Here is a 57,501-nt window from a genome sequence, read left to right as displayed (position 1 = left end):
GGTGTGCTGCTGGCGATGACTGTGGCAGCCGATGGGCATCGGCTGTGGCGCTCCGCCGGGGACGGCGCGTCGTGGTTGCCGGTGGCGCTGCCGGCGGAAGTTTCCGCTGGTGGGGACACGTCGGCGGCGGTTACGGCGCAGGACGGTCGGATGGTTGTCACGATCGACGACGGGGTGGCGGCGAGACTGTGGTTCGCCCCTTCCGGGCCCGTCTGACGAGTTGTCGACACCCGCCGATGTGACATCTAAACGCGAAGTTCCCCGCCGCTGGTAACGGTTGAGTCAATGCCGCCTACGACACCTTACGGTGAGTAGTGCTTGTGGGATAACGTCCCGCCCCAGACCGGGTGAACGGTCCGGTCCGTTGTCGCCTCGGCGTTCTGCCAGGCGCCGGCGGGCTTCTGGACGGAGGAGGGTTCCAGCCTTGAGGCAAAACTTCGTGCGCGTCCTCGGCAGCGTCGCCATCTTGGCGCTTGTTGCCGGCGGCGCCAGCGCATGTAAGAAGGACGAGGGCACGTCGGAAGGTTCCGCCAACAAGGCGTGCGACCTCAAGATCGGTTTCTTCGGTGCGCTCTCCGGCGCCGACGCTGGCCTGGTCACCCCGATGAAGCAGGGTGCCGACCTGGCCGTGGAGAAGTACAACGCGGAGAACGCGGACTGCAAGGTCACCGTTCAAGCGTTCGACTCGCAGGGCAAGGCCGACCTGGCCGGTGGCCTCGCGACCAGCGCGGCGGCCGACACGAAGATCGTGGCGATGGTCGGCCCGGCGTTCTCCGGTGAGAGCGAGGTCGCGCTGCCGATCTTCGACACCGCGGGTCTCGCCGTGATCAGCCCGTCGGCCACCCGGCCGAGCCTGTCGGAGAAGGGCTGGAAGGTCTTCCACCGTGGCGTGGGCAACGACTTCTCCCAGGGCCCGGCGGTCGCCAGCTACATCAAGAACGTGCTGAAGTCCGACAAGGCGTTCGTCATCGACGACCAGTCGGCGTACGGCGCGGGTCTGGCCGACGAGGTCAAGAAGGGCCTCGGCCCGGTGGTGATCGGCACCGACAAGGTGGTCGACAACGCACAGGAGTTCGGTGCGCAGATCTCCAAGGTGAAGACCAGCGGTGCCGCTGTCCTCTTCTACGGCGGTTACACCGAGGAGGCCGCGCCGTTCCTCAAGCAGCTGCGCGCTGCGGGCTGGACCGGCACGTTCATCGGTGGTGACGGCATCAACGACGCCAACATGCTGTCGGTGGCCGGTCAGAAGGACGTCGAGGGCACCATCGCCACCTGCCCGTGTGGGCCGGCGACCGCGGCCAAGGGCACCTTCGTGACCGACTTCAAGGCCAAGTACAGCGTCGACCCGGGCGTGTACGCGGACGTGTCGTTCGACCTGGCGAACATCTACCTCGAGGCGATCAAGGCCGGTAAGACCTCGCGCGCCGACATTCAGGCGTTCCTCTCCTCCTACAACAAGGCCGGTTCCGCCTCGGGCGTGACCTACAAGTGGGAGCCGAACGGCGAGCTGGACCCGGCGCAGGTCAAGGTGTGGGCGTTCAAGGCGAAGGCCGGCGCGTGGGCTCCGGACGTGGAGGTCCCGAAGGCCTGATCCCGTTGGGGTCACAGGTTGAGGGCGTGACGAACAGAGCTGTTTCGATGCGGCCGGGGTGTGTAACCCCGGCCGCGTCGGCTCAGCGCAACACCCTTCGGAGCATCGGTGGACTTTGCAGAACTCGTCCGGGGCTTCCCGGAACTGACCACAACCGGGTTGGTGCAAGGAGCGATCTACGCGCTCATCGCCCTTGGCTACACCCTCGTCTACGGCGTACTTCGCCTGATTAACTTCGCGCACTCCGAGGTCTTCATGATCGGCACGTTCGGTGCCATCTGGACCTGGGCGGCCTTCGGGCTTGATAGCAACAGCAGCGCTCCGTCGGTGGGTGGCGCGCTGCTTCTCATCGCACTGGCGATAGTGGCCGCGGCGCTGCTGTCCGGCAGTGTCGCGCTCCTGATCGAGGTTACCGCCTACCGTCCGCTTCGGCGGCGCAACGCACCGCCGTTGGCCTTCCTGATCACGGCCATCGGCGCGTCGTACGCGTTGATGGAGCTGATGGGCACGCTCACCCAGCGCCGCCAGGTCGGCGCCCCGGCCCTGCTGCCCGCTGACACGCTGTTCAGCATCGGTGGCTGGAGCGTCACGCCGGTGCAGATGCTGACGCTGAGCGTGGCCATCATCATGATGGTGGGGTTGGACTGGTTCGTTAACCGCACCCGGTTCGGCAAGGGCATCCGCGCGGTGGCGCAGGACGCCAACACCGCCGCGCTGATGGGTGTCAACAAGAGCCGCGTGATCGCGCTGGTCTTCGTGCTTGGTGGTCTGATGGCTGGTGTGGCCGCCGTCTTCAGTGACATGAAGAGCGGAAACACCAGGTACAACATCGGTTTCCTGCTCGGCCTCAAGGCGTTCTCCGCCGCGGTGCTGGGCGGTATCGGCAACCTGCGGGGCGCGGCGATCGGCGGCATCCTGCTGGGCCTGGTCGAGAACTACGGGTCGGCGCTGTTCGGCTCGCAGTGGCGGGACCTCATCGCCTTCGTGGTGCTCATCGTCCTGCTGATGTTCCGGCCGACCGGTCTGCTGGGCGAGTCGTTGGGGAGGGCGCGGGCATGACCGCTCTGCGAGAGCGTTGGCACTCCGCATCGAGTGCCATCGGTCGGCGGGTCGACGGGCTGCCGAAGTCCGCCCGGATCACGGGACTGTTGGCCTTCATCGCCTTCCTCTACGTCCTGCCGAACAAGTGGTTCTACGAGTACCTGAACATTCCGGGTCTGTGGATCCCGCTGTACACCACGCGCAACGACATGGCGGCGGTGCTGTTCTACTGCGCGTGGATCGTGCTGCTGTCCCTCGGTCTGAACGTGGTGGTCGGGTACGCGGGCCTGCTGGACCTGGGCTTCTTCGGCTTCTTCGCCGTCGGCGCGTACACGGTGGCGTTGTTGACGTCGCCGGAGAGCAAGCTCATCACCGAGTACAACTGGCTGGAAAGCCCGTGGCCCTGGTTGGTCACTGTGCCTATCGCGATCGCCCTGGCGTTGCTGTCGGGTGTGCTGCTCGGTGCGCCGACGCTGCGCCTGCGTGGTGACTATCTGGCGATCGTGACGCTCGGTTTCGCGGAGATGATCCGGATCATCGCGAAGAACCAGGACTGGATCCTCAACGGTGACCGGGGCATCCCGCAGGTGGGGCACCCGCCGGGCAAGTACCCGGACGGCTCCGCCATCTTCCAGTTCGAGTTCAAGCCGTACTACTGGCTGCTGCTCACCGTGATCATCGGTGCGGTCTTCCTGATCCGGAACCTGGCCAACAGCCGGGTGGGTCGGGCGTGGGTGGCGATCCGTGAGGACGAGGACGCGGCCGAGTTGATGGGCGTGCCGACGTTCCGGTTCAAGCTGTGGGCGTTCGCGATCGGCGCGGCGGTCGGCGGTCTGTCCGGCACGTTGTGGGCCGGTCAGGCCAACTTCGTCAACTCGTCGACGTTCTCGCTCGAGAACTCGATCCTGGTGTTGGCGGCGGTGCTGCTCGGCGGTGCGGGCAGCATCGGTGGCGCGATCCTCGGCGGCTTCCTGGTCATCTACATTCCGGAGTGGCTACGGTCGGTGGGTGACGTCTTCGGCCTGCCGGAGACGGCTACCGTCTTCGGTAACGACTTCGACGTCAGCCCGACCTCGTTGCGCTATTTCATCTTCGGGATCCTGCTGATCATCGTGATGATCTTCCGACCGCAGGGTCTCTGGCCGAACCGGCGGCGGGCCGCCGAGCTCAAGGACCGGCAGAAGGAGGTGGCTGTCGTTGAGTGAGCCACGGATGGGTAGCGAGCGCGACGTCAGCAGCGAGCGCGACATGGCGATCGACGCGCGGACGACGGTGGGTAGCCCGCCGGAGACGTCGTCGACGCCGGACGAGGCGGTCAGTGAGCCGACCCCGTCGGCCGACGGTCGCAAGCCGCTGCTGGAGGTCGACCACGTCACGCTGCGGTTCGGCGGCGTGGTGGCCCTCAACGACGTCAACTTCACCCTCTACGAGGGGGAGATCCTCGGGCTGATCGGTCCGAACGGCGCGGGCAAGACCACCTGCTTCAACGCGATGACCGGCGTCTACGCCCCGACGACCGGCCAGATCCGGTTCCGGGGTGAGAAGGTCAGCGGCCGTAAGCGGTTCCAGATCACCAAGCTGGGCATCGCCCGTACGTTCCAGAACATCCGGCTCTTCCCGGAGATGACGGCACTGGAGAACGTGCAGGTCGGTGCCGACGCCAACCACAAGACGAGCGTTCCGAGCGCCTTGCTGCGGCTGCCGCGGCACTGGCGCGAGGAGCGGCAGGGCAAGGCGAAGGCCCACGAGCTGCTGGACTTCGTGGGCATCCAGGGTCGCTCCGGCGACCTGGCTCGCAACCTGTCGTACGGTGACCAGCGTCGTCTGGAGATCGCTCGGGCCCTGGCCACCGATCCCACGCTGCTCTGCCTCGACGAGCCCGCCGCCGGCTTCAACCCGGCGGAGAAAGTGGCCCTGCTGCAGCTGATCCGCAAGATCCGCGACTCCGGGGTGACCGTCCTGCTGATCGAGCACGACATGCGACTGGTCATGGGCGTGGTGGACCGGCTGGTGGTGCTGGAGTTCGGGCAGAAGATCGCCGAGGGGTCGCCGGCCGAGGTGCGCGACGATCCGAAGGTGATCGCGGCCTACCTGGGAGGTGTCGAGGATGCTGCTTGAGATCGACAATCTGAAGCTGCTCTACGGTCGCATCGAGGCGTTGCACGGCATCAGCCTGCACGTCGACCAGGGCGAGATCGTGGCGCTGATCGGCGCGAACGGCGCCGGCAAGACCACGACCATGAAGGCGATCTCGGGGCTGCACGCCATTTCCGGGGGCAGCATCAAGTTCGAGGGCAACGATGTCAGCCGGCTGCGCGCCGACCTGCGGGTGATCCGGGGGATCGGGCAGTCGCCGGAAGGGCGTGGTGTCTTTCCCGGCATGACCGTGCTGGAGAACCTGGAGATGGGGGCCTACACCCGTCGGGACAAGGCCGAGATCACCAAGGACCTGGCCATGGTGTTCGACCTGTTCCCACGGCTGCACGAGCGGCGTAAGCAGGCCGGTGGGACGCTCTCCGGCGGTGAGCAGCAGATGTTGGCGGTGGGTCGGGCGCTGATGACCCGTCCGAAGCTGCTGCTGCTGGACGAGCCGTCGATGGGCTTGGCGCCCAAGTTGATCCAGCAGATCTTCGAGATCATCACCCGGATCAACGAACAGGGCACCACCATCCTGCTTGTCGAGCAGAACGCCCAGCAGGCGCTCTCCCGGGCCCACCGGGGGTACGTGTTGGAGACCGGTCGGATCGTCAAGGAGGGCACCGGCCAGGAACTCCTGCACGACCCGGCGGTCAAGGAGGCGTACCTCGGCGTCGCGTGACGCGGTGACCGGCCGGGTGGCATCTGCCACCCGGCCGGTTTCGCGCGCTGTCGGTAAACGGCGGCGGCTACCGACCCGGCACCGACAGGGGCCGGAACACCTCGACCACGTCGTCGAGCCGGACCGTCAGCGCTGCCGCGAGCAACGCGAACGGGGCGGTGATGGCCAGGGCGGGCAGGTCGGTGGCGGGTTGCCACAGGACCGCACCGGCCCCGGCCACACCGACCAGAGCCAGTGTGGCGTTACGGACGACGTGACGCCGGCCGAAGGGCGCCGAGAGGTCGCCGCCGAAGCACCGGCACGAAGCGGTCACCCCGCGGCTCAGGGCGGTGGCGATGGCAGCCGAGAACCCGGTGAGCAACGCGGCGGCCAGCCCGAGCCCGCCGGCCGTCAACCCCGGTACCGGTAGCGCGAGCAGCAGCGCGCACACCGCGACCTCGGCGCCGGCGACTGCCACCGCCACGGGCCCCACCAGGCTCGCCGGCACCAGGCGCAGGGCTGCCACGGAGGCCACGAACTCCCCGAACCGCCGCCGGTCACGAAGCTTGCCCAGCACCGCGGCGAGGAAGATCAGGAAGATGAGAGATCGACTGAACGCGGCCACATAGGACACTGCTTGTCCTCCGGTAGTCGGAACCATTCGCTTGACGTCGCGCCGGCCGGGCCCGCCACACCCGGTGGGCCGAGGTGCTGGTGCGGGGCTGTCCGGCCGGCCAGCCCGTTTGTCGGTCTCGGGGCTGGTCAGGTCGGGCCCGTACCCCGGCGGACCGGGCCGAGGATCCGGGTTCCCGGCACGAAGCCGAACATCCGGGAGTCGACGCTGTTGTGGCGATTGTCGCCGAGCAGCAGGTAGTGCCCGGGTGGGACGAGGGCTGACCCGCCGGTGGGGTCGGGCACCCCGCCGGCCGCTGCACCGTCATCGTCGTGGTTCGAGGCGCGGAACTCCGTGGGCACCGGATCGCCGGGTCCAGCGACCGCACGCTTCACGATCCATTTCCGGCCGGCCAGCGGCGTCGTCCCGGCGGCCAGCGGCGTCGTCCGCCACCCGCCGTCCACCGGCCGCTCGACCACCACCATCTCGCCGGTCTTGATGCTGGCCGCCGGCACCCGGCGGACCAGCACCCGCTCACCCGGGCGGAGCGTCGGGGCCATCGACTGTCCCTCCACGGTGATGAGCGCCCAGCCGCGTCGCAACCAGATCAGCAGGCCACCCAGCACCAGCACGACCAGACCGCTGAGCACCGCGAAGACCATCTGCCGCTCACCTCTCAATTCGCAACCGGCTGGTAGCCCGCGGCCTGCAGGTTGAACAGCCGGGCGTACGTGCCCTGCGCCGCCAGCAGATCCTCGTGCCTGCCCTGTTCCGCTATCACCCCGTCGCGCAGCACCACGATGTGGTCGGCGTCGCGGATCGTGCCCAGCCGGTGCGAGATCAGCAGCGTGGTCCGCCCCTCGCGCAGCCGTCGCAGCCGGTGGTGCAGATCGGCCTCTGCCTCCGCGTCCAGGCCGGCGCTGGGCTCGTCGAGGATCAGCAGGTCGCGGTCTGCGCGCAGAAAGGACCGGGCGAGCGCGAGGCGCTGCCACTGTCCACCGGAGAGCAGCACGCCGGTGCTGACGTCGTCGCGGTCGGCCGGGTCCGCGAACATACGGGTGAGCTGGGTCGCGTACCCGTGCGGGAGTGCCATCACGGCATCGTGGGCGCCGGCCCTCTTGGCCGCGGTGGTGATGCGCTCGGTGTCGTCGAGGGCGCTGGTGTCGCCGAGGGCGATGTTTTCGGCAGCGGACAGGTCGTAGCACATGAAGTCCTGGAATGTCGCCCCGAGCCGGTCGCGCAACTGGCTGACGTCGAGCTCGCGGTAGTCGACGCCATCCCAGCACAGGCTGCCGCGGCTGGGGTCGTAGAACCGGGACAGCAGCTTCACGAGCGTGCTCTTGCCCGCGCCGTTGAGCCCGACGATGGCCACGGTCCGGCCGCGCGGAATGGTCAGGTTGAGGCCGCGCAACACCCAGGGGTGCCCATCGCCGTACCGGAACCAGACGTCGCGCAGTTCGATGGCCTGGCGCAGCGGCGGCACCGGCGCCGGGTCGGCGGGCAGCGCCAGATCCGGGGTGGCGGCAAGAACGTCCCGGTAGTGGGTGAAGCGCAGCAGTGCCTGGTGCGCGTCGGCGAACCTGCTGATCCCGGTGGCGACCGCCCCCTGCACCCCGGCCACGGCGGCGATGAAGATCGTCACGTCGCCAAGGCTGAGCCGACCCTGCCGGGCGGCGAGAATGGCCCAGACCAGGCCGGTGCCGGCGGCGATCGCACCGGTGAGCGCCAGCCCGGCCTGCACCAGGACCTCCCGCCGGTCCATCCGGCGGTTGGCCGCGTTGAGGGCACGCAACTCCGCGATCATCCGCTTGCCGAACAGGTCGCCGAGATTGAACAGTCGAATCTCCTTGGCCGCGGCCAGGCCGGTGAGCAGCTCCCCGTAGAAGTACTGGCGTCGCTCGGTCGGTGTGATCTGCCACATCACCGTCGCCCGTTGCCGGGACAACCGCAGCTCTGCCCGCATGGTGGGGATGGCCACCAGGGCGAGGACTCCCACCATCCACGGGTTGAGCAGGGCCAGCGTGGCGGTGAAGCCGACGATGGTGAGCAGGCCGGCAAGCAGGTCCAGCCCGCCGCCGGCGACCGCGATGGGGCTGTTGCGGCCGGCCTCGTCGGCCATGTTGAGGTGGTCGCGGAAGGCCGGGTCCTCCAGCCTCCCGAGGCCGGGCAGACGGTCGATCGCGCGATACATGTCGGCCTGGGCGCGGATCGAGATCCTTCGCCGCCACTCGGCCTCCACGTAGCGCAGCAGGTGCGGCAGCGTGGCCACGGCCACCCCGGTGAGCGCGAGCGCGACCGCGCCCCCGACCACCGCCGCCACCGGTTCGCCGCCAGGATCGGCGAGCCGGTCCACGACCAGCTTGGTGAGGAGGCCGACGCCCACCGGGGTCACGCCGGCGACGATCGCCAGCAGCGCTTGGAGGACCGCCATGCTGGGGGCCGATCGGTAGGCCAGGCCGACCGCTGCGATGACCAGCTGGCGGTCCACCCCACGCCGGATGTCCCGTGGTGTCACGCGGGCACCGGGGCGGGCAGGTCGGTCCATCCCGTACCGCTGCGTCGGACGGTGCCCGTCGTGTCGAGCAGACACCAGCAGGGAAACGCGGCGGCCTGGAACGCGGTGGCGAGGCTGCCGTCGGCGCCGTCGAGCACCACCCGGGCGACCTCGGTGAGTCGGCTGGCCAGCTCGGGCACCTCCGGCTCATCACCGGTCACCACCGCGAGGATCTGACCTCGACCACCGGGGAAGGCCGTGGCCTGCGTGACGAACCGGGGCAGCGCCTCCCGGCAGGCCCGACAGTCGGTCGAGAAGAAGACGACGAGCGTGTCCCCGGTCAGCTCCTCCCGGCGTACCGGCACTCCGTCCGTGTCGACGCCCTCGAAGGCGGCGGGCGTCTGCCCGGCCCCGATGATGCCCGGCCCGTCGCCGGACGGCCGACCGGCGAGCAACTCGCTGTGCTCACGCAGTCGGCGGATGATTGCCAGGGCCAGCAGCAGGTTCAGTGTCCCCAGCGTGCACGCGAGGACCACGGCGGTGATGAGGTACGGCACGGCGCTACTCCTTCTCGTGGATCCCCGGCCGACCGGGACGGTTGACGGGCATTTGGCGACAGTGATTGGCGAGACCCGGGCGGCCGGCGAGTGGAAGGCCGGCCGCCCGAGCCGTGACGTCAGCCGCTGGTTCAGCAGCCGTCCTTGACGCCCGTCCAGGGCCCGCAGGCGCAGTTGGTGTTCGTCCAGCAGGTCCGCCGCTGGTAGACGCCCCGGTTACAGCGGTATTCGTACCGCGTGTTGGAGCCGCAGTCGGCGGCCGAGGCGGTCACCTTCGGGGCGACGAAGCCGAGCAGGCGGTCGCCGATGGAGTTGACGATTCGGATCATTCGTTTTCACCTCCTTGAAGCTGTGTTGACAGCCATCGTGGATCTTCCGCTTGGTCATCGACTGGATGCGGAATGGACGACCGGAGCGTCAGCACGCCGACACAGAAAGTGATCTTGGCCACGGGGGGTGGCGTGGAGCCCGGAATATGGGACAGGGGATCTGCGATAGACATGTTGGGCCCGTTCGCCGCTTGCGGCGGTGACCGGCACCGCCGGGGTCGGCAAGACCACGGGACGGTTGGCGAGCAATCGGCGACAGTGCCGGGCGAGGCCCGGGCGGCCGGCGGGTGAAGGCCGGCCGCCCGGGCCGTGACGTCAGCCGCTGGGTCAGCAGCCGTCCCTGACGACGACCCATGTCGTGCAGGCGCAGCCGGGGCGCGCGAAGCAGCCCCGCCGCTGGTAGACACCGTTGTAGCAGCGGAACTCGTATCGCTCGATGGGGCCGCAGTCGGCGGCCGAGGCCGTCGCCTTCGGGGCGACGAAGCCGAGCAGGCGGTCGCCGACCGAGTTGACGATTCGGATCATTAGTTTCACCTCCTTCAATCTGTTGACAACCATCGTGGATCTTCCGCTTGGTCATCGACTGGATGCACAATGGACGGTCGGAGCGTCAGGACGCCGACAGAAAGCGATCTTGGCCACGGGGGGTGGCGTGGAGCCGGAATATGGGACAGGGGATCTGCGGATAGACATGTTGGGCCCGGTCCGCCTGTGGCGGGGCGTGGCCGAGCTGCCGGCGGGCCCGCCGCAGCGGCGGGCGGTGCTGGCGCTGCTGACGTTGGCCGCGGGCCAGCCGGTCGGGCGCGACGAACTGGTGGACGCGCTCTGGCCGACAGAGCCGCCGAGGCGCGTCACGAACGTGCTGCAGACCCACGTGAAGCATCTGCGTCGGGTGTTGGAGCCCGGCCGGACGGCGCGAAAACCCAGCCGGGTGCTGCCCTCGGTCGGCACCGGATACCGGCTGGCGGTCGATCCGGTCGCGGTTGACCTGTACCGGTTCCGTCGGCTGGTGGACGAGGCCCGTACCGCACACGCCGCCGACGACCAGGCGCGGGTCTGGGAGCTGACCGGATGGGCGTTGAACCTCTGGCAGACGCCCCTCGCCGACGTTCCGATGCTCGCCGGGCACCCCCGTACCGCTGCGATGACCACGGAGTCGCAGTTGGTGATCTCTTGGCGGGTGGATGCGGCGATCCGCATGGGCCGGGCAGCGGAGGTGCTCGCACTGGTACGCGCGGAGGCCCGCGCCAGGCCCCTCGACGAGCCGGCGCAGGCGGACCTGATGCGGTGCTACCTGGCCCTCGGCCGGCGGGCGGAGGCATTCGCCGTCTTCGAATCGACCCGCAGGCGTCTCGTGGCCGAGCTGGGAGTCGACCCCGGCGCCCTGCTCACCGACGCGCATCGGGAGTTGCTCGAACCCGATCGGAGCACGCCCGCCGTCAGCCGACCAGCTGCCCCTTCGGTGACCCTGGCCGGCTCCTCGGCCGTCGAGCAGCCGATCGGCCTGGCTGGCTCCTCGGCCGTCGAACAGGCGATCGGCCTGGCTGGCTCATCGGCCGTCGAACAGCCGATCGTGCCGGCCCAGCTTCCGCCCGACGCGGTTGCGTTCGTCGGTCGTACCGAGCAACTGCGGTGGCTCGACGACGTGGCGACGGGTGGGGCCAGCTGCCGTTCGCCGCTTGCGGTGGTGACCGGTACGGCCGGGGTCGGCAAGACCACGCTTGCGGTGCACTGGTCGCACCGGGCCGCCGAGTGGTTTCCCGACGGCCAGCTCTACGCCGACCTCCGGGGATTCGATGCGGGGACCGGTCCGGTCCGGGTCGACGAGGTGATGCGCGGTTTCCTCACCGCCCTCGGGGTCGCCACGGAGCGGATGCCGGCCGGGCTGACCGCCCAGGTCGGCCTCTACCGCAGTCTGCTCGTCGGCCGGCGGGTGCTGGTCCTGCTCGACAACGCGCGGTGCGCCGACCAGGTCCGCCCGCTGCTGCCCAGCTCCGCCGGTTGTTTCGCGGTCGTCACCAGCCGCGTCGACCAGCGTGGTCTCGTGGTCACCGGGGCCCGACCGCTCAGTCTGGGCCTGATGACCGAGGTGGAGGCGCGGCAGTTGCTGACCAGCCGGTTCGACTCGCCACGGGTGGCAGCGGCCCCCGAAGCGGTCGACCAGCTCGTGGCGGCCTGCGCCCGACTGCCGCTGGCACTCGCCATTGTGGCCGCCCGCGCCACCGCCCAGCCCCAGCTGCCGCTGGCGGCCCTGGCCAGCCAGCTGCGCGCCGGTGCCAGTGACCTCACCGCGTTCGCCGACGAGGACGAGTCCTTCGACATCCGGGCCGTCTTCTCCTGGTCCTACCGCGCCCTCCCCGCCGACGCCTCAGCGCTGTTCCGGCTGCTCGGCCTGCATCCCGGTCCGGACATCTCGGTAGCTGCCGCCGCGGCCCTCGCGGGTACGACAGTCGAGGAGGTGCGGCGCCCGCTCGAGCAACTGACCCGGGCTCACCTCCTTGTCGAACACCGGCCCGGCCGCTACGCCTGCCACGGCCTGCTGCGGGTCTATGCCGCCGATCTCGCCCGGGCCGTCGACCCGGAGTCGGTACGGCAGGACGCCGTACACCGGTTCACCGCGCATTACCTGGCCTGGGCGACGGTCGCCGACCAACTGATCTCGCCGTACCGCCCGCCGGGTCGACCGGCGCCGGGGGAGCCCGGCGTGGTCCGGGCCGGCGCGTCACCGGTCGGTCTCGGGGCCGAGCCGCCGAGCGAAACCGACACGGCGTTCGACTGGTTCGCCGCCGAGTGCGAGGTGCTGCTCGCGGTGATCAACCAGGCCGCGGCGAGCGGCTTCCACCGGTTGACGTGCGAGCTGGCGTGGAGCCTCACGACCTTTCTCGACCATCGGGCGCAGTGGCACGATCAGGCCACGGTGCAACGGATCGCCCTGGCGGCAGCGGGCCGGCTGGGGGACGAGTCGGTGCGGGCCCGCACCCATCGTGGCCTGGCCCGGGCCTACTCTCGGCTGGGCCGGCACGCCGACGCGAGTCGTGAGCTGCGGCAGGCGGTGCTCCTCTACGCGGCCCTGGGCGACGACGTCGGCCTGGCCAACACGGAGATGAGCCTCGCCGACTCCTGTGAGCGCCGGCTTCGCTACGCGGCGGCGCTGAAGCACGCCGAGCGTGCGCTGGCGCTGTATGAGGGGGCTGGCTACCGCCCGGGCCAGGCCAACGCGCTCAACGCGGTCGGTTGGTGCCGGGCCCTGCTCGGTGATCATGCCCAGGCGGTGACCTACTCGGCGCGGGCGTTGCGGCTGCACCAGCGTTTGGACGACCGGCGTGGAGCGGCGGACAGTTGGGACAGCATCGGCTACGCCAACTACCGCCGCGGCCGGCACCGCTCCGCCGCGCACTGTTTCCGGCATGCTGTCACGCTGTTCCGGGCGGTTGGGGACCGTTTCGCGGAGGCGTTGTCCCTGGCCCGGCTGGGTGACACCCACCACGCCGACGGTGACCCGGAGGCCAGCCGCGAAGACTGGCGTCTATCGCTTGCCATCCTGGCCGAGCTCGGCCATCCCAAGGCTGACGAGATGCGGGCGCGGCTCGCCGGGTCGTCGTTGCACGGACAACGCTCTGCGTAGCCGCGCGACGCGGGTGCCGGTGCGGAGCACTTCCCGACGTCACCGCATGCCGAGCCCGGAAGGTGTCGGTACGACGGACTAGAGTCGCTGCCGTGACAGCTACGACACCGCGCCTGCTCCTCGTCGACGGACATTCCATGGCATACCGGGCGTTCTTCGCCCTGCCTGTGGAAAACTTCTCCACCACGACGGGCCAGCCGACAAACGCGGTGTACGGCTTCACCTCGATGTTGATCAACGTGCTGCGCGACGAGCAGCCCACCCACATCGTGGTGGCCTTCGACGTCTCCCGCCGCTCCTTCCGCACCGACAGGTACGCGGAGTACAAGGCCGGCCGCAGTGAGACCCCTACCGACTTCAAGGGCCAGGTGAGCCTGGTCAAGGAGGTGCTCGCCGCACTCCAGATCCCGGTGGTCGAGAAGGAGGGCTTCGAGGCCGACGACGTCATCGCCACGCTCGCCTGCCAGGCCCGGGACCAGGGCATGACGGTGCTGATCAGCAGCGGCGACCGGGATGCGTTCCAGTTGGTCGACGACCAGATCACCGTCCTCTACCCGCGCAAGGGCGTCTCCGACCTGGCCCGGATGGACCCGGCCGCGATCGAGGCGAAGTACGGCGTCAGCCCGCAGCAGTACCGGGACCTGGCCGCGCTCGTCGGCGAGACAAGCGACAACCTGCCCGGCATCCCCGGCGTCGGCCCGAAGACCGCCGCCAAGTGGATCACCACGTACGGCGGGGTGGAGGGCGTGATCGCCCGCGCCGACGAGATCAAGGGCAAGGCCGGCGACAGCCTGCGCGAGCGGCTCGCCGACGTGATCCGCAACTACGAGATCAACAGGCTCGTCGCCGACCTGGAGCTGCCGCTGCGCCCGGAGGACACCCGCTGGACCGGGTGGGACCGGGAGGCCGTGCACCAGGTCTTCGACACCCTCGAGTTCCGCATCCTGCGCGACCGTCTCTACCAGTACCTGGAGGCTGTCGAGCCGGAGGCCGAGTCCGGGTTCGACCTTGCCGGCGAGGTGCTCACCGAGTCCGGGGCGCTGGCCGCCTGGCTGAGCACGCACGCGCCGACCGGCACGCCTGTCGGGTTGGCGGTCAAGCTCGACACCGGCGTCAACCGTCGGCACACCGCCTCGATCACCGGCCTGGCGCTGGCCACCGCCGGCGGCGCGGCGGCCTGGGTCGACCCGGCCCGGCTCGACCCGACCGACGAGGGCGCGCTGGCCGCCTGGCTGGCCGACGAGCAGCGGCCCAAGGTGCTGCACGACAGCAAGCCGGCAGTGCTGGCCTGCGCCGCGCACGGCTGGCAGCTCGCCGGCATCGTCCGCGACACCCAGATCGCCGCGTACCTGGCCCGCCCCGACCAGCGCTCCTACGACCTCACCGACCTGGCGCTGCGCTACCTGCACCGGGAGCTGCGGGTGGACGTCCCGGAGTCCGGTCAGCTCACCCTCGACGGGCTCGGCGACGAAGGCGTGGCCGAGCAGAACCTGATGCTCCAGGCCCGGGCCACCCTCGACCTGGCCGACGCGATCGACGCCGAGTTGTCCCGCGACGGCGAGCAGTCCGCCCGGCTGATGGCCGGGGTGGAGCTGCCGCTGATGCGGGTCCTCGCCGGCATGGAGAGCACCGGCATCGCCGCCGACACGGACTACCTGTCCGAGCTGGAGGCGCACTTCGCCGCCGAGGTGAAGGCCGCCGCGCAGGGCGCGTACGAGGCGGTGGGCCGGGAGTTCAACCTCGGCTCACCCAAGCAGTTGCAGGAGATCCTCTTCACCGAGCTGGGCCTGCCGAAGACCAAGAAGATCAAGACCGGTTACACCACCGACGCCGACGCCCTGCAGTGGCTCTACGCGCAGCAGCCGCACCCGGTGCTGGCCCACCTGCTGCGCCACCGCGACGTGGCCAAGCTCAAGTCGACAGTCGACGGGCTGCTCAAGTCGGTCTCCGACGACGGTCGGATCCACACCACCTTCAACCAGACGGTGGCGGCCACCGGACGGCTCTCCTCCACCGAGCCCAATCTGCAGAACATCCCGATCCGCACCGAGGAGGGCCGGCGGATCCGGCGGGCCTTCGTCGTGGGGGAGGGCTACGAGTGCCTGCTCACCGCCGACTACAGCCAGATCGAGATGCGCATCATGGCGCACCTGTCCTCGGACGACGCGCTGATCGAGGCGTTCAACTCCGGCGCCGACTTCCACGCCGCCACCGCCTCGTCGGTCTTCGGGGTGCCGCTCGACGAGGTCACCCCCGACCAGCGCCGCAAGATCAAGGCGATGAACTACGGCCTGGCGTACGGGTTGAGCGCGTTCGGTCTGTCCCAGCAGCTCGGGATCAACACCGAAGAGGCCCGTGGGCTGATGGAAAACTACTTCGCCGGTTTCGGCGGGGTGCGCGACTACCTGCACCAGGTGGTCGCCCGGGCCCGCCAGGACGGCTACACCTCCACCATCCTGGGCCGCCGCCGCTACCTGCCCGACCTGGTCAGCGACAACCGGCAGCGCCGTGACATCGCCGAGCGGATGGCGCTCAACGCCCCGATCCAGGGCTCCGCGGCCGACATCATCAAGGTGGCGATGCTGCACGTCGACACCGCGCTCGGCGCGGCCGGGCTGCGCTCGCGGATGCTGTTGCAGGTGCACGACGAGTTGGTCTTCGAGGTCGCCCCCGGTGAGCGGGAGGCGCTGGAGGCGTTGGTCCGGCACGAGATGGGCGGGGCGTACCCGCTGTCGGTGCCGTTGGAGGTGTCGGTGGGCGAGGGCCGCGACTGGAACAGCGCCGATCACTGATCTTGTGGTGGTTGCGGTGTGGGGGTTCCGGGGCAGCCCGCCCCACTCCGCGCGGTCAGGCGTGATCCCTGCGTGGGTCGGACTGCCCCGGAACCCCTGACGAGGTCGTGTTGGTCGCGCCCGTCGCCCTGAGGGTTTGATCTGGAGTCGCTCGGTGGTGGGTCACTTCATCGGGTCGTGGCCCCAGTTCATCAGGGACCAGCGCCACTTGGTGTCGCGGACACTGCCGGAGGGGCGCTGCGCCATGTGCCGCCGTACGTAGCCGACCACCTTGCGCATGTGCTTGTAGTCGCCCTCGGACAGGTCGCCGCGTTTGCGACGCAGCAGGTTGATGATCTTTCGGCCGGACTCGTGCCCGACGGACTCGCCGCCACCGGAACGGCCGCCCTTGTGCCAGCCGACCCGCTTCGACTCGTCGGTCTCCAGCCAGGACGACAGCTCACCGGGCTTCATGTTCACCGCCTCGGTGAACTCCCGATAGGTGTCCCGGCCCTGATCGTCAGCCCTGCTCATGGCGCAACGCCTCGGGGTGCAGGGCCACGTCGCCCTTGGGGAATCTCTGTTCGGCCATACCCTCGGCTACCCGTCGCCGGTGGGGCGAAACTGCAGCGGCGTGAAACGGCTGCGGCGCGAAACGGCTGCGGCGCGAGACGGCTACGGCGTGATCTCGGCGATCGGCAGCTTCATGTCGAACGGCTCGGTCAGCTCGATCACGTCAGCACCGTCGGCGATCAGCTCGTACTGCCGCTCACCGCCCGGCCCCACCCGGTCGCCGATCCGGTACGCGTAGACGTGCACCGGGTCCTGCTCGATCCGCCAGTAGAACGGGATGCCGGCGGCGGCGTACTCCCCGGGCTTCGCGAACCGGTCGATCCGTCGTGTGCCCGGCGAAACGATCTCCACCGCGAGTACGACGTCCGTCGGCCGCAGAGTGGACCGGTTGGACGGCACCTCGGCACGGCAGAGCAGCACGTCCGGCTGACGGCTGGTGTTCCGACTGAGCCCGACCCCCACTGCCTGTGCGGCACGAAGGTCCGCTGGGGCGTGGGAGCGAAGCCATAGCCAGAGCAGGCTGCAGATGTCCTGATGGCCCAGGGTGGGGGAGGGTGTCACCTGGACAACTCCGTCGACGAGTTCGACGCGGGGGGCGTCGTCCGGCAGGGTGAGCAGGTCCTCCAGCGTGTAGTCGGCACGCTGCTGCCGCATCGGATCCGGACACCAGGGGCCAGGTGATGTCGGGATGGGCTCGGCGCTCATGGAGTCGAGCCTACCGGCGATCGATGGCTCGCAGGTCGGACCACGAGTGCGACGCGCTCAGTCGGCGGGCTTCTCGGTGACGAAGATGGCCGTACCGGGGAAGAGCCGTCCGCGCAGCGGGCTCCACTGCCCCCAGATCCCCTCGTGCCCCGCCGGCCACTCCGGCTCCACCAGGTCCACCAGCCGGAAGCCGGCGCCGACCAGCTCCCGGATCCGGTCGCCGAGCGTGCGGTGCTGCTCGACGTAGCTGGCCACGCCGGTCTCGTCCTGCTCGACGTAGGGAGAACGGTCGAAGTACGAGTGCACGGCGGTCAGCCCGCCCTCGCCGGGATCGTCGAGGAAGATCCAGCGCATCGGGTGGGTCACCGAGAACACCCACCGTCCACCGGGGCGCAGCACCCGGTGCACCTCGGCGTGCAGGGCCGCCGAGTCGTCAACGAACGGAATCGCGCCGAACGCGGTGCAGGCGATGTCGAACGACCGGTCGGCGAACGGCAGGGCGAGCGCGTCGGCCTGCACCAGCGGTACGCGTACCCCGGTGTCGTCGGCGGCCTTGGCGGCGTGCCGCAACATGCCGGCGGACAGGTCGAAGGCGACCGGCCGGGCACCCTGGGTGGCGAGCCAGCGGGCGGCCGCCGCCGCACCGCAGCCGACCTCCAGCACGCGTCGCCCGGACAGCTCACCGAGCAGGCCGGCGTCGGCCTCGCGGAGCCCTTCCGGACACCAGACGAAGTCCACGTCGCCGAGGAACGCGCCGTGCTCGGCCTGGTAGTCGTCGGCGTCGGTGTCCCACCAGCCGCGGTTGGCCCGCCGGACCTCGGCGTCACCCACCCGGCGCCGGGTGACCCGGCTGTCGTCATCCACGGCGCTCACGCTAGGCCCCACCCACCCGATTGGGCGCGGCGGCGTGCCCGCGGTCCGGGCGAATCACCCACCCCGGTGTACGGCGTGATCGACTCGGCTGTGGTGGAACCGGGGGTGTCCGGCCAGCGGGACCCCGGGTTGCAGGAAACCGAGTGGATCACGCAAGGCTGAGTGGATCGGGCAGGGCGGCGCGTGGGACTGCTGTGACGCACGAGACAGCAGGGGCATTTTCCGGGCGATTGTTCGTCTTTCGCAGGTCACCGCACGCAGAGAAGCCGGGAGGGCTTGCACCCTGTGGTAATGCGCACGGTAGGCTAGACGATGCGCTCGCGGATCGCGTTGCCTCGGCAGGGAGCAGGTGCGCGGTCGACGGAGCCACATCATGATCTCACTAGGCGATCGTTCGGTGTGCCCGGCGACGGATCCGCTGGCGCGAACAGGTCACTGCGACACCAGCCTGCCGTGACAACCCACCGACCGGAGCAACCGCCCACATGACGAGCAGCATCGAGGCCCCCTCGAGCGCCACCCGGGTCACCCACGACGATCTCGGTTCCGAGGAGGCATTCCTCGCCGCGATCGACGAGACCATCAAGTACTTCAACGACGGCGACATTGTCGAAGGCACCGTCGTCAAGGTCGATCGGGACGAGGTCCTGCTCGACATCGGCTACAAGACCGAGGGTGTCATCCCCTCTCGGGAGTTGTCGATCAAGCACGACGTGGACCCCGCCGAGGTTGTGACGGTTGGTGACCACATCGAGGCCCTGGTCCTCCAGAAGGAGGACAAGGAGGGTCGTCTGATCCTCTCCAAGAAGCGGGCGCAGTACGAGCGGGCCTGGGGCACGATCGAGAAGATCAAGGACGAGGACGGCGTCGTCCGCGGTTCGGTCATCGAGGTGGTCAAGGGCGGCCTCATCCTCGACATCGGGCTGCGCGGCTTCCTGCCCGCGTCCCTGGTCGAGATGCGTCGGGTGCGCGACCTGCAGCCGTACGTCGGGCGGGAGCTCGAGGCCAAGATCATCGAGCTGGACAAGAACCGCAACAACGTGGTTCTGTCCCGCCGGGCCTGGCTGGAGCAGACGCAGTCCGAGGTGCGCACCGAGTTCCTCAACAAGCTGCAGAAGGGCCAGGTCCGCAAGGGCGTCGTGTCCTCGATCGTCAACTTCGGCGCCTTCGTCGACCTTGGCGGCGTCGACGGTCTGGTGCACGTCTCCGAACTGTCCTGGAAGCACATCGACCACCCGTCTGAGGTTGTCGAGGTGGGCCAGGAGGTCGAGGTCGAGGTCCTGGACGTCGACCTGGACCGCGAGCGCGTCTCGCTGTCGCTGAAGGCGACCCAGGAGGACCCGTGGCGGCAGTTCGCCCGCACCCACGCGATCCAGCAGATCGTGCCGGGTAAGGTCACCAAGCTGGTGCCGTTCGGCGCCTTCGTCCGGGTGGACGACGGCATCGAGGGCCTGGTCCACATCTCCGAGCTGGCCGAGCGCCACGTGGAGATCCCGGAGCAGGTCGTCCAGGTCGGCTCCGAGGTCATGGTCAAGGTCATCGACATCGACCTGGAGCGCCGCCGGATCTCGCTGTCGCTCAAGCAGGCCAACGAGGGCTTCGTCGAGGGCGAGGAGCACTTCGACCCGACCCTCTACGGCATGGCCGCGACGTACGACACCGAGGGCAACTACATCTACCCGGAGGGCTTCGACCCGGAGACGGGCGAGTGGCTCGAGGGGTACGACAAGCAGCGCGAGACCTGGGAGAACCAGTACGCCGAGGCTCGTCTGCGTTGGGAGGCCCACACCAAGCAGGTGCAGACCTCTCGGGCCGCCGACGCCGAGGCTGCCGCCAACCCGACTCCGGTCGTCCCGGCCGCTGCCGGTGGCGGCGGTGGCACCACCTCCTCGTCCAGCCCGGCCCCGAGCCGGCAGGCCGAGGAGCCGGCCGGCACCCTGGCCACCGACGAGGCGCTCGCCGCACTGCGGGAGAAGCTCGCCGGCGGCAAGTGACCCGCTGAACGACTGAACGACGACGGGCCCCGTCCCCGCGATCTCCGGATCGTTGGGGGCGGGGCCTTCGCCGTACCCGGACGGCCGCTCGCGCTCGCCGTGGTCGGTGCCGCGCACTCCGCAGTGGTCGCCGCCGAGCGCTCCGCTGCGGTCGCCGCCGCGAGCTCGCTGCGGTTGGTGGCCCCGCAAGATCGTGCTCGTTCCTGGAAGTAGTGGCCTTGGGCGGTTGCTACACCACTAGAACCAGGATCGAGCACGATCTTGCCGCGCTGGCGCGCTGGCGGGGTGGGGGCTGGCGGGGTGGGGGCTGGCGGGGTGGGGGCGGGGGCTTCGGCGGAGCATGGTCGTGGCGGGTTTGGCGGCAGGGCTGGTGATCCGGTTGACTGGTCGCGTGCTGAGGGTGGGGTTGACCGGTGGGATCGGGTCGGGCAAGAGTGCGGTGGCGGCGCGGCTCGTCGAGCGGGGAGCGGTGCTCATCGACGCCGACCGGGTGGCCCGGGAGGTCGTCGCACCGGGCAGCGACGGGCTGGCCGAGATCGTCGCCGCCTTCTCCGGCGCGGTGCTTGACGCCGATGGCGCGCTGGACCGTGCCGCCCTGGGCGCTGTGGTGTTCGCCGACGAGAGCGCCCGCCGCCGGTTGGAGTCGATCACCCATCCTCGGGTCCGGGCTCGCACCGCGGAGTTGGTCGCCGCCGCACCCCCCGACGCGATCGTCGTCAACGACGTACCGCTGCTGGTGGAGGTAGGTCTCGCGCCCACGTACCACCTGGTGGTCGTGGTGCAGACGGCCGTGCCGACCCGACTGGAACGGCTGGTGCGCGACCGGGGGATGGATCGCGCGGAGGCCGAGCGGCGGATCGCCGCCCAGACCGACGACGCCCGTCGCCGGGCGGCCGCCGACGTGGTGCTCCGCAACGACGGGAGCCTGGCGGCGTTGCACGAGGCCGTCGACGCGCTCTGGCGGCATCGGCTGCGGCCCTACGAGGACAACCTGCGTCAGCGGCGGGTGGTCCCGCCGGGCGGGACCGACCCGGCGGCGACCGACGCGAGCTGGCCCGAGCAGTACGCGCGGCTGGCCGCCCGGATTCGGCACACCCTGGGCGCGGACGCGCTACGGATCGACCACATCGGCTCGACCGCCGTGCCCGGCGTGGCCGCCCAGAACGTCATCGACGTCCAGGTGGCCGTGTCGAGCCTCGCCGAGGCCGACGGGCCGCTCGCCGACCGGCTGGCGAACGCCGGGTTCCCGCGGATGCCGGGGCAGTGGTGGGACGATCCGCGCCCGGCTGGCAGCGGTCGGTGGGAGAAGCGGTTGCACGGCAGCGCCGACCCGGCTCGTCCGGTTCGCCTGCACGTGCGACTGGCCGGGTCGCCAGGCTGGCGGTACGCGTTGCTGATGCGCGATCACCTGCGTGCCGACCCGGATCAGCGGGCCGCGTACCTGCAACTCAAGCGGGACCTGGTGGACGCGGCCCCCGCCGCCGGCGACTCCGGCACGGCCCGGGACCCGTGGTTCGACGAGGAGTACCTGCGGGCCGAGCAGTGGGCCGCGCAGACCGGCTGGCGGCCCTGAGCGCACCGCTTCAGCGGGCCCCGGTCCGAGCGGGGGAGGGCAGAGGTTTCACCGCCGGCCGGGGCACCGGGGCCAGTCGGGGCACCGCGGCGGGCTGGAGCTCCAGTTGTGCCCACGCGTTGCCGCTGGTGTGCAGCTCCAGCCGCCGTAGCGACCCGTCACTGTCGATCCAGTAACGCAGCCGCGCGGCGGCCGGGCCCACCTCGATGACGTCCACCGTCCGTCCGGCGGCGACGTCCTCGCGTACCCGCAGGGCCGCACCGGCTGGCCCGACCGACCCGGCGGCCACCGCGGCGTCGACGAGCCGGCCCAGGTCGTCGCGGACGGACCGGGAGACCCGCCACGCTCCGGCCGGGGGCGGCAGGGGTGGCCGGCCCGGCGCCTCTGCCGTGCCGCCACCAGCCGCCGCCGCTGGCAGGTCCACCCGGGCCAGACCGGCGGGGTCGCATCGCAGCAGAGTCCGACGATCCGGTACGCCCAGGTCGGCGACCGCGAGGTACCCGGTGCGCGCCGTCCAGCTCAACCAGCCGGTGCCCCGCAGGTTCGTCTCGGTGCCCGTCGGCGCGGTGAGCGTGACCGCCGCACCGCCCTGGGCGCGGAGCCGGGCCGGCAGCCGATCCAACCGGCGCTGTTCGGCGTCGTTGAGTGCGCGGGGCAGACCTGGCCGGCCGCCGAGGGCGTCCACCGGCTGCAGGGTCGGCCGGTCCGCCCGGTGCAGCGTCACCGTGACCGGGCCGACGCCGGGCAATCGGGTGACGAGCTTGTGCAGCCGAGCGTCCTGGTCGAGCCAGTACCGGGTCTGCCCCGCCGGCTCGCTGCCCGTCGACCCGACACCCGGAACCTGCGCGGCGGCGCTGCTCGCGGTGGGGCTGCCCGCGGCGGCGCTGCCTGCGGTGGTGCCGCCAGCGGCTGGCGTCCCGGCGACCAGCGGCGCCTGGAGAACGTCCACCGGGCCGCCCGCCATGCTCTCCCGGGCTATCCAGCGTGCGGCGCCAGCCGGCACCGCCGGGGCCGCGTCCGGGCGGTCCGCCGCGAGGCCGAGCAGCAGGTCGAGCACCGGCGCCAGGCTGCTCCCCGGCCTCAGGTGGTGCAGCCGCCACCGATCGGTCGGGGGCACCAGCGGAGGTGCGGCCGGGACGGGCACCGCCGCCGGGTCGGGCCGGATCACCAGCACCGACCCGGCCCGCTGCAACAGCCCGCGTTCGGCACCCGCGCCGGGCCCGCCCACGTCCAGGTAGAGCAGGGAGCGCGACCAGTCCACCCAGCCCACCAGCTCGATCCGGGCCGCGTCGACGCCGGTGCTGACGCGGACCCCGGCGCGCAGATCCCGCAGGTTGGTGACCCGCAAGGCGGCCAGCCGCTCGCCTTCGGCGGAGGTCAGCGGCCGGGCGGGCGCGGGTGGGTCCGGTGCCCAGCTCAACAACCCGAGCACCAACGCCGTCGCGGACGTCACAGCGGTCAGGCCGAGCAGCATCAGCACGGTACGTCGTCGTCGGCTGGCCGGTCGCGGACCGGCGCTGCCGGTCGTCTCGGCGGCCGAGTCGGTGCGGTGCCGTCCGGTGCCGAGTCCGGCGGCCGGCGCGCTGGGCTGGCCCGTCGTGGACGTGTTCCGCCGGCCGGTGCCGTCTGGGCGGGGCGTGGCGGCGGCGGTGGGGGCGGGGTCGGGTGGCGGGGTCGCAGAGGTGTCCACGGTTGGGAAACGGGCGGAGCGGCGCCGGGGTGACGAGCAGGGGCGCTCGCGGCGGCCGGTCTGCGCCTCGAGCGCGACCACACGGGTGCGCACGCCGGACGAGCCGGGTGCTGCGACCGCAGTGCCGGGGGCGGCCGGCCGTGATGACGGCCTGGCCACCGGCCCGGTCGGCCGCCGCGAGCGGCCTACATGGAGAGGGTAGTCCCGGTGACATGGGCCACACAATGGGAATATTGAAGCCGATCACGTACCTGGCGTGACGGCCGTTCCTGTCGGACCTCCGGCGTACCGTTGACGGCATGGCGCTCGACATTCCCCGGCTCGACAGCCGCTTCCAGGTCGTCAGTGACTTCCAGCCGGCCGGCGACCAACCGGCGGCCATTGACGAACTTGAGCGTCGGGTCCGACGCGGCGACCGCAACACAGTTCTGCTCGGCGCGACCGGCACGGGCAAGAGCGCCACCACGGCGTGGCTGATCGAGCGGTTGCAGCGCCCGACCCTGGTGCTCGCCCCGAACAAGACGCTCTGCGCGCAGCTGGCCAAGGAGTTCAGCGAGCTGCTGCCGCACAACGCCGTCGAATACTTCGTCTCGTACTACGACTATTACCAGCCCGAGGCGTATATCCCGCAGACCGACACCTACATCGAGAAGGACTCCTCGATCAACGAGGAGGTGGAGCGGCTGCGGCACTCGGCGACGATGTCGCTGCTGACCCGCCGCGACGTGATCGTGGTGGCGACCGTCTCGGCGATCTACGGCCTGGGCACTCCGGAGGAGTACCTCAACCGGGCGGTGAAGGTGCAGGTCGGGCACGAGCTCGACCGCGACCAACTGCTGCGCCGGCTTGTCGACATCCAGTACACCCGCAACGACATGGCCTTCCAGCGCGGCACCTTCCGGGTCCGCGGCGACACGCTGGAGATCATCCCGGCGTACGAGGAGCTGGCGATCCGGATCGAGTTGTTCGGTGACGAGGTGGAGAAGCTCTACTACCTCAACCCGTTGACAGGTGACGTGGTCCGCGAGGTCGACCAGCTGGTGATCTTCCCGGCCACGCACTACGCGGCCGGTCCGGAGCGGATGGAACGGGCGATCCGGGACATCGAGGTGGAGTTGGCCGAGCGGCTCGCCGAGCTGGAGCGGCAGGGCAAGCTGCTGGAGGCGCAGCGGCTGCGGATGCGCACCACCTACGACATCGAGATGATGCGCCAGGTGGGCTTCTGCTCCGGCATCGAGAACTACTCGATGCACATGGACGGGCGGCTGCCCGGCAGCCCGCCACACGCCCTGCTCGACTACTTCCCCGACGACTTCCTCACCGTCGTCGACGAGTCGCATGTGACCATCCCGCAGATCGGCAGCATGTACGAGGGCGACGCGTCCCGCAAGCGGATGCTCATCGACCACGGCTTCCGGCTGCCCAGCGCGGCCGACAACCGGCCGCTGCGCTTCGACGAGTTCCTGGAGCGGGTCGGTCAGATGGTCTTCCTGTCCGCGACGCCGGGCACGTGGGAGATGGAGCAGGCCCAGGGCGAGTTCGTCGAGCAGGTCATCCGGCCCACCGGCCTGGTCGACCCGGAGGTCGTGATCAAGCCGACCAAGGGCCAGATCGACGACCTGATGCACGAGATCAAGCTGCGGACCGACAAGGACGAGCGGGTCCTGGTCACCACCCTGACCAAGAAGATGGCCGAGGACCTGTCGGACTACCTCCTGGAGAACGGCGTCCGGGTGCGTTACCTGCACTCCGAGGTCGACACGCTGCGCCGGGTGGAGTTGCTGCGCGAGCTGCGCCAGGGCGAGTACGACGTGCTCGTCGGCATCAACCTGCTCCGCGAGGGTCTGGACCTGCCCGAGGTGTCGCTTGTGGCGATCCTCGACGCCGACAAGGAGGGCTTCCTGCGCAGCGGCCGGTCGTTGATCCAGACCATCGGGCGAGCCGCCCGTAACGTCTCCGGCCAGGTGCACATGTACGCCGACAAGATCACGCCGTCGATGGCGGCGGCGATCGACGAGACCGATCGGCGCCGGGCCAAGCAGATCGCGCACAACGAGGCGCACGGGATCAGCCCGGAGCCGTTGCGTAAGAAGATCCACGACATCCTTGACGACATCTACCGCGAGGCGGAGGACACCGAAAACTCCCACGTCGGCGGCGCGGTGCGTCAGCTCTCCCGGGGCAAGGCGCCGGTCAAGGAGACCCGCAGCCGGAGCCGGGGCGCCGCCACTACCACCTCGCGGGAGGGGATGGCCCGCGCCGACCTCGCCCAGCTCATCCAGGAGCTCAACGACCAGATGCTGGCTGCCGCCCGCGAGCTGCAGTTCGAGCTGGCGGCCCGGATCCGGGACGAGGTCTCCGACCTGAAGAAGGAGCTGCGGGGGATGGACGCCGCCGGGGTGAAGTGACGACCAGCGGCCGGGCGTGCGCGGCGCCCCGTTGGGGACGCGGCCGGGCCGGAAGGAAGGTGGGGCGAGGATGACCGCTGTGGCACCGGTCGATGAGCTGGTCCTCGGGCTGCCCGCGGTCAGTCTGCGCCCGTTCGTCGACAGGTACGTCGGCTACCGGGAACAGGCGCACCTGCCGCTGGTCCGCCGGGAGTCGGCGGGCGTCTTCGTGGTGCTGATCCTGGGCTGGGGTGCTCCGCTGGACGTGACCGATCCGCGCAGTGCGGAGCGCGGTGCCAGCCGGGTCGACTCGTTCGTGGCCGGCACCTTCGACGGTTGGTGCACCACGCGTACGTCGGGCGTGGGGGAGGGCGTCGAGCTGCTGCTCGCTCCACTGACCGCCCGTCGGCTGCTCGGCCTGCCGCTCAGTGAGTTGACCAACCGTGCCGTAGGTGTCGGGCAGCTCCCCGGCCACTGGCTGGATCGGCTGCGGGGCCAGCTCGCCGAGGCGGCGGCCTGGCCGGAGCGGTTCGCCCTGCTCGACCGGGTGCTCGCCGGCCGCCTGGCGGAGTCGCCGCCCGTGGACGCCCGGCTCGACTGGGCGTGGCGGCGGTTGGTGGCCCGCCGGGGCCAGGAGGGCGTCGGTGTGCTCGCCGACGAGCTGGGCTGGAGTCGGCGGCACCTCGCGTCCCGGTTCCGGGAGGAGATCGGGCTGCCACCCAAGATGGTCGCCCGGTTGCTGCGCTTCCAGCACGCGTGCACGGTGTTGAGCGACGTGCGGCCGAACGCGGTGACCGGGCCAGGTGCCAGGCCGCCGACCGGTGCTTGCCAGCCCGCAGGCGGCGTCGCCCCGTCCGGCCCGGGGCTGTCCGGCCTGGCCTCAGCCGGCCGGGGACCGGTGGTGGACTGGGCTGCGGTGGCGGCCCGCTGCGGTTACTACGACCAGTCCCACCTGATTCGGGACTTCCACCAGTTCGCGGGGGCGACCCCGGCCGCGCTGCTCGCCGCTCGTTCGACGCTGTCCGTCTGACGCACCACCCGGTCGCGGAGCGACCCGCCGAGGTCACATTCGTCCAATCCGGTTGCGGGCTGCCGGGCGCAAACTGTGGTCATGCGAACCGTCTATCCCGTCTTCCGTTACCCCGATCCCCGCGCCGCGATCGACTGGCTCGGCACCGCCTTCGGTTTCCAGGTGCACTCCGTGCACGAAGCTCCGGACGGCACCGTCGCGCACGCCGAACTCGTCTTCGACGGCGGCATGATCATGCTGGGCGCTCGGGCCGACGTGACGTCCCGGTCGGCCGACGACGACTGGTCGGTGTACGTGGCAGTGCCGGACGTCGACGCCCACTGTGCCCAGGCCCGCGCGGCCGGGGCCGAGATCACCCAGGAACCGTTCGACACCGACTACGGCTCCCGCGACTACGCCGCACGCGACCTGGCCGGCAACGTCTGGGCCTTCGGCAGCTACCGGCCCTGAGCCGGGGCTGGCCGTTGCGGCTGGTGCGGCCGGCGGGGGGTGGCGGGTGACGGCCCGCCAGGCATGGTCGGCCGCAGCGTGCTGCCGGTGCGTCGGCACGATCGCGCACCGGCAGCACGTGCCAGCCGGCATCCGCGCCCGGGCCCCGGCCGCAGCCGCCACTGGGCCCCGCAGTCGACGTGGCACAGTCGGTCCGATCACCGACCGCGCCGAATGACCTGATTGCGGTGAGCGAGCAAACTATTGCACTGGGTGATCGTCCTGCGTACGCTCCCTCGTTGGGGAGGCCGGGATGCCGCTGCCAACGAGTCCTGTCATTCGACGTGCACGTCTGGGCGCTGAGTTGCGCCAGCTACGTCGGCGCGAGGCGCTGACCCTGGAGCAGGTCTGCGACCGGCTGGGTTGGGCCTCGACGTCGAAGCTGTCCCGCATCGAGCTGGGCCAGAGCCGTCCGGACCTCGCCGACGTGCTCGATCTGCTGGACATCTACAAGGTGCCCACTCCGACCCGGGACGCGCTGATCGTGATCGCCCGCGATGCGGCGACCAGCCGGGGTTGGTGGAAGACGCTCGGCGAGATGAGCGAGAGGCAGCGCACCTACGCCGAGTTGGAGGCGGGTGCGGCCGACATCGTCGAATACCAGCCCACTGTGGTGCCGGGGCTGCTCCAGACGCCCGCGTACACCCGGGTGCTGGTGGAGGCCGGCGCGCAGTTCACGCCGGAGATCGATGTGGAGGCCGAGGTGCGGGCCCGGACGCTACGGCAGGAGGTGCTGCGGCGCGCCTATCCGCCGCGGTACACGGCGGTGCTCGCCGCGGCCGTCTGCGATCCCGGCGACCTGCCGGTGCCGGTGTGGCGTGAGCAGCTCCGGCACCTGGTCACAGTGACCGGGCTGTCCCACGTCACGGTGCGGCTGCTGCCCCGCGGGGCGGCCGGTGCGGGGCTGCACCCGCTCACGCCGTACTCCTGCTATGCCTTTCCCGACCCGGCGGACCCGCGGACGGTGATGATCGAGGCGTTGACCACCGACGTCCGGTTGGCCACAGTGCTCGACGTCGGGCGCTACGAGCGGATGACCGAGGCGCTGCTGGCGGCCGCGCTGTCGCCGGAGGAGACGGTCACCGCGCTGGCCCGGCGCGTCGGCGAGTAGCGGGTGGGCAGGGTGGCACGCCGCGCGGCCACCGTGCCCGGCGCCCCCGAGACCGTCGGGACCGGTGACCGGCGCGTGCGCGGAGCACGGTAACGCCGGGGTACGACAGAGTCGCTCAGGCCGGTACGTCGAGGAAGTGTTCGACCAGGGGCGGCCCGGCGAAGTGGGGGCCGATCAGCGCCCGCCACTGCTCGAACCGCTCGGTGGCCCGGAAGTTCTTCTCGTGCGCCTCGACCGAGTCCCATTCGACGAGCAGCACGAAGCGGGTCGGAGACTCGATTCCCCGGGTCATCCGGACGGACCGGCAGCCGGTCGCCCCGGCGAGCACCGGGTGACCCTCGGCGTACGCGGCGGCGAACGCGTCCTCATGTCCGGGTAGTACGTCGATCAGCGCGACCTCAAGCACCATGGTGGACAGCCTCCCACGAGCCTGCGGGCAGTTGGTGTCGCGGGGTCTGTTCCGGTGCCGGCGACACCCCTAGGGTGGCCTCGTGATCATTGACTGGCTGACCGGCACCGCGTTTCGGGTGGCCGGTACGGGCACCACCTGGGCCGAGCTGTTGGGCTTCGTGACCGGGGTGCTGGCGGCGGCCCGCCGGCCGGCGTTGTATCTGCTGACGGATCACCGGGGGGTGCCGTTCACCGATGACGGGCTGCGCGACGGGGAGCACCTGCGGGCCTGGATGACCGAGCGGTTCCGGGCCGAGCTGGCGGGGTGCGGGGTGCCGGCGGTGGAGCTGACCGGGTCGCCGGCCGACCGGTTGGCCCGGGCGGTACGGGCCTGCGACGCGGTGCTCGCCGCGGGCTGGTCGCTCGCCGACCCGATCGCCGCACCCGACTCGCACTAGCCTCCTAGGAAACCCTTGACGGTGTGAGAGGGACCGGCGGTGTCACGCCGCCCGGGGTGTGATCACGGGGCGTGGTGGGCAACAATGGTCACCGAGGAGGGGAGTATTCCCCCGCAACGGAGTCGTCAGCACGGTCGACCGTCGGAACCACGGCGGCGCGACCCGGCCCCGTAGGTCGCCACCCCTGTTGCCGGGGCGGCGGCGGAAGAGACCTCCGACAGTCACCAGAGTGAGCGACAGCGGCACGCCGGCCCCCGCTGGGGGCGTACGGTGTGCCCGACGCCGCGTGTCTGCCGGAGGAATGAACGTTGGACGTGTCCGGATTGGTGTGGGCGGCGACGCTTGTCGCACTGACTGCGGTCCTGCTCGTTGACCTGTTGATCATCGGACGGCGCCCGCACGAGCCGAGTGTGCGGGAGTCGAGCCTCTGGGTCGCCTTCTATGTGGGGCTCGCCCTGATCTTCGGCGCGGGTCTCTGGCTGACCGCCGGTGCCAGTGCGGCCGGCCAGTTCTACACCGGCTGGCTCACCGAGTACAGCCTCTCGGTGGACAACCTCTTCGTCTTCGTGATCATCATGGCCCGCTTCGGGGTGCCCCGGCAGTACCAGCAGAAGGTGCTGCTCGTCGGAATAGTGCTGGCACTTGTGATGCGCGGCGGGTTCATCGCCGCCGGCGCGGCGCTGATCTCGCAGTTCTCCTGGGTCTTCTACATCTTCGGCGCGTTCCTGATCTACACAGCGGTCAACCTGGCCCGCCAGGGCGAACCGGACGAGGACGAGTTCTCCGAGAACGTGCTGATCCGGTGGAGCCGTAAGGCGCTGCCGATCTCGAAGGACTACGACAGCGCGAAGCTCACCACCCGTGTGGACGGCCGGCGACTGTTCACCCCCATGCTGATCGTGATGATCGCGATCGGCACCACCGACCTGATCTTCGCGCTGGACTCGATCCCGGCGATCTTCGGCATCACCCAGGAGCCGTACCTGGTCTTCACCGCGAACGTCTTCGCGCTGATGGGCCTGCGTCAGCTCTACTTCCTGCTCGGTGGCCTGCTCGACCGCCTGATCTACCTGAGCTACGGCCTGGCCGTGGTGCTCGGCTTCATCGGGGTCAAGCTGGTGCTCGAGGCGTTGGCCGACAACAACCTGCCGTTCATCAACGGCGGCGAGCACGTCGGCTGGGCGCCACACATCCCGATCTGGCTGTCGCTGCTGGTGATCATCGGCACCCTGGGCGTCGCCACCGCCGCCAGCCTGGTCAAGTCCGCCCGGGACCGGCGTCGCGAGTTGGCCGACGCCCGTCGCTGACCGGGCACCGGCCGGGTGCCCCAGGGCGTCCGGCCGGTCCGGCTCGTGCGCGCGCCGTTCCGCCGGTCAGACCCGGTGCGCGCCGACCAGCGTGGCGGTGCGGTCGGCCGGCAGGGGCTCCTCGATGACCCGCCGCCGCCGGTAGCAGGCGTGCAGCATCCGCCGCTCGCCGCCACCGCCCGGTGCGGCGGTGACGATGCCGATGTGGTGGATCTTGCGCCCGGGTCGGGCGAAGAAGTAGAGGTCGCCGGGGCGTTCCGCCCCCAACGCCAGTGGGGTGGTGGCCACGGCCTGGTCGTCGGCGTCGCGCGGCAGCAGCACCCCGAACCGCCGCCAGGCCAGGTGCACCAGGCCGGAGCAGTCGATGCCGTGTGCGGAGAGACCACCCCAGATGTAGACGACGTCCAGCAGTCGTTGCGCTACCGCGAGCGCCTGCTCGGCGTCCGGCGACGCTGCCGACGCCGGGACCAGGTGGCTGTCCGGCAGCCAGAGCGGCCTGGCCTGCCCGGGGGCGTGCACCGGCCGCCAGTCGTCACGGGCCGGGCCGGCCGGGACCAGGCGGGTGCCGACGACGACGCCGGGCAACACCACAGGTCCATCCGGGGCGGCGTGCAGCCCGGTGACCGTGGCGTCCACCACCAGCGGGCGGTCGGGGCTGGTCTCGGCGGCCGGGTCGAGCGCGACCAGTTGGTCGGCGGGCAGCCAACCCGGGTAGCCGCGCGGATCCAGCTTGGCGGCTGGCTGTTCGACGGCGACGACCCGGGCCCAGCCGTCCGGTCGCAGCTCGCTGACCAGCACCCGCTCACCGAGCAGAAGCTGGCTCAGCACACAGTCGCCCACCTGTTGCTCGGTGCTGAGACCGGAGACCCAGGCCGGGATGTCGGCACCGGCGGTCAACGCCGGGCGGTCGACCGGCCGGACCGCCTCGGGGGAGGTCCACAGTGTTGCCACAGCGACCCGGACGACGGCCTCGCGGCCCGGTTGCAGCTCCACGTCAACCCCCAGATCCAGTCGGCTGTCCAGGGGGAACCCTATGAAAGAAACCAACGTCCATCAAGCGGGCGTCTGCATCTTTGCTTCAGTGAGCCCGGAAATGCCCAGGCCAGGGGCGTTCGGCAGCACCACGCTCGCCCCGTCGTAGCGTATTCCGCCCTGCACCGGTGACCAGGCGAGCCACCAGGCGGCGTCCAGGTCGGCGACCGCCGTGGTGCCGTACGCGGCGACCAGGCTCGCCGCCGCCCCGATGCCGACCTGACTCTCCATCATCGAGCCGACCACGGTGCCGAGCCCGTGCGCGGTGGCCAGTTCGAGGAGGGTACGCGCCGGGTGCAGCCCGCCGCACTTGGCCAGCTTGACGTTCACCAGGTCGGCGGCCCGGCGGCGGATCACCTCCACCAGGTCACGGACCCCGAAGACCGCCTCGTCGGCCAGGATCGGCACGGACACCCGGTCGCTGACCCAGGCCAGCCCGTCCAGGTCCCAGCGGGCCACCGGCTGCTCGACCAGCTCCACGTCGAGCCGGGCGTCCTCGATGCCCCGGATCACCCGGACCGCCTCCCGGGGGGTCCAGCCCTGGTTGGCGTCGAGCCGGATCCGCACCGCGGGGCCGACGGCCGCGCGGACGGCGCGGACCCGGTCCAGGTCGGTGCTCGCGTCGGTGCCGACCTTCAACTTGAGTACGCCGAACCCGTCGGCCTGCCGCTGCCGCGCCGCCGCCGCCAGGTCCACCGCGTCGCCCGCCGCCAGGGTGACGTCCGTCGGCACCCGCAGCGTGGTGCCCCCGAGCAACCGCACCAGGGGTACGCCCAACCGCCGGGCGGCGAGGTCGTGCAGGGCGACGTCCACCGCCGCCTTCGCCGCCTCGTTGCCGGCCACCGCGCGCCGCACCTCGGCGCACCGGGTCACCAGGTCGTCCGGGTCGCGACCGATCAACCGCGGACCGAGCAGTTCGCGTACGCACGCGCGTGCGCCGGCGACCGACGCGCCGGTAACCTGCCACACCTGGGGTGCCTCGCCGAAGCCGGACCGCCCGTCGGTGTCGACAAGTTCGACGACCAGGGTGTCCACAGTGGTGGTACGCCGCAGCGCGGTGACGAACGGGGTGTGTAAGGGGGCGGAAACCCGGTGGGTGCGTACCTCCGAGATCGTCATGTCAGGCACCCTATACGCAGGCGGGCGGCAGGATGGGGGACCGGATGACCGGGCAGAGCTGGGAGCTGGTGGGCGCACCGAACGCGCGTGAGCTGGGCGGGTTGGTCGGCGCCGGCGGCCGGCGGGTCCGCGCGGGGCAGCTGATCCGGACACCGGCGCTGGGTCGGCTCACCGACGAGGACCTGCCGGTGCTCGGCAAGCTGGGGCCGGCGTGCGTGCTGGACCTGCGCGCCCCCGCGGAGATCGCGGTCGCCCCGCCGGATCGGCTGGCCGGTGCGCCCCGGGTGGTGTGCCTGCCGGTGCACGACCCGGAGCATCCGGTCTTCACGTACGTCTCGGCGGTGCTGCTGGGCCACGACCTGGACGCGTACGCGGAGTTGGCCCGGCAGGGCACGGCGGGGGCGATGGCGGCCATCTACCGGTGGTTCGTCACCGGGGAGTCGGCGCGGGTCGGCTTCGCCGAGGCGGTGCGGCTGGCCGCGCAACCGGAGAACCTGCCGTTGGTCTACCACTGCTCCGCCGGCAAGGACCGCACCGGGTGGTTCACCGTCATCCTGTTGACCGCGCTCGGGGTGGACGAGGCGGCGGTCCGCGCCGACTACCTGCGCAACAACGAGCTGACCGAGAGCCTGCGGTTGGTGATCGTCGAGGCGATGCGGCGGCGGCAGCCCGAGCTGGACGTGGACGCGGTGCTGCCGGTGCTGGAGGTCCGCGCCGAGTATCTCGACGCCGGCTACGACGAGGTGCGGAGGGTGCACGGTTCGTTCGACGCGTACCTGCGCGACGGGTTGGGGCTGACCGACGAGACCCTCAGCGCGCTGCGGGCGCAACTGCTGGAGTGACCGTCGCCCCCGGGGGCGTGCCGACGCGGGCGGCCAAACCGAGGACGATCAGCGCCTGGCCGGCGGCGTAGGTGGCCATGACCAGCACGGGTGCGCCGGGTGGTTGGGCCACCTCGGCCACCCCGGCGGCGATCAACAGGTCGGAGCCGAGGAACAGCGCTGCGCCGAGACCGACCCGCCAGCCCTGGGTGGTGGCGGTGGTGGCCATCGCGGCCAGCGCGAGCGCGTAGCCGGCCACCGGCACGGCGAGCCCGACGTCGGTAAGCCCCGCCCACATCCACCACAGCGCGACGACGGTCAGCACCGCGTACGTCAGGGGGACCGCGAGCAGCGGCGCACGCCGCAGCGCGGTGGCGGCCCCGTGTCGGGTGAACGCCACGAGGTAGCAGAGGTGCGTGCCGAGGAAGCAGGCCATGCCGGCGATGAACCAAGCGGTGCCGTCGCCGAGCAGGAACACGTCGCCGCCGGTGGAGAAGGCCAGCCCGACGAGCACCAGCCGGTCCGGGCGGGCGTCGCGCTCGGCGGCGGCCCGCCAGAGGTACGCGGCCAGCAGCGGCATCAGCAGCGGCTTGGTGAGCACCTCGGCCACGCGGCCATCGGTGGCGTTGGCCAGCAGGTTCGCCGCCGTCACGACGAGGAGGACGATGAGGACGGTGCGGCTGCGGGGCATCGGCGGCTCCGGGGTGGGGGTGCGAGCAGCCTAGCCGCAACGACGGGTCGTGGTCAGAGCTGGTGACGGGCGGCCCAGACCTGCGCGGAGATGTGCGCGAGCAGCTGGCAGGCGTCCGCCTCGGTCTCGTCGTCGCCGTCGGTCGGCTCGATGGTGGTGCAGACGGCTATCACGTACGGCGGAGCGTCGGTGGGCAGCACCACGCCGGCGCCGTGGCGCACCCCGTGGACCCAACCGCTCTTGTGCGCGATGCGGGTGCCCTCGGGCAGGCCGGCGGCCAGGTCCTCCCGGTGCTCCTGGGCGAGCAGGACGTCGAGCATTGCCGAGCAGGCCGCCGGCGAGGCGAGCCGACCCGGGGCGTTGGCCCCGGTGGCCAGCGCACCGAGCAGGGCGGCCAGGTCGGCGGCGCTGACCGTGTTGGTGATGCCGGCCGCGCGGGCGGCGAAGTCCTCGATGCCCCGACCCGTGACGCTGGTGCGGGCACCGGCGAGCGCCCACACCTCGGCCACGGCGGGCAGCCCGACGTGCCCGATGACCAGGTTGGTGGCCAGGTTGCTGGACCGCACGATCATCCGCTCGGCCAGCCAGCGCAGCGACGCGGTGCCGCCCACCCGGTCCCAGACCGCGTCGTCGTTGTCGTAGTGCTGCGCGCAGGAGAACCGGGGCGCACCGGTCTGGGCGGAGTCGAACTCGTTCACCACCGGGACCGGGGCGGCCAGGTCGAGCGTGCCCGCCTCGGCGGCCCGGTGCAGCGCGGCGAGCACCGCCACCTTCATGGTGCTCGCCGCGTAGTGTGCGGCGTCCGGGTGGCGGGTCCAGGCCGGCGGCGCGTCGAGTCGTTCCACGTACGCCGAGACGGTGCCGGGCACCCGGTCCAGGTGGGCGTCGAGATCATCCCAGGTCATGCCGGTGACCGTAGCCGATCGACGACAGGCGGCCGGCGAGGGTCGCGTACCCCTGCCGGAAACGCATCTGGCGCGCCGACCGCGAGCGGTCGGCGCGCCAGGTGTCGGGTGCTGCTGTGGTCAGCCGGCGTGCTTGCGGCGGGCGGCGGCGCGGCCGCGCTGCTGCTGGTCGAGCACCACCTTGCGGATGCGCACCGCGGTCGGGGTGACCTCGACGCACTCGTCCTCGCGGCAGAACTCCAGGGCCTGCTCCAGCGAGAGCTTGCGCGGCGGGATCAGCTTCTCCGTCTCGTCGGAGGTCGACGCCCGCATGTTGGTGAGCTTCTTCTCCTTGGTGATGTTGACGTCCATGTCGTCGGAGCGGGAGTTCTCTCCGACGATCATGCCCTCGTACACCTCGGTGGTCGGCTCGACGAAGAGCTGACCGCGCTCCTGCAGGTTGATCATCGCGAAGGCGGTGACCGCGCCGGCCCGGTCGGCGACGAGCGAACCGTTGTTGCGGGTGCGCAGCTCACCGAACCACGGCTCGTACGACTCGAAGACGTGGTGCAGGATGCCGGTGCCCCGGGTGTCGGTGAGGAACTCGGTGCGGAAACCGATCAGGCCGCGCGCCGGAACGAGCCACTCCATCCGGATCCAGCCGGTGCCGTGGTTGACCAGCTGCTCCATCCGGCCCTTGCGGGTGGCGAGGAGTTGGGTGATCGCGCCCAGGTATTCCTCCGGGGCGTCGATGGTCAGCCGCTCGACCGGCTCGCAGGTCTTGCCGTCGATCTCCCGGGTGACCACCTGTGGCTTGCCGACGGTCAGCTCGTAGCTCTCCCGGCGCATCTGCTCGACAAGGATGGCCAGCGCCAGCTCACCACGGCCCTGCACCTCCCAGGCGTCCGGCCGCTCGGTGGGCAGCACCCGCAGCGACACGTTGCCGATCAGCTCCTTGTCGAGCCGGTCCTTGACCATCCGCGCGGTGACCTTGGAGCCCTTGACCCGGCCGACGAGCGGCGAGGTGTTGGTGCCGATGGTCATCGAGATGGCCGGCTCGTCGACGGTGATCAGTGGCAGCGCGACCGGGTTGTCGATGTCGGCGAGCGTCTCACCGATCATGATCTCGGGAATGCCCGCAACGGCGATGATGTCGCCGGGGCCGGCCGTCTCGGCCGGCTTGCGCTCCAGGCCCTCGGTCATCAGCATCTCGGAGATGCGGACCCGCTGGGTGCTGCCGTCGGTGCGGCACCAGGCCACCGTCTGACCCTTGCTGATCGTGCCCTGCCGGACCCGGCACAGCGCCAGCCGGCCGAGGAACGGCGAGGCGTCGAGGTTCGTCACGTGCGCCTGCAACGGCGCCCCGTCCTCGTACGCGGGGGCCGGGATGGTGTCCAGCAGGGTGCGGAACAGCGGCTCCAGGGAGGTGCTGTCGTCCGGCACCGAACCGTCGGCGGGCTGGGTCAGCGAGGCGATGCCGTCGCGGGCGCAGGCGTAGACGATCGGGAAGTCGATCTGCTCCTCGTCGGCGTCCAGGTCGAGGAAGAGCTCGTAGGTGTCGTCCACGACCTCCTTGATCCGGGCGTCGGGGCGGTCCACCTTGTTGATCACCAGGATGATCGGCATCCGGGCCCGCAGGGCCTTGCGCAGCACGAAGCGGGTCTGCGGCAGCGGGCCCTCACTGGCGTCGACGAGCAGCACCACGCCGTCGACCATGGTCAGGCCGCGCTCCACCTCACCACCGAAGTCGGCGTGGCCGGGGGTGTCGATGATGTTGATGGTGACCGGGTCGGAGCCGTCCGCCGGCAGGTAACGCACGCCGGTGTTCTTGGCCAGGATCGTGATGCCCTTTTCCCGCTCCAGGTCACCCGAGTCCATCACCCGCTCGGTGTTCTCGCCCCGGGCGCCGTACGCCCCGGCCTGCCGCAACATGGCGTCGACCAGCGTGGTCTTGCCGTGGTCGACGTGAGCGATGATGGCGACGTTGCGGAGGTCGGTGCGAAGCTGCATACCCTCTATCCTTCCGCCTGCGCTCGCGCAGGCCGCGTCGGGGTCACCCCCAGGTGCCCCTGATCTATGGTGAAACTGCTGTGCCGGTGGTTCCGCCGGCTGGCATGCTGACTCCCGTGTTCCGGGGGCCTGAGTGCACGACCTGCTGACCTGGGTGCAGAGTCTGCCCGCCCTCTGGATCTACCTGGTCGCCGCGCTGATCGTGGCGGGCGAGACCGCGGTGATCTTCGGCCTGCTCGTGCCGGGTGAGGCTACCCTGCTGCTCGTCGGCTTCCTCACCTACAACGGTACCTTGCGGCTCGGACCGGCGTTGCTCGCGATGATCGTCGCGGCGGTCCTCGGTGACGGGCTGGCCTTCCGCGCCGGCCGGCGCTACGGGCCCCGGCTGCGCGCCGGGCTGGGTCACCGGGTCGGTCCCGAGCGGTGGGCCAGGGCCGATGCCATGCTCGCCCGCCTGGGTGGGCGGGGTGTGTTCGCGGCCCGCTGGGTGGCCTTCGCCCGCACCCTGGTGCCCCGGCTGGCCGGGGCGGCCGGAATGCCGTACCGGCGGTTCGCACCGTGGAACCTGGCCGGGGTGGCGACCTGGGTGGGCGGCTCGGTCCTGCTCGGTCATCTCGCCGGTGAGTCGTACGACACTGTCTCCCGGCTGCTCGGTCGGGCCACCGGCGTGGCGCTGCTGCTGCTGGCCGGCCTGCTGGGCGTCGTGCTCGTCGGCCGGTGGCTGGGCCGCAACCCGGACCCGGTGCGCGCGCTGCTGTCCCGGGCCGGCGCGCTACCCCCGGTGCGTTGGCTCACCGCCCGCTACGGGGTGCTGTTCTTCCTGGTGGCCATGCGGATCGGGCCGGCCTGGACACTGCTGCTCAATCTGGCCGCCGGGCTGCTGCTGCTCTTCGCCGCCGGGCTCGCCATCGCCGGCCTGCTCGCCGTGGTGATCCGCAACAGCGGGTTGGCCGCGCTGGACGATGCCATCGCGGGGTGGTTCGCCGCCCGGCGTACCCCCGACGCCGCCGAAGCCACCCGGGTCGTGGTGTCGGTGGTCCGCGGGTCGGTGTTGATCGCGCTGGTGGGGTTGGTGGCGGCGGTGCTGGCCTGGCGCAGCCGACCCTGGCGGGCGGACCTGCTCAGTGTGGTCGGCACTGTGGGTGCGTTCGTGCCGCTCGTGGTGTTGGCCGTGGCCGCCGAGGTGACAGGTGCGCACGGCAGCACACCGGGCGGCGGCGAGGTGGCCCCGCTCTCCACCCAGAACGCCGTGGTCGCGGCGAGCTTCTGCACGCTGGCCTGGCTGGTGTCGCGCAGTGCCCGCTGGCCGGTGGCGGTGGCCGCGTGGACGGCCGCCGCCGCGGGGATGCTCGGGATCGGCGGCGCACGGCTCTACCTCGGGCTGGACACGGCGAGTGGGACAGCCGCGGCGGTGCTGCTCGGGGTGCTCTGGACTGTGGTCTTCATCGTTGCCTGGGCCACCCGGGACCGGGCCGTGGGTGATCTCCCGCAGCCGGACGACCAGGCGCGCACGCCTTCGCCGGGGGCATCGACGCCCGGTTGAGCCTCGTTAGGGCGTGACCACCGTCATCCGGGGGAGACGTGCGGGCACTGATGACCGAGTGCGTCTGCCGGGGTTACTGACCCGCGCGGGGCCGGGCCGCTGGCGGCCCGGCCCCGCGCGCGTGCCGGTCAGTCGCGGGCGGCGACCGGCTCCGGCGTCGCCGCAGCGTCCGCCTGGTGCTCCGGGGTGATCCGTCCGGGCCACCAGAAGCGGTCGCCGAGCAGGAACGCCAGTGCCGGCACGAGGACGGTGCGGACCAGCAGGGTGTCGAGCAGTACGCCGATGCAGACGATGATGCCGATCTGGGTCAGCGTGATCAGTGGCAGCACGCCGAGCACGGCGAAGACCGCGGCGAGCAGCACCCCGGCGCTGGTGATCACCCCGCCGGTGACCCGCAGCGCGGAGAGCATCCCGTCGCGGGTGCCCGCGCCACGCGCGTCCTCCCGGGCCCGGGTGACCAGGAAGATGTTGTAGTCCACCCCGAGCGCCACCAGGAACACGAACGCGAGCAGCAGCACACCGCTGTCCAGGGCGGGGAAGCCCAGCACGTGGTCGAAGAGCAACCACGCCGCGCCGAGGCTGGCGAAGAACGACGCGATAACGGTGAGCACCAGCAGCAGCGGTGCGAGCAGGCCGCGGAGCAGCAGCACCAGCACGGCACCGACGAGCAGCAGGATGATCGGCAGGATCAGTCGCAGGTCGCGGTCGTTGGCCTCGTCGGAGTCGTACGTGGCGGCCACGGAGCCGCCGACGATCGCTCCGGCTGGCCGGTCGGCGCCGGCAGCGGCCGGCGGGGCGGAATCGGGCACCGCGGCGACCCGCTCGCGCAGCGCCTCGATCGCGCGGTCCGAGGCGGTGGTGCCGGGTTCGGCGTCCAGGACGACGTCGACCTGGGCGACGGCGGCACCGGCGTCACCGGGGCGGGCCGAGGCGACCCCGGGCACGGCGGTGGCGGCCTCGGTGACCGCCCGTGCCGCCGCCGGGTTGGTGAGCACGGCCACCGGCTGGGTGCTGCCGGCGGGGAACGCCCGGGCCAGGGTCTGCGCCCCGGTGACCGCCTCGGGCTTCACCCGGAACTGTTCGGTCTCGGACAGGCCGGTGCGGATCCCGAGCCCGCCCAGCGCCAGGCCACCGAGCAGCAGGGTGGCCAGCACCGCGACCACCACCGGACGGCGCTGCACGGCGGTGCCGAGCCGACCCCAGAGCCGGCCCTCCCGGGCCGGGCCACCGACGCGGGGTACGAACGGCCAGAACAGGCCACGACCGAGCAGCACCAGCACGGCGGGGAGCACGAACAGCGCCGAGAGCATGGCGAAGACCACCCCTGTGGCGCAGGCCACGGCGAGTGCCCGATTCGTCTCCTGCTCGCTGAGCAGCAGGGTGAGCACGCCGAGCACCACGGTGCCGCCGCTGGCGAGGATGGGCTCGGCGGTCCGGCGCAACGCGGCGCGCATCGCCGCGTACCGGTCCTGCGTACGCCCCAACTCCTCCCGGTAGCGGGCGATGAGCAGCAGGGCGTAGTCGGTGGCGGCGCCGAAGACCAGCACGCTGGCGATGCCGGTCACCTGGCCCTGCTGGAGGTTGATGCCGACGGCCGGCACGATGGCGTCGACCGCGCGCAGGGTGAGCTGCTCGGTCGCGGCGACCACTACCAGCGGGACGATCCACAGGAACGGGCTGCGGTAGGTGATCAGCAACAGCAGCGCCACCACGGCGGCGGTCACCGCGAGCAGGGTGATGTCGGCCCCGTCGAACACCGAGGACAGGTCGGCGGTGAAGGCCGGTGCGCCGGTCACCTCGGCGGTCAGCCCGCCGGGCAGGTCGGCAAGCGCGGCGCGCAGCTGATCGACGGTGTCGGTGACCTTGTCCTGACCACCGCTCGTGTCGACAGGCACTGCGACAAGCGCGACAGCCCCGTCCGGAGAGAGCTGCGCAGGGCTGACCCGCCCGCCTACCGCGAAGCGGCCCAGGTCGCCGGAGCGGGCGGTGACGGTGGCCCGGTCGGCCTCGCTCAGCGCGCCGCCGTCGCCTCGACTCACCACCACGATGGCCGGCTGGACCTCGCTCGACGGCAACTGCTCCTGCAGGCGCTCCACCTGGGTCGACTGCCACTGCACCGACAACCCGGTGGCCGAGACCGGGGCCGGGTTGTCCGGTTGGGGCGTGCCGAAGACGACCGCGCCGACGACGATCGCCGCGGCCACGGTGAGCCAGGCGGCCAGTCGGCCGCGAGCGACCCTGGTGAACAGAGACATCAGCTGACCCCAAAATCTTTCGGCAGTCGAGTATCTTGATAACCGAGATTATCGGCGGCTGCTCTATGCTGCAACCTGGCGAACCGACGATGGGGAGAGCGGCGCAAGGTGGCGACACACGGCATGTACCGGCGACGTGCCACGCGCCGCGAGCAGCTGGTCGCGGAGATCACCAACAACCTCCGGCGATACACGGTCGACGCCCAACAGGTCGGTCACGCCTTCGCCAACCTGCACGGCCTCAACCCGACCGACCTGCAGGCCCTGATCGCGGTGATGGACGCCGAGCTGGTCGGTGCCCCGATCACCCCGGGCCGCCTCGGTGAGCAGCTCAACCTCTCCTCCGGCTCGGTCACCGCCCTGATCGACCGGCTGGAGCGGGCCGGTCACATCCGCCGGGACCGGGACACCGCCGACCGGCGCAAGGTGCTGCTGCACTACGCCGACCAGGGAGCGGCCCTGGCCATGCGGTTCTTCCAGCCGCTGGGCGCGCGTACCGACGCGGTGATGGCCCGCTTCGACGACGACGAGCTGGAGGTCGTGCACCGGTTCATGACGGAGATGAGCGAGTCGCTGCGGGGGCACCGGGACGCGGTGCGCTCCGCCCGGCCCGAGCCTCCCCGCGAACCGGCGGACTGAGCCATGCCGGGCCGCCTGCTCACCCGGGTCGCCGCCGTCTTGCTGCGGCTGCCACCGAGCCGGCCCGGCCCGGTGCGGGTCACCCGCGACATCCCGGTCCGGACCCGCGACGGTGTGGTGCTGCGTACCGATCACTACGCCCCGGCGGTGCCTGACGCGCCGACCGTGCTGATCCGCACCCCCTACGGGCGGGGCGGACCGCTGCGGCTGCTCGGCCGGCTGCTCGCCGCGCGGGGCCGCCACGCGGTGATCCAGGCCTGTCGGGGCACCGGCGGCTCCGGTGGCACGTTCGCGCCGCTTGTGCACGAGCGCGCCGACGGCGTCGACACCCTGGACTGGCTGCGGCGCCAGCCCTGGTGGTCCGGCCGGCTCGGCATGTTCGGGATCAGCTACCAGGGTTTCGCGCAGTGGGCACTGGCCGCCGACGCCGGCGACGAGTTGCACGCGATGGTCGCGGTGGTGACCGCCTCGGCCACCCGCGATTCGACGTACGCGGGGGAGTCCTTCGCCCTGGACACCGTGCTGACCTGGGCGGAGTTGCTGCACGCGCAGACCGTGCCGTGGCTGGCCCGGCAGTACGAGCTCAAGCGTGGCCAGCCCCGGTTGGCCGCCGGGCTGGCGCACCTGCCGCTCGCCGATGCCGACCGGGTGGCCACCGGCGTGACAATTCCGTTCTTTCAGGAGTGGCTGCGTCACCACACCCCGGCGGCGGCGTACTGGCGCGAGCGCGTCTTCGCCGACCGGGTGGCCGAGGTGCGGGCGCCGGTGGTCATGGTCACCGGTTGGCACGACATCTTCCTGCCCGCCCAGCTCGACGACCACGCCACGCTGCGCGCCGCCGGCGCGCGGCCCCGCCTCGTGATCGGTCCCTGGACCCACGGCAGCCCCGGGCTGTTCGTGGCTGCCCTGCGGGAGGGACTGGCCTGGCTCGACGAGCACCTGGCCGCCGCGCCACCGGCCGGCCAACGACCAGCTCGCGCCGGGTCCGCCCCGGTCCGGTTGCACGTGGGTGGTCCCGGCGGCGGCTGGCGGGACCTGCCGGACTGGCCACCGCCGACCGTCGAGACCGCCTGGCACCTGCATCCCGGCGCCGAGCTGGCGGTACGTCCGCCGATCGAGTCGCCGCCCGACGAGTTCCGGTACGACCCGGCGGACCCCACGCCCTCGCTGGGCGGGCCGCTGCTCGTCGGCAAGCGTGCCGGCCCGGTGGACAATCGGCAGGTCGAAGCCCGCCGCGACGTGCTCACCTACACCAGTGCCCCGCTGACCGGGCCGGTCGAGGTGATCGGCCCGGTCCGCGCCGAGATCCACGTCCGTGGTGAGCTGCCGCACCTGGACGTCTTCGTGCGGCTGTGCGATGTGGACCGGCGTGGTCGATCGTGGAACGTCTGCGACGGTCTGGTGCGGGTGACACCCGACCGCTTCCCCGCCGACTCGTCAGGGGTGCGGCGGGTCCCGGTGGCGTTGTGGCCGACCGCGTACCGCTTCGGCACCGGGCACCGACTGCGGGTGCAGGTCGCCGGTGGCGCCCATCCGCGGTGGGCGCGCAACCCCGGCACCGGTGAACCCCTCGGTACGGCGGTGACGCTGCGTGCCGGTCGGCGACAGGTCCTGCATGACCCGGCGCATCCCTCGGCGTTGCTGTTGCCGATCGTCCACTCTGCCCCGGCCTCGTCTCCTATCTGAACAGACGCGTCCTGAGCTGGGCATTTACCGGAAATGCGGGCTATGGTGGAGTCAACGCCCGGCGCCGTGCAGCAAGCAGACCGGGCTTGCCCCAAGCCCACCACCGCGTACGCGGTGTGACGGCCGTGCCCGGTCCCCGCCCCAGTTGAGAGGGGGACCCCATGACCCGGGCCCCGGCTAATCTGTTGGCCCTCCGAAGCCTGCTCCTCACTCACCTCGACAACGCCCCCGGCCCGGACGATCTGGAGCCGGCGGAGGTCGGCATCGTCGGCGACCCGTCCCACCGCGGCGGTTATCACTGCGGCTCGGACCGGGTGGTCACGAACGACTACTCGGTGGTCGAGTCACCCCGGGACCGGGCCGGCCTGACCCTGGACGCGGCGGCGCTCGACGTCGGCGGGTTCGACGTCCGCTCCGGTGGTCGTACGCACACCCTGGCCAGCTTCTCGGTCTGGTGCGTGGCCCAGTGCGCCGCGAACGCGGCAGACACCCGGGACATCCGGGAGATCATTTACAGCCCCGACGGCAAGACCGTGAAGCGGTGGGACCGCCTCGGCAAGCGCAGCACCGGTGACAGTTCGCACCGTTGGCACACCCACTTCAGCTTCTTCCGCGACGCCACGAAGGCGGGCCGCGACCAGCGGCCGTTGTTCCAGCGCTACCTCAGCTCCATCGGACTCCTGGAGGACGACGACATGACCCCCGAAGAGCACAACTGGCTGGCCACCGTCCACAAGAACCTCACGGTGCTGGACGGCCGCAACCCGATCGGACAGATCTACACCCGGATGGCGGAGGGCCGGGACGACACCGGGGCCCCGGTGACCGGCAACTGGAACCTGCAGTCGATGACGAAGCAGCTCACCGACCTGCAGGCCGCGCTCAAGGCGCTGGCCCTCAAGGACTTCACCGACGAGGAGGCGATCGTCCAGGGCGTGCTGGCCGCGCTGACGCCGGAGAAGATCGCCGCGGCGATTCCGCCCACCATCGCCAAACAGGTCGCCGACGAGCTGGCCCGCCGGCTGGTCGCCTGAGCGGAGGGGCGGCCCGTAGCCGCCGGGCCGCCCCTCCGTCAATTCCGCAACAACCATTGGGCAATACCTATTGCGCAACACCTCTTGCCAATGGCATCCTGGGCCGCATGGAGAGTCCCGACGTGCGCCAGATCACCGACTCGCGGGTGCTGGCCGCCATGGCCCACCCACTGCGTCGCCGCCTGATGGACGTGCTCAAGGTGCACGGGCCCTCGACCGTAGGTCTGCTCGCCGAACGCACCGACCAGGCACCGGCGAACGTCAGCCACCACCTCAAGGTCCTCGCCGCCGCGGACCTGGTCACCGAAGCCCCCGAGCTGGCCCGGGACCGGCGCGAGCGGTGGTGGCGGCTGGTCACCCGAGGGGTGCGCTGGTCCAACACCGACTTCGACGCCGACCCGGCCGCCCGCGCGGTCGCCGACGCCGCCACCTCGCTCAACCTGGACCGGCACGTCGCCCTGGCCCGAGCCTGGCACGCCGCCGACGAATCGGCGCACGCCGCCTGGCACGACGGCCCGTTCTCCACCGACAGATGGCTGCACCTGACCCCGGCCGAACTGCTCGAGTTGAGCCGCGACGTGGCCGACCTACTGGCCCGCTGGGCCGACCGGCCGCCGCCCGAGGACGAACACGAACGACAGCCCGTGTTCGTGTTCGCCCACGGAATTCCGGCCCGGCCGTGACCGCGGCCACCCGTACCGACCCGGGGTCGGTACGTCCACGCGGCGGGCTGCTGCGGCACCGCGATTTCCGGCTACTCTGGGCCGGCCAGGCAATCAGCAGCGTCGGCAGCAACGTCACCACCGTCGCGCTGCCGCTGGTCGCGGTCGCCGTGCTCGACGCCAGCACCTTCCAGGTGGCGGTGCTCACCGCAGCGGCCTGGCTGCCGTGGCTGCTGATCGGCCTGCCGGCCGGCGCCTGGGTGGACCGGCTGCCCCGACGGTCGGTGATGGTGGTGTGCGACCTGTTCTGCGCACTGGCCTTCCTCAGCGTCCCACTGGCCGCCGTGCTGGGCCGGCTCACCGTCTGGCACCTGCTGCTGGTGGCACTCAGCGCCGGCGTGGCCCGGGTCTTCTTCGAAACAGCCGACCAGGTGTACCTGCCGGTGCTGCTGCGGCCCGAGCAACTGCCGGAGGGCAACGCGAAGCTGCACGCCGCCCAGACTGCGAGCTATGTCGTCGGCCCCGGCGTCGCAGGTCTGATCGCCCAGCTCATCGGTGCGGTCACCGCTCTGCTGCTGGACGCGATCAGCTTCCTGGTCTCCGCGGTGTGCCTGCTGCGGATCCGCACCGTCGAACCGCGCGTCCGCCGAGTGGACCAGTCCCGGTCACTGCGCCGCGACATCGCCGAGGGGCTGCGCTTCGTCGCCCGAGACCCGTACCTGCGGGTGCTGACCGTCTTCGGCGCGGCCAGCAACATCGGGCTGACCGGCTACCAGGCCGTCCTGGTGGTCTTCCTGGTCCGTGAGTTGCGTCTCGAACCGGGCCTGGTGGGCGTCCTGATCGCCGCGATGAGCGCCGGAGGGATCATCGGGGCGTTGCTCGCCACCACGCTGGGCCGGCGCTGCGGCACCGCGCGGGCGCTGCTGATCGGGGCGGCGTTCACCGGCCCGCCGGCACTGCTCATCCCGCTCGCCGCGCCCGGCATCGGGCTGGCCTTTCCAGCCCTCGGAGGTCTGCTGATCGGCCTCGGCGTGGCCATCGGCAACGTCGTCAAGGGCGCCTTCCGGCAGACCTACACGCCGCATCACGTGCTGGGCCGGGTGACGGTGAGCATGCAGCTGCTCAACTACGGCACGATCCCGCTGGCGGCCCTGCTGGCCGGTGCGATCGGCGCGCGCTACGGCGTCGGAACGGCAATATTCGTGATGATCGCCTGGTTGGCGCTCACCCCGTTGATTCTGTTGATCGGGCCAATCCGGAGGCGGCGGGACCTGCCCGCCGCCCCGGCGGCGTCTTGAGTGCGCTGCGACGGCGGCCGGAAGACCGGCCGCCGTCACCGGCACGGAGCTACATCGGGCGGACGTTGTCCGCCTGCGGACCCTTCTGCCCCTGGGTCACCTCGAACTCGACCTTCTGGCCCTCGTTGAGCTCCCGGTAGCCGCTCGAGGCGATGGCGGAGTAGTGGACGAACACGTCCGGCCCTCCACCGTCCTGCTCGATGAAACCGAAGCCCTTTTCCGAGTTGAACCACTTAACCGTGCCGGTTGCCATGCATCTCTCCCTGTTCAAAGCGGCTGACCCGCGGCCTCTGGCCGTTGATCGCCCGTACCTGTCCGACAGTAACGGGCGAAACCCCGATCCGCTGGCCGAAGTGCCGTAGGTCTTCTGGGGAAGTCGGGTGAACTTCGCGTGCCGGCAGGTGAAACCTGCCCCGACCACCCGCCGCTGGGGCATGCTTGCGCCGATGAGGGGTGCCGCAGCCGACGTGCTGACCGAACTGGAGCGCGAGGTCGACGCGCCCGGTGCCGGTCTGGATCGGCTCCGGTTGGTGCGCACCCCGTTCGTTCCCGAGGTGCGGCTGTACCTGGCCGAGGACGCGATCGTCTGGTGGGCCCGGATGGAGGCCGTCGCCGGGCACGCCCTGCCCGCCCCGTACTGGGCGTCCGCCTGGGCCGGCGGCCAGGCCCTGGCCCGCCACCTCCTGGACCACCCGGAGCTGGTCGCCGGCCGACGGGTGCTCGACCTCGCCGCCGGGTCGGGCCTGGTGGCCATCGCCGCCGCGCTCGCCGGTGCCGCGGAGGTGGTCGCCAACGACATCGACCCGTACGCCGTCGCCGCCGTCACCCTCAACGCGCGGGCCAACCGGGTAGCCGTCGACGTCACAGGCGACGACCTGCTCGACAACCCCGACGTCGACGCCGACCTGGTGGTCGCCGGGGACGTCTTCTACGACCGGGCGATGGCCGAGAAGATGCTGCCCTTCCTGCAGCGCGCCGCCGCCAACGGCGCCGAGGTGCTTGTCGGCGACCCCGGCCGGGGACACCTGCCGGCGGACCGCCTGACGGTCCTGGCCGACTATCCGGTGCCCACCACCGAACCGTCTGTCGACTCGTCGCTACGCCGGGTGCAGGTGCTGCGACCCAGTTGAGTGCGGACGCCACTCAGGGACGACCCCGAGACCGATACCAGGGGGGCCTGGGGGCTGAAACCGGATGCCCGCAGTGGTGCGGCGGCCATACCGTACGAGGCATGACGCAATGGCTGGCACAGATCGGCGAACTACCCGTTCTGCTGCTGATGGGTGCGCTCGGCCTCGTCATGCTCTTCGACGCCGTACCCCTGCTGGGTGTCCTGGTCCCCGGCGACGTGGCGATCCTGGCCGCCGTCGGCGTGGGCCGCCCGACCACCGGGCTGGCGACCTTCGCCGCGGTGCTGGTCGGCTGCCTCGCCGGCTGGTCGCTGAGCTTCCTGATCGGCCGCCGCTACGCCGACCGGCTGCGACACAGCCGGATCGGCGGCTGGATCGGCGAGTCGCGCTGGGCCGCCGCGGAGGGGATCCTGCGTCGCGGCGGCGGTCGGATGATGGTCGTCGCGCCGTTCCTGCCCGTGTTCAACGCGCTGCTGCCGCTGGCCGCCGGCGGGCTACGGATGTCGTACCGGCGATTCCTCGGCTGCGCGGCGCTCGGCGCCACCGCCTGGGCCGGTCTCTACCTCGCGCTGGGCACCGCGTCCCGATCGCTTGCCGGGCTGCTCCCGGGGCACCCCAGTCCGCTGTTGGTGACCATGGGAGTCGGGATGGTGCTGGCCTCCGTCGTGCTGCTGGGGGCGCGGCGGCGGTTGTTCGCGGTGGCTGGCTGAGGGGGCCGGCGCTGCGCTGGGGTGGGTCGGTGGTTGCGGTGTGAGGGCGGGGGCCTGCCGTGCCCGGCTCCGGGCGGTCAGGCTTGATCCCTGCGCCGGGCACGGCAGGCCCCCGCCCCCGTCGTGGTAGCGGCTCGTCCGGTGGTGCTGCGCCCGCCGCCGAGGGTTGATGGATCTTGGGGGCTACCGGTCAGAGGTTGGTTCGTCTGTTTGGGGTTACCAGCCTCGTGCTCGCCACTGGGGGAGGGCGGGACGTTCCGCTCCCAGGGTGCTGTCGCCGCCGTGGCCGGGGTAGAACCAGGTGTCGTCGGGCAGCTTGTCGAACAGCTTGTGCTCGACGTCGTCGATGAGCGCGGCGAAACGCTCCGGGTCCCGGTCCGTGTTGCCCACGCCACCTGGGAAAAGACTGTCCCCGGTGAAGAGGTGCGGGGTGCCGGCCGGGTCGCGGTAGAGCAGCGCGATCGAGCCCGGGGTGTGCCCCTTGAGGTGGATGACCTCCAACGCGCAGTCGCCCACCGACACGGTGTCGCCGTCGCCGAGACGCTCCGCCTCGATCGGCAGCCCGTCCGCGTCGTCGGCGTGCACAAGGGCCCGCGCGCCGGTCTTGGCGACCACCTCCTCGAGGGCCACCCAGTGGTCCATGTGTTGGTGGGTCGTCACCACTGCGGTGAGCCCACGGTCGCCGATCAGCTCCAGCAACCGGGGCGCCTCGTTGGCGGCGTCGATGAGCACCTGGTCGCCGGTGCCCGTGCAGCGCAGCAGGTACGCGTTGTTGTCCATCGGACCCACCGACAGCTTGCTGATGGTCAGCCCGTCCAGCTCGCGTACCGCCGGCGCGCCGCCGTGGGTGACGTCTCCGCTATAAGTCATGACGCTTCTATATCCATTCCGGTGGAGTAGGCAGGGGGCCGTCGGGAGTGACGGAGAGCGTGCCGCCGTCGGCACGGCCGATCAGCCAGGCGGCGAGGTCGGGCACGGCACCGGAGACGACCGGAGCGCCGACGCGGTCCCCGATCACCACCTCGTGCGCGCCGCCGTCCAGGCGAAGTACGAGCGACGGCGGGGTCGGACCCGTGGCGTGATGGCTGGCCACCTCGCGCAGCAGCCGGTGGGCGAAATTGTCCGACCAGTCCGCGGGCCGGTAGTCGGCGGCCAGGTCGAGGTGGTGCACCTCGATCTCGCGCAGCCGACCCCACACGAGCAGCGCGGCCGGCCACGGGCCCTTACGCGCCTGCACCGTCGCCGCCCAGGCCGGCGCGGGCATCGCCGCGACCGCCTCGGCGAACAGGTCGGCGGTGCGCCGCAGATCGTCAAGGTGTTCGGCGGGCGGACGACCCGAGCCGGTCTCGATGTCGGCGGTGCGGGCCGCCAGCGAGGCGTACATCGGTAGTGCCTCGCCGGTGCGGGCCGCGGTGAGCAGGTTGACGAAGCCGTCGGCGTTGCGCGCCAGGTGCGCCAGCACGTGGCCGCGCGTCCAGCCCGGCAGCAGCGACGCGGCGGCCAGGTCCGTGGCGTCGAAAGACGCCGCGGTACGCAGGAGTCGGCTGGTGGCCGCGTCCACCTCGCCCATCAGCAGGAGCGGATCCGTGGTCACCCGTCGACCCTAGCGGTCCGCCGCCGCGCCGTCGCCGGGGAAATCGCTTTCGGCGCGTCGGCGGGCGACCTACCGTCAGCGGCAGACGCGGCACCGGGACATCGGACGGAGGTGGTGATCATGCCGGACGTGGCACGCGTGTTCCGCCATCATCTGCTCCGACACCGATGAGGATGCCATGACGATCGATCTGAGCGCGCTCGGCTGGGACGCCGAGCGGGCGACGTACGCCGCGCGACGCGGCGAGCACGACCCGGGCCGCGTGGCCCGGGTCGACCGGGGGGTCTGCACCGTGCTCACGGCGGCCGGCCCGACCCGGGCCAGCCTGGGCGGCGCGGTGCTGGCCGCCGCGGCCCGGGACCCGTCGGCGCTGCCCTGCGCCGGAGACTGGGTGCTGCTCACCCACTGGCCGGACCGCCGGGTCACAGTGGCGGCGGTACTGCCGCGGCGGAGCGCGCTGATCCGCCGTACCGCAGGCAAGGACGCCAGCGGCCAGGTGCTGGCCGCCAACCTGGACACCGCCGCCGTTGTCGAGCCGGTGCACCCCGAGCCGGACGTGGGTCGAATCGAACGACTGCTCGCCCTGGCCCACGAGTCCGGTGCCCGTCCACTCGTCGTGCTGACGAAGGTCGACCTCGCGGCCGACCCGGCCGCGTTGGCCCGCCAGCTTGCCGCGGTCGCCCCCGGGGTGCCGGTGCTGCCGGTCAGCGCCGAACAGGGCGTCGGGCTGGACCCGCTGCGCGCCGAGGTGGCCCCCGGCCGCACGCTCGGCCTGCTCGGGCCGTCCGGCGCCGGCAAATCGAGCCTGGTCAACGCCCTGACCGGGGCGGCGATGATGCCCACCCAGGCGATCCGACGCGTCGACGGCAAGGGCCGGCACACCACCACCTGGCGGGCGCTGGTGCCGATCCCCGGCGGCGGCGCCGTGATCGACACTCCCGGGGTGCGCGCGGTGGGCCTGCTGGACGGCGCGGTCGGGCTCGACCGGGCGTTCACCGACATCGCCGGGCTGGCCGAGGGCTGCCGGTACGCCGACTGCGGCCACGACGGCGAGCCCGCCTGCGCGGTCCGCGAGGCGCTGCGCACCGGCGAACTGCCCACCCGCCGGTGGGAGAGTTGGCGACGGCTACAGGGCGAGGTGGCCCAGGAGAGCCGACGGCGGGAGGCGCGGACGGCGGCGGAGCGGCGCGGCGGGTGGCGTTCGGCCCGGCGCCGGGCTGTCCGACCGCCGACGCCCGGGGGGTACTGAGCGGCTCTCATACCGGCTGCGTTCGTCGCCCGGCGGGTGGTGGCGTTCGCGGCCGGCGTTCGCGGCCGGGCCGGCGTTCGCGGGCGGGCCGCGGCGGCGGCGGTGCTCGCGGCCGGGGCGGTGGGGGCGGTGCCCCGCTGCGGCCGACCGGGCTGAGCTGGGGGAATGTGCGGGCGGGGAAAACTGTCGTACCTCGGGGCTAGAGTTGCCGAGGCGTGTTTTCCGCGCCCGCACGACCGCTCAGATCATCCCAGAGCGGGACACATCCTTCGCTTCGTCTTCTCCCGGGAGTACACGCACCGTGGCCGACCGACTGATCATCCGTGGCGCGCGCGAGCACAACCTGCGTGACGTCAGTCTCGACCTGCCCCGGGACGCACTCATCGTGTTCACCGGGCTGTCCGGGTCGGGCAAGTCGAGCCTGGCCTTCGACACGATCTTCGCCGAGGGGCAGCGCCGCTACGTCGAGTCGCTGTCGTCGTACGCCCGGCAGTTCCTCGGCCAGATGGACAAGCCCGACGTCGACTTCATCGAGGGCCTGAGCCCGGCCGTCTCGATCGACCAGAAGTCCACCTCGCGCAACCCGCGTTCGACGGTCGGCACCATCACCGAGGTCTACGACTACCTGCGCCTGCTCTACGCGCGCATCGGCGAGCCGCACTGCCCGGTCTGTGGCGAGCGGATCTCCCGGCAGAGCCCCCAGCAGATCGTCGACCGGGTCCTCGCGATGGACGAGGGCACCAAGTTCATGGTGCTCGCGCCGGTCATCCGCGGCCGCAAGGGCGAGTACGTCGACCTCTTCGCCGAGTTGCAGGCCAAGGGCTACGCCCGGGCCCGGGTCGACGGTGTGGTGCACCCGCTCACCGAGCCGCCGAAGCTCAAGAAGCAGGAGAAGCACACCATCGAGGTGGTGATCGACCGCCTCACCGTCAAGGCGAGCGCCAAGCAGCGGCTGACCGACTCGGTCGAGGCCGCACTGGGCCTGTCCAGCGGCCTCGTCCTGCTCGACTTCGTCGACCTGCCGGAGGACGACCCGGACCGGGAGCGCCGCTACTCCGAGCACCTGGCCTGCCCCAACGACCACCCGCTGGCCATCGAGGATCTCGAGCCTCGGGTCTTCTCCTTCAACGCGCCCTACGGTGCCTGCCCGGAGTGCACCGGCCTGGGCACCAAGAAGGAGGTCGACCCGGAGCTGCTGGTCCCCGACCCGGAGCGCAGCCTGCGCGAGGGCGCCATCCAGCCCTGGTCCACCGGGCACAACCTGGAATACTTCCTGCGCCTGCTGGAGGCGCTCGGCGAGGCCCAGCACTTCGACGTCGACACCCCGTGGCGGGCGCTTCCGGCGCGGGCGCAGAAGACGATCCTGCACGGCTCCGACGACCAGGTGCACGTGCGGTACCGCAACAAGTACGGCCGCGAGCGCTCCTACTACACCGGCTTCGAGGGCGTGGTGCAGTGGATCGAGCGCCGGCACTCCGACACCGAGTCCGAGTGGTCCCGCGACAAGTACGAGGGCTACATGCGCGACGTGCCGTGCGCGGCGTGTGGCGGCGCCCGGCTCAAGCCCGAGGTGCTCGCTGTCACCCTGGCCGGCAGGAGCATCGCCGAGGTCTGCAACCTGTCGGTGGGGGAGTGCGCCGACCTGCTCGCCGGCATCGAGCTGACCGACCGGCAGAAGCTGATCGCCGAGCGGGTCCTCAAGGAGATCAACGCCCGGCTGCGGTTCCTGCTCGACGTCGGCCTGGACTACCTTTCGCTGGACCGGCCGGCCGGCACGCTCTCCGGTGGCGAGGCGCAGCGCATCCGGCTCGCCACCCAGATCGGCTCCGGTCTGGTCGGCGTGCTCTACGTGCTCGACGAGCCGTCGATCGGGCTGCACCAGCGCGACAACCACCGGCTGATCGAGACCCTGATCCGGCTGCGTGGCCTGGGTAACACGCTGATCGTGGTGGAGCACGACGAGGACACCATCCGCACCGCCGACTGGATCGTCGACATCGGCCCGGGCGCGGGTGAGCACGGCGGCAAGATCGTGCACAGCGGCTCGGTCCCGGCCCTGCTGAAGAACAAGGAGTCGATCACCGGGGCGTACCTGTCCGGGCGTCGGTCGATCCCGACCCCGTCGACGCGCCGCCCGCAGGATCCGGGCCGCGAGTTGGTGGTGCACGGCGCGCGGGAGCACAACCTGCGCAACCTGACAGTTCCGTTCCCGCTGGGCCAGCTGATCGCCGTCACCGGGGTGAGCGGTTCGGGCAAGTCGACCCTTGTCAACGACATCCTGTACGCGGTGCTGGCCAACCAGATCAACGGCGCCCGGCTGGTGCCCGGCCGGCACACCCGGGTCTCCGGTCTGGAGCACGTGGACAAGGTCGTCGGCGTGGACCAGTCGCCGATCGGCCGGACGCCACGCTCCAACCCGGCCACCTACACCGGCGTCTGGGACCACGTCCGCAAGCTCTTCGCCGAGACCACCGAGGCCAAGGTCCGGGGGTACGGCCCGGGTCGGTTCTCCTTCAACGTCAAGGGCGGGCGCTGCGAGGCGTGCTCCGGCGACGGCACCATCAAGATCGAGATGAACTTCCTGCCCGACGTGTACGTCCCCTGCGAGGTCTGCAAGGGCGCCCGGTACAACCGGGAGACGCTTGAGGTGCACTACAAGGGCAAGACCGTCTCGGAGGTGCTGGAGATGCCGATCGAGGAGGCGGCCGAGTTCTTCTCCGCCATCCCGGCCATCCACCGGCACCTCAAGACCCTTGTCGACGTCGGCCTCGGCTACGTACGCCTCGGTCAGCCCGCGCCCACCCTCTCCGGAGGCGAGGCGCAGCGCGTCAAGCTCGCGTCCGAGTTGCAGAAGCGCTCCACCGGGCGCACTGTCTACGTGCTCGACGAGCCGACCACCGGCCTGCACTTCGAAGACATCCGCAAGCTGCTGATGGTGCTGGAAGGGCTCGTCGACAAGGGCAACACGGTGATCACCATCGAGCACAACCTCGATGTGATCAAGACGGCCGACTGGCTGATCGACATGGGTCCGGAGGGCGGCCACCGGGGCGGCACAGTGCTCGCCACCGGCACCCCCGAGGAGGTCGCCGAGGTGGCCGAGAGCCACACCGGCGAGTTCCTGCGCCAGGTGCTCAAGCTCGACGGTGCGGCCACCGGCGCGGTGGCCGCCACCACCCGGGCGGCCAAGGCCAACGGTGTCACCAAGGCGCGGGCGAGCCGCAAGGTGCCCGCCGCCGCACGCTGACCTGGATTACCCGAGGTCGGTCCGGCCGGGTTGCCGCGCGGCAGTCCGGTCGGGCCGCTGTGCACGGCGGTCCACGACCGGCCTCGTGGTGTCCGGCCCGACGTGGGCTGGTCGACCGGGGTCCACCTCGTCCCATTTCCGGTTCGAACGGATGCCGTGGTGAACCATCCGGCACAGTTGCTCGTGTGGACAAAGTACGGCCGGCTCCTGACCGGCCCGGCGGGCTAGAGAGAGGCGAGGCATGAGTGACGATCAGGCGCTGACCGGTCCGGGTACGCAGACCCGTCGTACCCTGCTCACCGGCGTCGGGGCGGTCGGCGCGGCCGTCGTCCTGGCGGCCTGTGGCAGTGACGACGGCGACGGTGGCAGCGACGCCCCCACCAGCGGTGGCCCGGCGGTGCCCAGCACCGGTGACGCGGGCGGCGGCGACCGGCAGGGTGCGCAGTCGCTCGCCACCACCGCCGACATCCCGGTCGGCGGCGGCAAGGTGCTCGCCACCCAGGGTGTGGTCATCACCCAGCCGGTGGCCGGCCAGTTCAAGGGCTTCAGCCCGATCTGCACGCACCAGAACTGCCCGGTGACGAACGTCGACGGCGGCACGATCAACTGCACCTGCCACAACAGCAAGTTCTCGATCGAGGACGGCTCGGTGAAGGCCGGCCCGGCCACCAAGCCGCTGCCCCCCAGGAACATCAAGGTCACCGGGGACCAGATCTCGCTGGCCTGACCCGGGCGGTGCGGCCCGCCGGTGCGGCCTGCCGCTCTGACGGTGGGCGGTGGGCGGTGGCGAGGCGTCTGCCCTGCCGCTTGATCGACTCGCGTTGCGGGAAGTCGGGGTGTTCGTGACACGGCGACACCCCGACTTTCCGGAAACCGAGTCGATCTAGAGGTCGCGTGGGGCTGTCGGTGGCGCGGACTAGGCTTGTGGGCGTGGCTGACCCCTCGACCTACCGTCCCGCACCCGGCACCATCCCGGAGTCACCGGGGGTCTACCGCTTCCGCGACGGGACCGGCCGGGTGATCTACGTCGGCAAGGCGAAGAACCTGCGCAGCCGGCTCAACTCCTACTTCGGCGACGTCTGGAATCTGCACGAGCGCACCCGCCAGATGGTCACCACCGCCGAGTCGGTGGACTGGATCATCGTCGGCACCGAGGTCGAGGCGCTCCAGCACGAGTTCACCTGGATCAAGCAGTACGATCCCCGGTTCAACGTCCGCTACCGCGACGACAAGTCGTACCCCTACCTGGCGGTCACCCTCAACGAGGAATACCCCAGGTTGCAGGTGATGCGCGGCGCCAAGCGCAAAGGCGTGCGCTACTTCGGTCCGTACTCGCATGCCTGGGCCATCCGGGAGACCCTCGACCTGCTGCTGCGGGTGTTCCCGGCCCGGACGTGCTCGGCCGGCGTGTTCAAGCGTGCCGGCCAGGTCGGCCGCCCCTGCCTGCTCGGCTACATCGGCAAGTGCTCGGCGCCGTGCGTCGGCACCGTCTCCGCCGACGAACACCGCGCGATCGTCGACGGGTTCTGCGACTTCATGGCCGGTCGCACCGACACCATGGTCCGCAAGATCGAGCGCGAGATGACCGAGGCGAGCGAGCAGTTGGAGTTCGAGCGCGCCGCCCGGCTGCGGGACGACGTGGCCGCGCTGCGCCGGGCCATGGAAAAGCAGACAGTGGTGCTCGGCGACGGCACCGACGCCGACGTTGTCGCGTTCGCCGACGATCCGCTTGAGGCGGCCGTGCAGGTCTTCCACGTTCGCGACGGCCGGGTCCGCGGCCAGCGCGGGTGGGTGGTGGAGAAGACCGAGGACCTGACCACCGGAGACCTGGTGCACCACTTCTGCACCCAGGTGTACGGCGGCGAGCAGGGCGAGGCCGACGTGCCCCGGGAGTTGCTGGTGCCCGAGCTGCCCGCCGACGCCGACGCGCTCGCGGAGTGGCTCTCCGAGCATCGGGGCAGCCGGGTGTCGCTGCGGGTGCCGCAGCGCGGCGACAAACGCTCACTCATGGAGACGGTGGAACGCAACGCGAAGGACGCGCTCGCGCGGCACAAGCTGAAGCGTTCCGGTGACCTGACCACCCGGGGCAAGGCGTTGGACGAGATCAGCGAGGCACTGGGCATGCGCACCTCGCCGCTGCGCATCGAGTGTTTCGACATTTCCCAGATCCAGGGCACCGACGTGGTCGCCAGCATGGTGGTCTTCGAGGACGGGTTGCCCCGCAAGAGCGAGTACCGGCGGTTCATCGTCCGGGGCGCCACCGACGACCTGTCCGCCATGTCCGAGGTGCTCCGCCGCCGCTTCGCCCGCTATCTCGACGCGAGGGCTGAGACCGGCGAGGTGGGGGTGGAGTCGGCCGACGACCCGGTCGCCCCGGAAGATGCGGCGGAGCCACAGGTCGGTGTCCTGATCGATCCGACCACCGGCCGGCCGCGGAAGTTCGCGTACCCGCCGCAGTTGGTGGTCGTCGACGGCGGTGCGCCACAGGTCGCGGCCGCCGCGCAGGCCCTCGCCGACCTGGGCATCGACGACGTGGCGCTGTGTGGGTTGGCCAAGCGGTTGGAGGAGGTCTGGCTCCCGGACGACGACCTGCCGGTCATTCTGCCGCGCACCTCGGAAGGGCTCTATCTGCTGCAACGGGTCCGTGACGAGGCCCACCGGTTCGCCATCACCTTCCACCGGCAGCGCCGATCCAAGCGGATGACCGAGTCGGCGCTGGACCACGTGCCCGGCCTCGGCGAGGTGCGGCGCAAGGCGCTACTGCGCCATTTCGGGTCCCTCAAGCGGCTTTCGACAGCGACGGTCGAAGAGATCACCGAGGTGCCCGGGGTGGGCCGACGTACCGCAGAGGCGATCCTGGCCGCCCTCGACAAGGATCCGAAGGTCGGCGATGGCGCGGAGCCGGAGCCCAGCATCTGATCGTTGCCCCTGCTCACCCGGCTCCCTGCGGCGGCCGACCAGTCCGCGACCGGCTGGCGTCGTGCGTCCCGTCATGGGCGGCAGGGCCTTTCCGCATGATCGTGCTCGATCCAGGATGTAGTGGCCTCGCGGCGTGCGCAGGGGCCTGTTTCCTGGATCGAGCACGATCATGGGTGGCCTGGCGCTCGTTGCTCGGCCCTGCCTCGGCTTATCCTACCGCGATGGGCGATTTGTCCGGTTTGGGGGCGGATGTCGGGTGGTTGGGGTCACCCGGTCGGCGGAATCGTGGGCCGGCCGGGGTCGTTATACCTGGCATGCCACCGCGACCTCGGGTCGTCGGTGCGCGGCAGTCGGCAACAACAACGGTCAGGCCGCCCAGGGGTTTTCACACACCCGCCACGCCGCCCCCGGGGTCACCTCCCGAATGCGCGGTGGCCGCCGGGAACACCCGGCCGGGCCGCCTCGGTTACATCCTCCAGAGCGTCCCGGGCTCCGAGAGCCCCGGTGGAATGATCCGCCGCCCCGCTTGGTTACACCTGGTCCCGATGCCGGCCCCCAGGGCCGCCGGGCAGAGCCCCCC

The 57,501-nt window shown here is 71.3% G+C and carries 48 protein-coding genes and 1 pseudogene (1 of these 49 only partly in view); 29 read left to right on the top strand and 20 right to left on the bottom strand.

What is annotated here, in order from left to right; genetic code table 11:
- The 6 genes from AB0B86_RS31070 to AB0B86_RS31045 all read left to right on the top strand — a co-directional run.
- On the top strand, window positions 1-216 hold the end of the coding sequence (locus tag AB0B86_RS31070; RefSeq protein WP_357420309.1) for a hypothetical protein. 708 nt of this gene lie to the left of the window's left edge; only the last 216 of its 924 coding nucleotides appear in the window; the start codon falls outside the window, past its left edge; the stop codon is at window positions 214-216.
- Window positions 217-424: 208 nt separating this feature from the next.
- Entirely contained in the window at window positions 425-1,591 is a 1,167-nt protein-coding gene (locus AB0B86_RS31065) for a branched-chain amino acid ABC transporter substrate-binding protein (RefSeq protein WP_357410786.1), read from the top strand.
- 108 nt (window positions 1,592-1,699) lie between these two features.
- A complete protein-coding gene (locus tag AB0B86_RS31060) occupies window positions 1,700-2,650 on the top strand; it encodes a branched-chain amino acid ABC transporter permease (protein WP_357410788.1) in 951 nt (316 codons plus the stop codon).
- Window positions 2,647-3,837: a branched-chain amino acid ABC transporter permease gene (locus AB0B86_RS31055; protein ID WP_357410790.1), complete on the top strand. Its 1,191-nt coding sequence runs from the start codon at window positions 2,647-2,649 to the stop codon at window positions 3,835-3,837. Before AB0B86_RS31060 ends, AB0B86_RS31055 begins: the two co-directional genes overlap by 4 nt.
- Window positions 3,838-3,880: 43 nt before the next feature.
- Window positions 3,881-4,750 (top strand): ABC transporter ATP-binding protein, encoded by an 870-nt coding sequence (locus tag AB0B86_RS31050; protein WP_357410862.1) that lies wholly within the window; start codon window positions 3,881-3,883, stop codon window positions 4,748-4,750.
- Entirely contained in the window at window positions 4,740-5,450 is a 711-nt protein-coding gene (locus AB0B86_RS31045; protein ID WP_357410792.1) for an ABC transporter ATP-binding protein, read from the top strand. The genes AB0B86_RS31050 and AB0B86_RS31045 overlap by 11 nt, the downstream gene beginning before the upstream one ends.
- A 67-nt stretch (window positions 5,451-5,517) precedes the next feature.
- Here the strand turns inward: AB0B86_RS31045 and AB0B86_RS31040 are convergent, their stop codons facing one another.
- The 6 genes from AB0B86_RS31040 to AB0B86_RS31015 all read right to left on the bottom strand — a co-directional run bounded on the left by AB0B86_RS31040 (window position 5,518) and on the right by AB0B86_RS31015 (window position 9,947).
- Window positions 5,518-6,063, bottom strand: a complete 546-nt coding sequence (locus tag AB0B86_RS31040; RefSeq protein ID WP_357410794.1) for a MauE/DoxX family redox-associated membrane protein — start codon at window positions 6,061-6,063, stop codon at window positions 5,518-5,520.
- A 128-nt stretch (window positions 6,064-6,191) separates the two neighbouring features.
- Complete coding sequence (gene lepB / locus AB0B86_RS31035; protein ID WP_357410796.1) at window positions 6,192-6,704, bottom strand: signal peptidase I; 513 nt, start codon at window positions 6,702-6,704, stop codon at window positions 6,192-6,194.
- A 14-nt stretch (window positions 6,705-6,718) separates the two neighbouring features.
- On the bottom strand, window positions 6,719-8,557 hold the full coding sequence (locus tag AB0B86_RS31030; RefSeq protein WP_357410798.1) for an ABC transporter ATP-binding protein: 1,839 nt from the start codon (window positions 8,555-8,557) through the stop codon (window positions 6,719-6,721).
- Window positions 8,554-9,093 carry a TlpA disulfide reductase family protein gene (locus AB0B86_RS31025; protein ID WP_357410800.1) on the bottom strand — a complete coding sequence of 180 codons (540 nt, stop codon included), beginning with the start codon at window positions 9,091-9,093 and terminating at the stop codon, window positions 8,554-8,556. Before AB0B86_RS31025 ends, AB0B86_RS31030 begins: the two co-directional genes overlap by 4 nt.
- Window positions 9,094-9,224: 131 nt before the next feature.
- On the bottom strand, window positions 9,225-9,422 hold the full coding sequence (locus tag AB0B86_RS31020; RefSeq protein ID WP_357410802.1) for a hypothetical protein: 198 nt from the start codon (window positions 9,420-9,422) through the stop codon (window positions 9,225-9,227).
- Window positions 9,423-9,749: 327 nt separating this feature from the next.
- Window positions 9,750-9,947, bottom strand: coding sequence for a hypothetical protein (locus tag AB0B86_RS31015; RefSeq protein ID WP_357410804.1), 198 nt, complete (start codon window positions 9,945-9,947; stop codon window positions 9,750-9,752).
- Between the two features lie 166 nt (window positions 9,948-10,113).
- Between AB0B86_RS31015 and AB0B86_RS31010 the strand changes: the two genes are divergently transcribed.
- Window positions 10,114-13,047, top strand: a complete 2,934-nt coding sequence (locus AB0B86_RS31010) for a BTAD domain-containing putative transcriptional regulator (RefSeq protein WP_357420308.1) — start codon at window positions 10,114-10,116, stop codon at window positions 13,045-13,047.
- Between the two features lie 92 nt (window positions 13,048-13,139).
- Window positions 13,140-15,839, top strand: a complete 2,700-nt coding sequence (polA, locus tag AB0B86_RS31005; protein WP_357410808.1) for a DNA polymerase I — start codon at window positions 13,140-13,142, stop codon at window positions 15,837-15,839.
- Window positions 15,840-16,010: 171 nt separating this feature from the next.
- On the opposite strand, the pseudogene AB0B86_RS31000 reads toward polA, so the two are convergent.
- From AB0B86_RS31000 to AB0B86_RS30990, 3 genes and pseudogenes are all read right to left on the bottom strand, one after another.
- Window positions 16,011-16,352: pseudogene (locus tag AB0B86_RS31000) on the bottom strand (DUF3140 domain-containing protein); the annotation flags it as partial.
- A 141-nt stretch (window positions 16,353-16,493) separates the two neighbouring features.
- On the bottom strand, window positions 16,494-17,096 hold the full coding sequence (locus AB0B86_RS30995) for a Uma2 family endonuclease (RefSeq protein ID WP_357420307.1): 603 nt from the start codon (window positions 17,094-17,096) through the stop codon (window positions 16,494-16,496).
- A gap of 57 nt (window positions 17,097-17,153) precedes the next feature.
- Window positions 17,154-17,960 carry a class I SAM-dependent methyltransferase gene (locus AB0B86_RS30990; RefSeq protein WP_357410812.1) on the bottom strand — a complete coding sequence of 269 codons (807 nt, stop codon included), beginning with the start codon at window positions 17,958-17,960 and terminating at the stop codon, window positions 17,154-17,156.
- 494 nt (window positions 17,961-18,454) lie between these two features.
- On the opposite strand from AB0B86_RS30990, the gene rpsA reads away from it, so the two are divergent.
- Window positions 18,455-19,963, top strand: a complete 1,509-nt coding sequence (gene rpsA, locus AB0B86_RS30985; protein WP_030337999.1) for a 30S ribosomal protein S1 — start codon at window positions 18,455-18,457, stop codon at window positions 19,961-19,963.
- Window positions 19,964-20,354: 391 nt separating this feature from the next.
- Window positions 20,355-21,536, top strand: a complete 1,182-nt coding sequence (gene coaE / locus AB0B86_RS30980; protein ID WP_357410814.1) for a dephospho-CoA kinase — start codon at window positions 20,355-20,357, stop codon at window positions 21,534-21,536.
- A 10-nt stretch (window positions 21,537-21,546) separates the two neighbouring features.
- Here coaE and AB0B86_RS30975 read toward each other — a convergent pair whose 3' ends face one another.
- Window positions 21,547-23,226, bottom strand: coding sequence for a hypothetical protein (locus AB0B86_RS30975; RefSeq protein ID WP_357420306.1), 1,680 nt, complete (start codon window positions 23,224-23,226; stop codon window positions 21,547-21,549).
- A 299-nt stretch (window positions 23,227-23,525) separates the two neighbouring features.
- On the opposite strand from AB0B86_RS30975, the gene uvrB reads away from it, so the two are divergent.
- The 4 genes from uvrB to AB0B86_RS30955 all read left to right on the top strand — a co-directional run bounded on the left by uvrB (window position 23,526) and on the right by AB0B86_RS30955 (window position 28,243).
- Window positions 23,526-25,634 (top strand): excinuclease ABC subunit UvrB, encoded by a 2,109-nt coding sequence (gene uvrB / locus AB0B86_RS30970; protein WP_357410818.1) that lies wholly within the window; start codon window positions 23,526-23,528, stop codon window positions 25,632-25,634.
- A 70-nt stretch (window positions 25,635-25,704) separates the two neighbouring features.
- Window positions 25,705-26,643 (top strand): helix-turn-helix domain-containing protein, encoded by a 939-nt coding sequence (locus AB0B86_RS30965; protein ID WP_357420305.1) that lies wholly within the window; start codon window positions 25,705-25,707, stop codon window positions 26,641-26,643.
- 81 nt (window positions 26,644-26,724) lie between these two features.
- A complete protein-coding gene (locus AB0B86_RS30960) occupies window positions 26,725-27,093 on the top strand; it encodes a VOC family protein (protein ID WP_357410822.1) in 369 nt (122 codons plus the stop codon).
- Between the two features lie 292 nt (window positions 27,094-27,385).
- Window positions 27,386-28,243, top strand: a complete 858-nt coding sequence (locus AB0B86_RS30955; protein ID WP_357410824.1) for a helix-turn-helix transcriptional regulator — start codon at window positions 27,386-27,388, stop codon at window positions 28,241-28,243.
- Between the two features lie 115 nt (window positions 28,244-28,358).
- Here AB0B86_RS30955 and AB0B86_RS30950 read toward each other — a convergent pair whose 3' ends face one another.
- The gene (locus AB0B86_RS30950; RefSeq protein ID WP_357410826.1) at window positions 28,359-28,652 is read right to left on the bottom strand and encodes an antibiotic biosynthesis monooxygenase family protein; all 294 of its coding nucleotides are present in this window, start codon (window positions 28,650-28,652) and stop codon (window positions 28,359-28,361) included.
- A gap of 82 nt (window positions 28,653-28,734) precedes the next feature.
- Between AB0B86_RS30950 and AB0B86_RS30945 the strand changes: the two genes are divergently transcribed.
- Both AB0B86_RS30945 and AB0B86_RS30940 read left to right on the top strand, forming a co-directional pair.
- Window positions 28,735-29,091 carry an AAA family ATPase gene (locus AB0B86_RS30945; RefSeq protein ID WP_357420304.1) on the top strand — a complete coding sequence of 119 codons (357 nt, stop codon included), beginning with the start codon at window positions 28,735-28,737 and terminating at the stop codon, window positions 29,089-29,091.
- A gap of 308 nt (window positions 29,092-29,399) precedes the next feature.
- Entirely contained in the window at window positions 29,400-30,398 is a 999-nt protein-coding gene (locus AB0B86_RS30940) for a TerC family protein (protein ID WP_357420303.1), read from the top strand.
- A 66-nt stretch (window positions 30,399-30,464) separates the two neighbouring features.
- Here the strand turns inward: AB0B86_RS30940 and AB0B86_RS30935 are convergent, their stop codons facing one another.
- On the bottom strand, window positions 30,465-31,391 hold the full coding sequence (locus AB0B86_RS30935) for an NlpC/P60 family protein (protein WP_357420302.1): 927 nt from the start codon (window positions 31,389-31,391) through the stop codon (window positions 30,465-30,467).
- Between the two features lie 60 nt (window positions 31,392-31,451).
- A complete protein-coding gene (locus AB0B86_RS30930; protein ID WP_357420301.1) occupies window positions 31,452-32,549 on the bottom strand; it encodes a dipeptide epimerase in 1,098 nt (365 codons plus the stop codon).
- A gap of 44 nt (window positions 32,550-32,593) precedes the next feature.
- On the opposite strand from AB0B86_RS30930, the gene AB0B86_RS30925 reads away from it, so the two are divergent.
- Window positions 32,594-33,391 carry a tyrosine-protein phosphatase gene (locus tag AB0B86_RS30925; RefSeq protein WP_357410836.1) on the top strand — a complete coding sequence of 266 codons (798 nt, stop codon included), beginning with the start codon at window positions 32,594-32,596 and terminating at the stop codon, window positions 33,389-33,391.
- Here AB0B86_RS30925 and AB0B86_RS30920 read toward each other — a convergent pair.
- From AB0B86_RS30920 to typA, 3 genes are all read right to left on the bottom strand, one after another.
- The gene (locus AB0B86_RS30920; protein WP_357410838.1) at window positions 33,360-34,061 is read right to left on the bottom strand and encodes a lysoplasmalogenase; all 702 of its coding nucleotides are present in this window, start codon (window positions 34,059-34,061) and stop codon (window positions 33,360-33,362) included. The two genes, AB0B86_RS30925 and AB0B86_RS30920, sit on opposite strands and share 32 nt — an antisense overlap.
- Window positions 34,062-34,114: 53 nt before the next feature.
- Window positions 34,115-34,966, bottom strand: a complete 852-nt coding sequence (locus tag AB0B86_RS30915) for a serine hydrolase (RefSeq protein WP_357410840.1) — start codon at window positions 34,964-34,966, stop codon at window positions 34,115-34,117.
- 120 nt (window positions 34,967-35,086) lie between these two features.
- Window positions 35,087-36,955, bottom strand: coding sequence for a translational GTPase TypA (gene typA, locus AB0B86_RS30910; RefSeq protein ID WP_357410842.1), 1,869 nt, complete (start codon window positions 36,953-36,955; stop codon window positions 35,087-35,089).
- Window positions 36,956-37,088: 133 nt separating this feature from the next.
- On the opposite strand from typA, the gene AB0B86_RS30905 reads away from it, so the two are divergent.
- Complete coding sequence (locus AB0B86_RS30905; protein WP_357410844.1) at window positions 37,089-38,498, top strand: DedA family protein; 1,410 nt, start codon at window positions 37,089-37,091, stop codon at window positions 38,496-38,498.
- A gap of 128 nt (window positions 38,499-38,626) precedes the next feature.
- Here AB0B86_RS30905 and AB0B86_RS30900 read toward each other — a convergent pair whose 3' ends face one another.
- Window positions 38,627-40,753, bottom strand: a complete 2,127-nt coding sequence (locus tag AB0B86_RS30900; RefSeq protein WP_357420300.1) for an efflux RND transporter permease subunit — start codon at window positions 40,751-40,753, stop codon at window positions 38,627-38,629.
- Between the two features lie 123 nt (window positions 40,754-40,876).
- Here AB0B86_RS30900 and AB0B86_RS30895 point away from each other — a divergent pair, with 123 nt between their 5' ends.
- The 5 genes from AB0B86_RS30895 (at window position 40,877) to AB0B86_RS30875 (ending at window position 46,072) form a co-directional block, all read left to right on the top strand.
- Window positions 40,877-41,392, top strand: coding sequence for a MarR family transcriptional regulator (locus AB0B86_RS30895; RefSeq protein WP_357410848.1), 516 nt, complete (start codon window positions 40,877-40,879; stop codon window positions 41,390-41,392).
- 3 nt (window positions 41,393-41,395) lie between these two features.
- The gene (locus AB0B86_RS30890; RefSeq protein ID WP_357420299.1) at window positions 41,396-43,078 is read left to right on the top strand and encodes a CocE/NonD family hydrolase; all 1,683 of its coding nucleotides are present in this window, start codon (window positions 41,396-41,398) and stop codon (window positions 43,076-43,078) included.
- Between the two features lie 161 nt (window positions 43,079-43,239).
- The gene (locus AB0B86_RS30885) at window positions 43,240-44,112 is read left to right on the top strand and encodes a hypothetical protein (protein WP_357410852.1); all 873 of its coding nucleotides are present in this window, start codon (window positions 43,240-43,242) and stop codon (window positions 44,110-44,112) included.
- A gap of 107 nt (window positions 44,113-44,219) precedes the next feature.
- Window positions 44,220-44,795: a metalloregulator ArsR/SmtB family transcription factor gene (locus tag AB0B86_RS30880; protein ID WP_357410854.1), complete on the top strand. Its 576-nt coding sequence runs from the start codon at window positions 44,220-44,222 to the stop codon at window positions 44,793-44,795.
- Window positions 44,792-46,072, top strand: coding sequence for an MFS transporter (locus AB0B86_RS30875; RefSeq protein ID WP_357410856.1), 1,281 nt, complete (start codon window positions 44,792-44,794; stop codon window positions 46,070-46,072). Before AB0B86_RS30880 ends, AB0B86_RS30875 begins: the two co-directional genes overlap by 4 nt.
- A 49-nt stretch (window positions 46,073-46,121) precedes the next feature.
- On the opposite strand, the gene AB0B86_RS30870 is transcribed toward AB0B86_RS30875, so the two are convergent.
- On the bottom strand, window positions 46,122-46,325 hold the full coding sequence (locus AB0B86_RS30870; protein ID WP_007462771.1) for a cold-shock protein: 204 nt from the start codon (window positions 46,323-46,325) through the stop codon (window positions 46,122-46,124).
- Between the two features lie 181 nt (window positions 46,326-46,506).
- On the opposite strand from AB0B86_RS30870, the gene AB0B86_RS30865 reads away from it, so the two are divergent.
- Together AB0B86_RS30865 and AB0B86_RS30860 are read left to right on the top strand one after the other, a co-directional pair.
- The gene (locus AB0B86_RS30865; RefSeq protein ID WP_357410864.1) at window positions 46,507-47,202 is read left to right on the top strand and encodes a 50S ribosomal protein L11 methyltransferase; all 696 of its coding nucleotides are present in this window, start codon (window positions 46,507-46,509) and stop codon (window positions 47,200-47,202) included.
- Window positions 47,203-47,303: 101 nt separating this feature from the next.
- Window positions 47,304-47,912, top strand: coding sequence for a VTT domain-containing protein (locus tag AB0B86_RS30860; protein ID WP_357410858.1), 609 nt, complete (start codon window positions 47,304-47,306; stop codon window positions 47,910-47,912).
- Between the two features lie 216 nt (window positions 47,913-48,128).
- Here AB0B86_RS30860 and AB0B86_RS30855 read toward each other — a convergent pair whose 3' ends face one another.
- A complete protein-coding gene (locus AB0B86_RS30855; protein ID WP_357413796.1) occupies window positions 48,129-48,782 on the bottom strand; it encodes an MBL fold metallo-hydrolase in 654 nt (217 codons plus the stop codon).
- Window positions 48,783-48,789: 7 nt separating this feature from the next.
- Window positions 48,790-49,506, bottom strand: coding sequence for a maleylpyruvate isomerase family mycothiol-dependent enzyme (locus tag AB0B86_RS30850; protein WP_357413798.1), 717 nt, complete (start codon window positions 49,504-49,506; stop codon window positions 48,790-48,792).
- 178 nt (window positions 49,507-49,684) lie between these two features.
- On the opposite strand from AB0B86_RS30850, the gene rsgA reads away from it, so the two are divergent.
- The 4 genes from rsgA to uvrC all read left to right on the top strand — a co-directional run bounded on the left by rsgA (window position 49,685) and on the right by uvrC (window position 56,921).
- On the top strand, window positions 49,685-50,755 hold the full coding sequence (rsgA, locus tag AB0B86_RS30845; RefSeq protein ID WP_357420298.1) for a ribosome small subunit-dependent GTPase A: 1,071 nt from the start codon (window positions 49,685-49,687) through the stop codon (window positions 50,753-50,755).
- Window positions 50,756-51,056: 301 nt separating this feature from the next.
- Window positions 51,057-54,002, top strand: a complete 2,946-nt coding sequence (gene uvrA, locus AB0B86_RS30840) for an excinuclease ABC subunit UvrA (protein ID WP_357413768.1) — start codon at window positions 51,057-51,059, stop codon at window positions 54,000-54,002.
- A gap of 241 nt (window positions 54,003-54,243) precedes the next feature.
- Window positions 54,244-54,729: a Rieske (2Fe-2S) protein gene (locus tag AB0B86_RS30835; protein ID WP_357413770.1), complete on the top strand. Its 486-nt coding sequence runs from the start codon at window positions 54,244-54,246 to the stop codon at window positions 54,727-54,729.
- A gap of 203 nt (window positions 54,730-54,932) precedes the next feature.
- Entirely contained in the window at window positions 54,933-56,921 is a 1,989-nt protein-coding gene (gene uvrC, locus AB0B86_RS30830) for an excinuclease ABC subunit UvrC (RefSeq protein WP_357420297.1), read from the top strand.
- Window positions 56,922-57,501: the final 580 nt, after the last annotated feature.

The sequence above is a fragment of the Micromonospora sp. NPDC049047 genome (assembly GCF_040649135.1).
In the GTDB taxonomy this organism is placed as follows: Bacteria; Actinomycetota; Actinomycetes; order Mycobacteriales; family Micromonosporaceae; genus Micromonospora.
Note: the sequence above shows the minus strand (reverse complement) of the source record. Positions and strands in the feature narration are given on the sequence as shown.

Excerpts from the sequence above, each read along its gene's own strand:
- AB0B86_RS31055 (WP_357410790.1), top strand. The coding sequence starts at position 2,647 with ATGACCGCTCTGCGAGAGCGTTGGCACTCCGCATCGAGTGCCATCGGT.
- AB0B86_RS31050 (WP_357410862.1), top strand. The coding sequence starts at position 3,881 with ATGGCGATCGACGCGCGGACGACGGTGGGTAGCCCGCCGGAGACGTCG.
- AB0B86_RS31045 (WP_357410792.1), top strand. The coding sequence starts at position 4,740 with ATGCTGCTTGAGATCGACAATCTGAAGCTGCTCTACGGTCGCATCGAG.
- lepB (WP_357410796.1), bottom strand. The coding sequence starts at position 6,704 with ATGGTCTTCGCGGTGCTCAGCGGTCTGGTCGTGCTGGTGCTGGGTGGC.
- AB0B86_RS31020 (WP_357410802.1), bottom strand. The coding sequence starts at position 9,422 with ATGATCCGAATCGTCAACTCCATCGGCGACCGCCTGCTCGGCTTCGTC.
- AB0B86_RS31015 (WP_357410804.1), bottom strand. The coding sequence starts at position 9,947 with ATGATCCGAATCGTCAACTCGGTCGGCGACCGCCTGCTCGGCTTCGTC.
- AB0B86_RS31010 (WP_357420308.1), top strand. The coding sequence starts at position 10,114 with ATGTTGGGCCCGGTCCGCCTGTGGCGGGGCGTGGCCGAGCTGCCGGCG.
- AB0B86_RS30995 (WP_357420307.1), bottom strand. The coding sequence starts at position 17,096 with ATGAGCGCCGAGCCCATCCCGACATCACCTGGCCCCTGGTGTCCGGAT.
- rpsA (WP_030337999.1), top strand. The coding sequence starts at position 18,455 with ATGACGAGCAGCATCGAGGCCCCCTCGAGCGCCACCCGGGTCACCCAC.
- uvrB (WP_357410818.1), top strand. The coding sequence starts at position 23,526 with ATGGCGCTCGACATTCCCCGGCTCGACAGCCGCTTCCAGGTCGTCAGT.
- AB0B86_RS30965 (WP_357420305.1), top strand. The coding sequence starts at position 25,705 with ATGACCGCTGTGGCACCGGTCGATGAGCTGGTCCTCGGGCTGCCCGCG.
- AB0B86_RS30960 (WP_357410822.1), top strand. The coding sequence starts at position 26,725 with ATGCGAACCGTCTATCCCGTCTTCCGTTACCCCGATCCCCGCGCCGCG.
- AB0B86_RS30955 (WP_357410824.1), top strand. The coding sequence starts at position 27,386 with ATGCCGCTGCCAACGAGTCCTGTCATTCGACGTGCACGTCTGGGCGCT.
- AB0B86_RS30950 (WP_357410826.1), bottom strand. The coding sequence starts at position 28,652 with ATGGTGCTTGAGGTCGCGCTGATCGACGTACTACCCGGACATGAGGAC.
- AB0B86_RS30930 (WP_357420301.1), bottom strand. The coding sequence starts at position 32,549 with ATGACGATCTCGGAGGTACGCACCCACCGGGTTTCCGCCCCCTTACAC.
- AB0B86_RS30925 (WP_357410836.1), top strand. The coding sequence starts at position 32,594 with ATGACCGGGCAGAGCTGGGAGCTGGTGGGCGCACCGAACGCGCGTGAG.
- AB0B86_RS30920 (WP_357410838.1), bottom strand. The coding sequence starts at position 34,061 with ATGCCCCGCAGCCGCACCGTCCTCATCGTCCTCCTCGTCGTGACGGCG.
- AB0B86_RS30915 (WP_357410840.1), bottom strand. The coding sequence starts at position 34,966 with ATGACCTGGGATGATCTCGACGCCCACCTGGACCGGGTGCCCGGCACC.
- typA (WP_357410842.1), bottom strand. The coding sequence starts at position 36,955 with ATGCAGCTTCGCACCGACCTCCGCAACGTCGCCATCATCGCTCACGTC.
- AB0B86_RS30900 (WP_357420300.1), bottom strand. The coding sequence starts at position 40,753 with ATGTCTCTGTTCACCAGGGTCGCTCGCGGCCGACTGGCCGCCTGGCTC.
- AB0B86_RS30895 (WP_357410848.1), top strand. The coding sequence starts at position 40,877 with ATGTACCGGCGACGTGCCACGCGCCGCGAGCAGCTGGTCGCGGAGATC.
- AB0B86_RS30890 (WP_357420299.1), top strand. The coding sequence starts at position 41,396 with ATGCCGGGCCGCCTGCTCACCCGGGTCGCCGCCGTCTTGCTGCGGCTG.
- AB0B86_RS30885 (WP_357410852.1), top strand. The coding sequence starts at position 43,240 with ATGACCCGGGCCCCGGCTAATCTGTTGGCCCTCCGAAGCCTGCTCCTC.
- AB0B86_RS30880 (WP_357410854.1), top strand. The coding sequence starts at position 44,220 with ATGGAGAGTCCCGACGTGCGCCAGATCACCGACTCGCGGGTGCTGGCC.
- AB0B86_RS30870 (WP_007462771.1), bottom strand. The coding sequence starts at position 46,325 with ATGGCAACCGGCACGGTTAAGTGGTTCAACTCGGAAAAGGGCTTCGGT.
- AB0B86_RS30865 (WP_357410864.1), top strand. The coding sequence starts at position 46,507 with ATGCTTGCGCCGATGAGGGGTGCCGCAGCCGACGTGCTGACCGAACTG.
- AB0B86_RS30860 (WP_357410858.1), top strand. The coding sequence starts at position 47,304 with ATGACGCAATGGCTGGCACAGATCGGCGAACTACCCGTTCTGCTGCTG.
- AB0B86_RS30855 (WP_357413796.1), bottom strand. The coding sequence starts at position 48,782 with ATGACTTATAGCGGAGACGTCACCCACGGCGGCGCGCCGGCGGTACGC.
- rsgA (WP_357420298.1), top strand. The coding sequence starts at position 49,685 with ATGACGATCGATCTGAGCGCGCTCGGCTGGGACGCCGAGCGGGCGACG.
- AB0B86_RS30835 (WP_357413770.1), top strand. The coding sequence starts at position 54,244 with ATGAGTGACGATCAGGCGCTGACCGGTCCGGGTACGCAGACCCGTCGT.